Below are 51,757 nucleotides of genomic sequence, written 5' to 3' on the forward strand. Positions count from 1 at the left end.
GCCCGGAGATCAACTTTCCATCCACCCGGAGTTCTCGATGACCGTTGACAGCATAGAGCTCGGCCCGTACCGAGTCACCCGACGCGAGGTCGGGGTGTCAGCGGGCCTTGTCTGGCTGACTCACGGCGAGGTCTCGCCGATTACGTGGGCGACGTCCGCGGAGCGTCCAACTCGGGGTAGCTACCCGCCGAACAGGTCGGACGCTTCCCCGACCGAGTGGTGGTGTGCCGGCGTCAGCCTCGACGAGGCTCGTGCCGAGAGCTGGGTAGCGCTGTCGATGGCAGCTGGTCAGGCGCCGCCATCTGTGGACGACTGGCGCTCGCTTCGTGTCGAGCCACGGCCGGCGCAGGTCGAGGACAACACGGAGTTCGCGTACGGCGTGTGGCGGACGCTGTCGTGGCTGCTCGGCGTGCGCGAGGACTTTCCGATCTACACCTCGTGGCAGCGCGCGGCCGGGATCCCGCCTGAGCGGCCGCATCTGGACGCGCCGCTCCGCGGAGGGCAGCCGGATGAGGCCTGGCATGCCGCCGAGCGTGCGTCGCAGGAGCAGGCGCGGGCGGAGGCGCTGCACTGGTGGCGACACGTCCGGGCGCAGGTCGACGCTGCGGCCGCGCGTGAGGTGAAGGCCGGCCACGAGCAGAACTCGTAGCCAGCCCACCTCCTGCGGCTTATCGCTCCAGCGCTGGCTCCTCAACAGCGCGCTCGAACTCGTCCGACGACGAGTCGTCCCAGCGGCTCAGGTCGTGGCGGCGTGCCTCCTCTTCCGCTTCGAGCGCGGCTCGGGCCTCCTCTGCCTCTCGCCGTTGCCTTATCTCGACAAGTGCGGCCTGCGCTCCCGCAACCGCCTCGGCGGTCTCGTCGGCCGGTGGGACCCGACGACGCTGGGCAGGATGTTGCTTCTCCAGCGGGTCGGGCGTCGCGGTCTCTCGGATGTCGGGCTCGGGTCCCGAGATCGTGTCGTCGGCGCTGCGCTCGACTGGCTCGTGCTCCACGACGTCGTTCGGGTGCAGGTCGTACTCGTCGCGGACCTCGCGTGTCGTGTCGCCGTCGAGCTGCTCGGCGCGGTGGGCCTCCAGCCACTCCTGAGCCGTCACCCGGTCGTCGGGGTCGTCCGGATCGACCCCTCGCGCCCGCAGCTCGGCACGGGCACGGTCATGGATCTCGCGGGACTTGGCCGAGTGGGCGAACCATGTGCCGCGGGCGTCGTCGACCTCGTCGAGCTGGCTCAGCCGCTCGGACAGCTCCGCCGCTCGCTGCTCGGCCTCGCGGGCGGATTCCCGGAGCTGAGCGGCGTCCTCCATCGATGTGCCGGGCGCGTCGGCTCGGCTGCGCCAGATCGTCGCGTCGGCCCGCGCCTGGTCGAGCGCCTCATGCGTGGCGTCGAGTTCGGCGCCGACAAACCGAGGCGCCCACCGCTCCTCCCGCTCGTAGGCGCGGACGCGGGCGCGGAGCTGCCCGTCGGACATGCTCGCTTCCTCGTCGGTCGCGTGGAGCAGGCCGAGCTCGCGGTGCGCCGCGCGGAACAGCGCCGCCTTCTCGGCCATCGCGGGCGCCGGTGCGTCGCCCAGCGGGTCGCGGTCGTGGTCGTAGCCGACCAGCTCCCGGTAGGCGGCGGCCCAGCCCGCCCGGCGCTCCCATTCCTGGCGCGCGAGCACGTCGACGCCGCTGTCCGGCACCGGCCCCAGCGCCTCGACCGCCCACTGCGGCGCCTGCTCGGCGGTCTCGGCGCCCAGCTCGTGACGACGCTCGGTCGCAGCGTCCACACGATCCTGCAGCCACCGCCGCCACTCCTCTGGGACATCAGCCGGGACCAGTTCGGCTAGATCAGTCAGGTTCGGCGTAAGGCGACCGTGCAGGCTGTGGGTGATGCGGTGGTGCAGCACCTGCGCGGGCGATGCCGCCGACATGAGCCCGCGGTCGTCGGCCACGGCCGCCGCGAGCACAGCTTCGGCGTCGTGGCCGGCCAGCTCGGCCGTCCGGAGCAGGCGCTCGAGCGAGCCGAACGCATCGTCCGCCGAGATCGCCGCGCGGTCCCGCGGTGTCAGGGCTCCTTCGACGGTCAGGCGGTCGAGCGTGGCCGTGAGCCGTCCGGCGGTGACGTGCTGGGCCACGACGTCGATCAGCCGGTCGACGTGGGTCATCGTGGAGCGGGCGTCAATCTCGGCCTGCTCCCGCTGCGCCAGCGCCGTCCGCTCCTCGTGCTCAGCCGTCAGCGCGTCGGCGAGCACCGCCTGCGGTGACCGGATCGAGGCGGTGTTCGACTCACCCGTGTCGGCGTCCTCAGCCACAGCGCGTGTGACCACATAGAAGGTGTTCGACTCCCGTCCACGGGTTCCCGGCACGTACACGCCTGCGGCGGTCGCGCCCGAACTGGTGATGCCGTGTGAGGTGTCGACGGTGCGGCCCTGCGCGCTGTCGCGGGTGCTCGCATAGCCGAGCGAGAGGTGTTCGCGCACGTAGGACGCCGGGAGCTGCATCGGCGTGCCGAGCCGCTCGCCCCACGCGTTCCACTCGCCTTCGTCCGCCGCGTCGCGGCGGCGCTCGACGATCGGGGCGACAGTGAGCCCGCCGTCTGGCCGGAGCGCGGTGACGCGGTAGGTCTGGCGGGTGATCGGCGCGGCTGTGTTGTCCTCGAACCGGCGCAGGTGCCAGGCCAGCGAGCGGGCCTCGACGAGGTCGCCGACGCCGGCGGTCACTCCTTCCCAGTCGCGGATACCTAGCTCGACGCCGTGCTCCTCGACGTGCCCGAGCGAGACCATCTCGGCCCGCAGCTCCGAGGAGACGCGGGCCGCGGCGGCGTTCGTCCCGACCAGGAGCAGCGACTGCTTGCCGTCGAGCGAATCGGCCAAGTAGGCACGGGCCGCTGCTGCTTCGGCCTGCTCGACGGTGCCCCCGTCACGGATCCGGCCGTGCCTGGCGTACTCGTCGAGAGCGGTCGCGTCCCCGTCGCGCAGTCGTAGGGACGCCGGGCCTTCCCAGTCGTTGGTGAACCGGCGCACCTCGGCGAGGTGGTGCACGATGCCGTGCTCGACGACGTCGGCCAGCGCGCCACCGGGCCCGATCGCGGTGAGCTGTTTCGGGTCGCCCACGAGCAGCACCTTCGCCCCGGCGCGTTCGCATCGCGCGCTGATCTCCGCGAGCGTGTCGGAGTCGGCGGTACCGGCCTCGTCGACCACCACCAGGTCGTCGCGCCTCAGCCGCCACGCCTCGTCGCCACCGGGCAGCACGGACGGGCTCTCGCCACCGGAGCCGCCCGGCTGCGGGCTGTCGAGCCGGCGCTGGGCAGCGAGCCAGGACGCGACGTTGCGCGCGTCGAGCCCTTCGGCGGCCAGCACGTCGGCGGCCACCTGGTAGGGCGCGAGCCCGAACACTCGCCGTCCTGTCCCGGTGGCGCCCGCTTCGGGATCGGCGGGCGTATCCGGGTCGCCGTTGCGCCAGGCGTCGGCGATCGCCCCGACGACGAACGACTTGCCTGTGCCGGCGGCCGCCATGAGCACCTCGACCCGGGCCCCGGACGTCAGTACGCCGCGCAGCGTGGCTGCCTGGTCGGTGCCGAGCGTTACCCCGGACTCGGCGTAGCGCTGGACGAGCCGGTCGGCCACCTCGCGTGGGAGGGTCGCCGCGCCGCGAACGACCGCTGCCGCTCGGATGGCATGCTCGGCCATGTAGCGGCCCTCCGTGGTGTAGAGCGTCCCGGTCGGCGACGCGTACGGCGACTGACCGTTCGCGAGCAGCTCCGACGCCGGCAGGTTCGTCGTGCTCTCCCGAACGGTAACGGGCACCGACTGCTCGAGCGCGGTGTCGGCCAGCCCTTCCAGGAGCGCCTCGACGTCCTCCGGCGCGATCCTCAGGTTGCCCGGTAGCGCGTCCGACACGGCCCGGATGAGCGCCGACCGGGTCCAGGCCTGTTTCGAGTCCGAGACCGTGGCCAGCGCACGCTCGACGACGTCGCGCGACGACCAGTCAGCTGCCTCGCCCGCCGCTTGGGCGCGGGCGAGCACGTCGTTCGCGAGGCTGGTCAACCCGCCGACGAGGACGTCGTGGCACTGCGACGACCAGCGCGCGATCTGCTCGTCGCGGGACTCGCCGTCGTGGGACTTGCCCGCCCGGGTGGCGAGCGTGGCCTGCTGGGCGATGAAGAACCGTTCCGCCGACGTCGGCTCGCGCCCGTTGGCGTCCCGGTAGGCATTCAGGATCTCGGCGGTCTTGGCGGTGACTGCTCGTCGGCGTGACGAGAACAGGTCCATCACCCGCTGTGGGATGCCGAGGATCTCCCGGGCCTTCCCGTCCGGGCGCGTTGCGAACTCGACGCCGAGCGACCGGGTCAGGTGGGCCTCCATCACACGCTCGGCGACCGCAGCCGCGGCGGCCCGCAACGTGTGGATCGCCCGGGTGTCGAGCGTGCGCCACACCCCGTCCGAACACAGGATGCGATTCAGGATCGCCTGGTGAACGTGCAGCTGCGGGTCCTTGTCGCGGGAGTCGTGCTGCAGGAACCGGGCGGCAACGAAGTTCGCCGCGTCGATCCAGCGACCAGACCCGCCGCCGTGGTGGCCGACGCGCGAGAAGCCGGCGTTGGTCTGCATGTACTCCAGCGCCGCAGTCGCGCCGGCCATCACCGCGTCCTCGACGGCCTTGGCGTGTGCTGACCACGCCTCCGCGGCTTCGGCGTCGCCGGCCGCGAGCGCGTCGTTCGCGGCCCGTTCGAAGGAGACGCCGAGCACGGTGACGCTCTTGGGCGCGGAGAACGTCAGGTCGATGAACGACACGGCTTGGCGCGCGGACCGTTCTGCCTGAGCGAGGAGCTCGGACCGTCGTTCCGCGCCGGCGGAGGGCTCCGCAGCAACGAGTGCCTTGTAGATGTCCTCCGCGCTGCGGTACTTGCGGTGGCGGGCACCGAGCGCCGCGGCGTCGCCCCATGTCGAGCGTGCGTGCGCTGCAGGGTCCCGTGGGTCGAGCAGGTTCGTGTAGATCGCCTCCATCAGGTCGGCGTCGACCTCACCGCTCAGGCCGAGCGCCTCGGCTCCAGCGCCCCACCAGAGCCCCGGCGGCTCGCCGGTCGCGACTGCCCCGGTGTAGTAGCCCTCGCGCGCCTGCGCGACCGCCTTGGTCAGGTACCGGACGTCGTGTCCGGTCGCGATGCTCAACACGGTGCCCCCTCGCAGATGATCATGGTGAGCGACCGGAGGAGTGCCGATCGGCAGGGCCCGCCAGGGCCCGTACCGATCCCCCTCTGATCGTGATGCCTCGGTGTGCTCGGCTTGTGGATCTTGGTTGTTGTCGTGCTGGTGAGTGGTGCGTGGAGATATCTCGGGAGTGCTGGAGGTGGTGTTCGGAGATGGCGTGATGAGCGTGTGGACGGGTTGATGAGGTGGTGTCGTTCGGTTCTGCGGTGTCTCTTGGTGGTGCGGTTGCTCTTGCGGTTGGTGCTCATCGGCGGTCCCGGAAGAGGGCCTGCTGGTACGCCGTGGCTTCGGCGCGCTGCTCTTCGGTCGGCTCCGGGCCGGCGGCCCGGAGGGCGTCGAGATCGGCTCCGGCGACCCACACGGCGGCGACCAACCCGGCGTGCTGTGCGAGGGCCGGCGGCCCGGGCGGAAGCACCTCGACCGGACGGCCGTTGGTGGCGACGTGGCGACCGAGATCGCACTTCGCGAGCACCCCGCGCACCCGCCGCGCGACGCCCGGACGCTGCCGGTCGTGCCAGTCGCCGACCCGAAGCGACGAGCCGGTTTCGGCGCCGTACGCGTCCGCGTGCGCCACGCGGAGCCACCACAGCTCCTCGATCACCTCGGGGTGCCAGAGCCAGCAGGAGGACAGGAATGCGTCGGGGAACCAGAGGTAGACGCGCCAGACCCACGTCGCGAGGTCGTCGAGGTCGGCTTCGGCCTGAGCGGCGTCGTCAGCCAGGAGCCACGAGCGCACACCGGGCGGGGCGACATCGCCCGACTCGACTGGTGCCGGGTCGGTCTCCGACTCGACGAGGGCAGCCACCTGCTTCCCGAGCATGGTCACGTTGTGGTCGAGCGACTCGATCCGACGGAAGGCCCGCTCCAGGGCGCGGCCGAGCGCCTCGACGGCGTTCGTGAGCTCAGCTGGTTCGGATGGGGTGGTCACAGCTCGGCTCCTCGGGTCTCAGTGTCCGCCGGAGCGGACGTGTCATCGGCGTGCCAGAGGGCGAGCTGCTCGCGGCGCTCGGCCTCGCCCACGTCACGCCCGGAGCGGGCGACCGGGTCGGAGCTGGTCCGAGGCAGTGGGATCACTGGTGCGCCCACGGGGGTCCCCTCGGCGGTATCGGCCCGGATGGCGTCCAGATCGGCCTCGTCGAGACCCCAGGCGTGGACGGGTGTTCCCAGAGGTTCGGTAGCTGCGTCCTGGTAGCCGCGCACCGCAGCCCGCGCGTCGTCGAGGGGTCGCCCGTCGCGGGCGAGCGCCTGCGCGGCGTCCTCGGCAGACATCGTCGGACCGCTCGACAGGACCGAGCCCTCGCCACCGACCAGCCCGCGCTCGTCGGACGGCGCGATGTCGGGCCGGAAGGCACCGAGGCGACGATTGGTCAGCACGAACGGGATCGGAGCGTCATCGTCGTTGTTGGGCATGGGTCACCTCCTGTGGGAGTGGGTGGAGCGGCGGAGCCGGGTATATGTCGCCCGGCTCCGCCGCGGTCACGAGCGGTCGAGCGGGCCGGGCTGGTCGTCGCCGGGCAGCTCAGGCACCGAGAACGGCCGGTACTCCGCAGCGGCCGGTCCGAGGCCGGTGAAGCGAGCGCGGAGCGCCGTCCGGCGGGCGACGACCCAGCGCGACACCGGTCCCCGGAGCACGGCCAGCAACCAGGCGGCGATCGCACGGCCCGGGTAGCGCCACAGCGACACCACCGAGAGGCCAGCCGCGACGCCGAGCCCGCCGGCTTCGATTGGCGCAGCCCACTCCGGCAACAGGCTGGCGAAAAAGCCCGTCATGTACTGCAGCCCGAGCCACAGACCGACCGCGGCGGCCCCGAGCGCGCTGGCCTGACGGCCCACCCACCGACCAGCAACCTGCAGGACGAACATCGTCACCAGGCGCGCTCGGACGGTGATCGCGTCCGGCGCGTGGTGCGCGCGGACGTCGAACCGTCGGAACGCCTGCTCGGCTCGGCCAACCACCGGCGGGATCGTCGAGGTGAAGACCACCACGCGGCCTTGCGGAAGGGTCGCGATCTGGGCAGGCGCGAGGACCGGGACCCGCCGTGTCGAGCGGGATGCGACCCGGCCGTTGAGATCTGTGGTGACGATCGGCTCGTCGCGTTCGCCAGCGAGGGTCGACCAGTAGTTCAGGTCGTCGCGGTCGCCCGTGCCACCGAACAGCACGCGGGCTCCCGAGTTGTTGATGATGGCGCTCGCCTTCGCGTCGCCGTAGCGGTCGACGAGCTGCGCCCGGCTCTGGACGCAGGCGACGATCGACACGCCACGCCCACCCATGTCGGCCGTCCACTGGTGCAGGGGGATGGGGCAGATCAGCGCTGCCTCGTCGAGGCGGAGCGCCAGGGGCGGGTCCAGGCGCCCGCCCGGGCAGAACGCGGCGAGGCGGCGGGCCTCGCGGGCGACCCAGCCGGTCATCCCGCAGACGAGCGGAGCGACCTGGTTCTCCTCGCCACCGAGCATGAAGATCGTCCCACGCTCAGCGAGAAGCCGGCTGATGTCGAGCGGGCGCCCGCCCTCCCGCACCGGGAGTGACGCGTCACGCGCGGGGCCGTGGGTAATCCAGGCCAGGGCGGGCGCGATCGTGGACGTGATCGACGAGCGGGTGCGCTCGTTGGTCTCAATGAACTGGGTGACCGCCGACTCGAAGGCCGGCTCGGGGCTGTGGTCGTGCAGCAGCCCGATGATCTCGGCCTGGTGGCGTGGGAGGTCAGAGAGCCACTTCTGGACGTCGGCCATCGTCAGGTCACCGGCGAGCGCCGCGGCGTGCATGAGCGCGGCGAGGTTCCGGCGGCCCTGGTCGTCCCAGAACTCCCGGTCGCCACCGCCACCGTGGTAACCATGGCCGGTCGCGGCGAGCATGTCCGTCGCTCGCTCGCTGGCCGTCACCGGATCCTCGCAGCCGACGAGCGGGTCGAACGTGACCGTGGACTCGCGCCCGCCCAACCCGACCGGGTTGAAGACGTAGACCGGGCCGCGACGGGCTCGCATCGGACCGACCTGGTCCAGAAGGTCGGTCCGGGTCGACGTGGCGATGACGGCGCCCGGAGCATCGACGATCTGACCAGCGAGCCACTGCGACTTACCCATGCGGGGCCCGCCGAACACGATCACGACTTCCTCGACGGCCGCGAGGACCTGCGTGGCACCGACCCGGCACAGCTTCACCGCGACCTCGGAGACGGGCAGCTTCGCGAGCTGCGCCCAGCGGTCGCTGCGCCCCTCGAGCGCGAGTGACGGCCGCAGGGTTCCGGCGCGCCGGCGCATGGCGACCGCGCCGCGGTGACGGAAGATGTCGAGCCCGGACGCGACACCGGACTTCCGGCGGATCGCGCTGCCCCACCGCGTCACGGTCGCGGCAGTACGGGCCCACCGGTGCCACACGAACGCCGCTGCGAACAGCAGGAGCACCACGATCACAAGCGGGTTGGTGCTCCGCAGGAAGGAGGTGCCGAACAAGGTCGCGCCAGCGGCGCAGCCGAACGCCATCGGGCGAGCGCCTCGGCGCCAGGCGACGCGCGAGCCGAAGGTGAGGATTGTCGTCAGGACGAGGGCGTAGACGTTCATGCTCGTGATCCGTTCAGGTGGGGAGCGGCCTCACGGGGCTCCGCAGAAGTGGCCGGCCGCGCCCGGTCGAGAAGGCGGCGGGCCTCGTACTCGGTGATGTCCAGCTCCCGTGCCAGGCGACGTCGCCCGACGCCGGCGGCGATGAGCTGGGCGGTGCGCTCGTCCTCGACGACCAGGGGCGCGGCATCCCACAAGCGGGACACTCCGTGCTCGTCGAGCGAGTCATCGGCGTAGGCCTCGGCGGCGAGCTCGTACGGGATCGGCTGCTCGTCGAACTCGTGGACCTGCTGCGGGCGCCCGACGAGAACGGCCAGGTGGACCACGGCGCCGAGTACGGCTGGCGCCACAGCGGAGACGATCACGACGACCCACCACGCCGGCTCCAGCCGGAACGCTTCCAGCCCGTGGCCCAGCGCGTTGGCCGCGACCGACATCGTCAGCAGTGCCAGAGCGAGCGTGCGGGCGAAGGAACGCGCGGCCTGATTGGCCTGGCCGCCCAACCAGACAAGGGATCCAGCTGCGGCTCCAGCGTCGATGACCACCGGCAGCAGCCACGCGAGCTGCGCGGCGAATCCGCAGACCAGCGAAAGGTCGCGCAGCGCGGAGAACGACAGCACGGCGGCCGCAGTGGCGACCACACCCAGCAGCACGTAGAGAGTGATCCGGGAGTTCATCGGACATCACCGCCCGCCGCCGTCGCGGCGAGGCGGCGCCACTCACGCGCCGAGCAACCGCAGTCCACGGCACGTGCCCGACTCAGCGAGCGCGCCTTGATCATTGCCACGCGGTAGATGTGCGCGAGGTCGCGGGGTGCGTGATGTCGCAGAACGGCCCACCACCCGGCCTCACGCGCGTAGAGCAGCGCCAGGGCCTCCTGGATTTCCGCGGACCTTGTGGAACCGGTCGCGTCGGACTTGATGGACTGGCTGTGCAGCCACGAGATGGCTGCACCGATCTCCGCGAGCTCGCGGAGAGCCCGGCTCCTGGACGCGGCAGCGGCGCTCATGACGGGTCCTCGACGGCGATGTGGCCGATCTCGGACCAGAACCGCTGCGCGGCTTGCTCGGCGACGTCGAGATCGCGCTGGAGCAGGCCGGCCAGCCCACACGCCATGATCAGGCGCTCCGCTGGGTCGTGGCCGGGCTCGTCGTCCCTCAGCGTGCGTCGGTCGCCGTATCCGGCGATCTGGATCCGCAGCACCGCGAACAGATGGGACAGCGCCTGCAGCGTGTCGACGACCTCGCCGGTCAGGTTGTAGAAATCGGAGTGATCGGGCGTCGCCGCGCGCTGGGAGAGCGTCGCGGACCGCCAGGCGTCCGCCGCTGCAGTGGCGCGGATGATCGCGACAGGGCGCTCGTCGTTGTGCAGCGAAGTCACTAGACTCGTTGTCCTTCCGTGATTCGTGTCCTCAGCAGGGCGTTTGATCGTGAGATCTGGAGGGGAGTTGCGGTTGCCGCCGCACTCCCCTCCGCCTTGGGTTGCGCGCGGAGCCAGCGGCAGACGGTTCGGTGCGAGACCTGGCAGTGCTCCGCCACCTCGTCGACCGAGTGGCCGGCCCGAAGCGCGTTGATCCCGGCCTGCCGGTTCTCGGCCCTGGTCGTGCTGCCGGTCCGCCTGCGAAGCCGACCCTCGAACTCGGGCCGGACGTCGGGGTGGAGCCGCTGCCGCTCGAGCGCGGTGAGGCCGCCGGCGATCCCGTACGGCATCCGGCGCAGGGCCTCGTCGAGGCAGCGCTGCCGCACCGGGCACGCGGCGCAGACGGCCTTGGCCTTCCGGATCTGCTCGGTGAGCGCGGGCGCCTCGTCGTCGCTGTCCTGGATCGGGAAGAACAGCTCAGTGTCGAAGCAGCGACATGCGGCGTAGTTCCGCCAGTCCCGTCCTCCGTAGTCGGGGTTCGTGCTGGTCATGGCCTGCTCCTGAGTGATCGGGACGTCAACGGTGTGGGGCCCGGCAGTGGGTGGCGGGTGCTGTCCCCGCCGCCGCAAGAGCGCCCGGCTCGGCCCGAGAGGCTCGCCGTCCAGGGCGGCCGCAGGCCGTCGCCGCAGGCGATCGCGCAGCGACCCTTGACGGGGAGGCGGGCCGTGCGAAGCTCCGGGCCCCATGCCGCCCGCCGGAGGCGGTCCATCGGGTGCTCGTGCCCGTCGCGACTGACGCCGCTCAACCCGACGCCTTGGAGTTGGCGGGCGCCGTCAGTGGTTCCGACGCCTTCGAGACGTTGGACAGGATGTCGCCGATCGCGCCGGGCAGGCCGGAACCCATGGGCGTGCTGATGAACAGCACGAGCGCGATGAGGGAGAAGACGATCGCTCCCCCGGCCACCCGCGCCTTCGCGCAGATGAACGCGCCGAGGATCGCGAAGAAGATCAGGACGCCGATGCTCATCGCGCGCCCCCGGCGATCTGAACCGTGCTGGCGGCGATCCGTGCGATAGCCGCGGCCTGCTCGTGGCGCCACTGCCGCGTCCAGCCGACGAGGTCGACGCAGCGCCCGGTCGCGAGCACGTCGTCGACGAGACGGTCGAGGACCGCGCCCGGAACGATGTAGCGCCCGCCGATCTTGAGCCCGGGGAATGTGCCACCTCGCAGGTGCCGGTACAGGGTCGACTCGTCGAGTCGCACGATCTCGGCGGTCTCGGCCGCGGTGAAGAAGACCGGCCGGCTCACCACCGTCAGGTCATGGTCGGTGGTCACGGAGCTCTCCTCGTTCGGTCCGGTGGGCTGGGTGTGCAAGTCATGCATCGCGCTTCCCCTCCTGCGCTCAGCTACCAGTTTAACGCTCATATTGAGCTTAGATTGATAGTTAGTCAACAGCGTTCCGCGCGTGAAGTGCGCGCGGGATCGCGCTCTAGCTACGCTCGGCGCACCTCAGAAGGCTGGAGAGTGCGTGAACCAGGACTGGCCCGCCGTCGCAACGGCGCTGCGCGACCGGCTCGACGAACAGGGCATGACGATGACCGACCTTGCGGCTCGGTCCGGCGTCTCGCTGACGACCGTCCGCGAGCTGGTGCACGTGCTCAACACCCGGAAGCGCCAGCCCCGCACGCTCGCGGCGCTCTCCACCACGCTCGGATGGCCCGCCGATCACCTCGGCTCGGTCCTCCGCGGCCGAGGTGGCGAACCGGCACCGGACGAGCTGGCCACCATCCGCAGCGAGCTGGTCGACCTGCGCCGCCGTGTTGAGGCGCTGGAGAAGTCGACCGGCGAGCGGTAGTAGCACTGGCATCTCCCGCTCCTCCCGGTAGGTCGTTCGTCTGTCGTGCGGCACGGGAACCAGAGTGGATTTCTGGAACGCCCACGAACAGGGCGCACTAGGGAGCACACTTGTGCACCGGGCACACGGAACGGGGGGGTGTGTGGCGTGCCGACGAACGAACGGCTGGTCAGGCTGATGACCGAGGCCGGCTTCGTCGACGACAACGGCGATCTCTCCAGGAAGCGCTTCGCTCGCGAGGTGTCGACCGCTGCAGGCGGAAAGACCTACTCGCACACGTACGTCGCGCGCTGGCTCTCCAACGCGCGCCCCCGAGACGACGCCACCCGAGCCGCGATCCGCGAGGCCCTCGGCGTCCATCTCGGCCGTGTAGTCGCTGAGGACGAGCTCGGCTTCGCGATGCCCGATACCGCCTCGTCCGATCTCGGGCTGGCGTACCCCGATCGTCCAGAGACGGGCGTGTCGACCGTCGTCGAGCTGCTAGTCGCGGATCTGGCCGACGCGTCGGCACTCAGACGGGCACCGACGAGCTCCAGCGCATGGAACGACGCCTCATTGGCGTGGTTGGTCAGCTCGCAGAAGCCGTTCGGCGAGGCGAAGCCAGGCAAGATTGGATTGGCTGACGTCGAGCGACTTCGTGCGATGCGAACTACGTTCGACCGGCTCGATGGATCCTTCGGCGGCGACCACGCACGCGGGGCGCTGGTGCACTACCTCCGTGGCGAACTGCCTCGGCTGCTCCGAGCCGACGGACAGAGCGAGGTGCGCAAGGCGCTGTTCGTTGCCGCGGGGGAGGCAACACAGCTCGCGGCATGGATGTCCTACGACTCAGGCCGCCACGGACTCGCGCAGCGCTACTTCATCCAGGCTCTCGGCCTGGCCGACGCCGGCGGCGACCGCCTCCTCGCAGCGAGCATCCTCGACGCGATGTCGCACCAGGCGAGCTTCCTCGGCAAGTACCGCGAGTCGGCCCACATGGCCAGGGCAGCACGACTGGGCACCGAATCGGCCGGCGTCCCGATCCTCACCTCGCACTTCTACGCTATGGAGGCTCGCGCGCTCGCTCGGACCGGGGATGCAGCCGACTGCGACCGCGCCATGACCGGCGCTGTCGAGCACTTCGAACGCGCCGTTGACGGCGAAGGTCCGGAGTGGATCAGCTACTTCGACGCGTCCGAGCTGGCCGCCGAGATGGCCCACTGCAACCGCGATCTCGGCCGACCCGATCAGGCCATCGAGTACGCGACACAGGCGCTCGGCGCCGCCCCGGAGGAGAGCATCCGCAGCAACTTCTTCGTCGCGATGGTGCTCGCCGACGCCCACGTCGACCGCGGCGACATCGAGGAGGGCGTCCGCGTCGCCGAGCAAGCCTTCTCCGCCGGCGACGCCCTGCAGTCCGCTCGCTGCCAGGGCTACGTCGGCGAGTTCCGCGAACGCTTACTACGCCACCGCACGAGCCCAGTCGTCCGCGAGTTCGCATCCACCGTTCGTGGACACCACCTGTGGACGCCGCCGAGCGGCGCTCAGTAAGCGCCCCAGTCCCGACGGCTACCGCCGGTCCGGATCGCATGGATCCGCTTCGTGGCCTCCTTGGCCGCCGCCGCGTTGCCGGCCGCCTTCTTCGCAAGCCAGGACGTCATCGAGATCTCCCGCATTGCAGCGAGATCCTCGTACCCCTCCCACTGCATGATGTCCCAGCCGTAGACCTCGACGAACGTCGCGTACTCCTCGTCGGTGTGCCACCCGAACCGCTCCGCGAAGATCGCCGTCTGGATCAGGTCGTACTCACGCGGACCGATTGAGACGGAGTCGAGGTCGATGAGCACGGCCCGTCCGTCGTCGCCAAGCAGCACGTTGCCTACGTTCGCGTCGCCATGGATGACTCCGCGCTCCAGTACGAACGGCAGGCTGTCAAAGCTCTCGCGAGCCCAGCGATACCGCTTCTTCAGGAACTCGGCGTCGTCTACATCCAGTCCTTGGTAGGAGGGCAGGTGCATCGACGAATCACCGAACGGATGCGACTGTGGCAGCTCGAGGCCAGCCGGCGCCATCAACTGGTGCAGCTCGCGAATCAGCCGTGCAACTTCAGCGATCGGCGCGTAGACCTCTCCATCACACACAGACTTCCACAAAGTAACGACGCACCCGTTAACGGCAATAGGTTGCTCGATCGCTAGCGCCGGTGCGACCGACAGACCGACCGACTTAAACCACCGCGCAGCCGCTATCTGTTTATCCGCGTTGGCAAGCAGAGCAAGATCCGGTGCCACACGTGCAACAACGTTCGCTCCGAGCCGGAACACACCGTTCGAGCCCATCCGGATGAGTTCCACGGACTCGGGCTCGGACTCTGATGCAAGCCCTGAAACCAGCGCGGCACCTACTACGGCGGCTCGAGCCGATTCTTCAGTGAACATCTGGACAACAATCTTGCCGTAAATACAGCCAAACGCAGGTCACGTCACCCCGATCTTGGTTGCCGCCGTGCCGCAGCCAAGGCTACGCGGCGTCCGACAGTCGGCGGAGGTACGCACTCACACTTGTGGGACGGCGACCACCCACCGCGACAACCGGGCCTCCCGCGTCCCAGCGGGAGTGGTCGCGCACGAAGGCCAGACCCACGCTCATCTCCGCCGAGGCTGCCGCTTCCGCCCCGGCCAGTACGTCATCACGGCGCCGAACTGCTAGGCCACAACCAACCCGCATAGCATGCGTCGCACACCGCCGAGTTGACCGAAAAGTCCAGGACGCACGGCAGCGTCACGCGTGGGCGCCCACCAACATCCAGCCTTCGCGACTGACGGCACGTCGACTGCGGCTCATACATGCCCAGCCACGCGCCCTACGGCGATCGACCCGGCGCTGAGAACTCACGCTAGATGCGGCCCGACCGTGTGTACCCGAAGATGGGCTGTGGCCCGCCGTGGCCGACCAGCTACCGCCGGTGCGCAGAGTCCGCACGTCGCGCCACTGGCCTACGCTGTCGCATCACCCTGACACCCGGCGGTCGACCACACGCAGCCGGATCACCAGCCGCTACCCACCGGAACGGGGTGGCGTTGCAGTCTTGTCGTACCCCTGCGCGAGAATCACACGGAAGTTCGTTCCCGAACGCGGAGGGCCCCATGAGCATGCGTGCCGAACAGTCCCAGGGCGCGCTCTTCGACGCCAGCCCGCCAGCGCGCGACCGGCACCAGGCGCTCCGCGTCCAGTCGATCCCGGTCGCCCGGATCCGCGCCGAGGACGGCCTCGACCGCAAGCGAGACCGCGAGGGTCACCGAGAACTGCAGCGCTCGATAGAACGCTTCGGCGTACTAACGCCAATTACGGTCCGTGCGGCCGATGATGGGTCTGACGACTTCCTACTCATCAAAGGGCAAGGCCGAACACTCGCATGCCAGATACTCGGAATGGAAGAAGTTCCTGCGATCATCGTAGACAACACCTTCGCCACCGATGAAAAGGTCCAGCAGTTCCTTGTAGAGAATGTTGCACGCCTGAGGATGCGACCGGTCGATCGCGCCCTCCTCATCGCCCACGCCCGCCAAGATGGAGAAGAGACTTCCTCCGTTGCGGGTCGCTTCGGCGTTAGCGCAGCAACTGTCCGCCGACTCGAAGCCCAACTCGACGGAGCGACCAGACGCGAAGTCTCTGCGCTCAGAGACGGCACCGTCAACCTGGCACTGCACGCTGTAATAGCCCGTCATGTAGCACTCGAAGAGCGAAGCGACATTGTCGCGGAAATCGCAAAACACTCGCTCCGCACAAAAGAGGTCGACGAACTATTCAAAGCGTTAGGGTGGAGAAGGCTGGCAGATCTTGGGCCTAAATATGGCGTGGAACGTCTACTATTGATCAGCTGGGCTTGTAACGAGCTGGCCAAGATGGATAGCGACGATCCGGCGGAGCGCCTAGATCTCCTAGCCGAACGACTTCCGTTGAGCTTCTCCGCCTCCACCCCCCGAACTCGTGCGGTTACGACACCGTGAACATCACCGAGATAGCAATCGACGATTTGTCCTTGAGCGACGACCTCCGGCGATCCGGAAGTGCAAAGCAATTCGAAGACCGCCTGCGCGCATCCATTGAGGAAATCGGACTCGTCGAGCCTTTGAAAGTGGCAACGCTCCCGATGGGGGATGGCTACCTCGTCGTCGACGGTGCGCTCCGCCTCCGGGCGATCCGGCAAATTCGCCAATCTGACCCTACTCGCTTCAACAGCGTTCCAACCTATATCACCGACTATGCAAAGCGTTTCGAAATTCGCTATCAGACGGATATATACCAGGACCTCCTGCCGAGTCAGTTGGCTTCACTTGTAGAACATCTACATAAGACGGAATCAATCAAGAAGACCGATATTGCACGCTATATCGGCGTGTCGCCAACGACGCTACGCAACTACACCGGCCTGTGGCGCCTCCTGCAGCGTGGTGGACTTTTCGCGCGGATCGTTGACCTCATGGATGTCGCCGTTCTGCCGTCTTCGAACCCGTACGCTTGGCTTCGACTGACCGACACGGGACTACGCCACGTCATTGAAAAGAAGATGGCGACAGAAGAGATATCGGCAGAAATCTGGCTGGAGCACGCTACGATCGCAGCTCGTCAGGGGCATGGAACACGCTTCACGACTGGCTACGTCGAAACAGTCACAGGCGACCTAGCTGACGAATTATATCGAGAAGCTAGCGAAACGCGTGACATAAAGCGTGACTTAGGGCTCCGACGTTCCAGTTCGACAACTATTGCACTGACAGACCGGCCTTCGGCACCACGCCCAGACCGCTCCAAAGCACTGCGACGACTCGGCCGCGTCTCCAAGAACACGACTGATCCCGTGTTGCGTGCAGCCGCACTCGCCTTCGAGGACTACTTGCGATGATTAGCCGTGAGACCAATTTTTCAAACGCATTCTTTGAGATTCCTGAATCTGAATCCATAGATGGCGGAACCACGACGTCGGGTCCCCTATGGCATAGCGCCAACACCCGTTGGGGCCACTCCATGCACACCATGTGCTCGTACCACGGCATGTTTCCTGCAAAGTTGGCGCACTATTTCATTCAAGCGTACACAGAGCCCGGCGACCTCGTCGTCGATCCATTCAGCGGCCGTGGGACTGTCGCCCTTCAAGCAAGGGTTGAGCAGCGACGAACTATCTGTAACGACCTGAACCCGCTTGCGTACACGCTGTCCAGCGCAAAAGCGGCACCGCCAACGTGGGCGTCCGTGATGGAACACGTAGCGGACCTTGAAGACCAGTTTAGCCAGTCCACCACCAGCGCAGAGCCTGTCTCTCCCGACATTCAAATGCTATACCATCCGCACACACTCAAGCAGCTTTGCTACCTGCGGAATCACCTTCACACGCGCCCAATCGCTAAATGGGACGCCGCAGACTTGATGCTCGCAGGCGCCCTCGCAGGAATCATGCACGGCTCCCATCGCAGAGACGGCACATCTCAGTATCTCAGTATCAGCATGCCCAATACATTCAGCATGTCACCAACATATGTGGCAAAATTCATTGCAGAGAAGAAGCTAATCGCGCCTCGCCAAGACGTCTTTGAGCGGATCCGAGACAAGCTGGCACGTCTCTATGTCGACGCGACTGATGGACCGGAAGGTCTGACGTACTTCGACGACGCCAGCGCCTTCCTCGATGATGAGCGGATGGAGCCTCGCTCAGTATCGCTCGTTCTTACTTCTCCACCATATTTGCAAGTTGTCAACTATGGGACTGCAAACTGGATTCGCCTTTGGTTGCTCGGCGTCGACGAGGTTGGCCGGGAGAGAGGAGCAGGTCGTCGTTCTCTTGACATGCTGCTTGATCATCGGCACACCTACTCGTCATACAAGACATTCATGCGCGGCATTTTGCGAGGCATTGAACGAGTCCTCGCCCCAAACGGCGTTGCTGCAGTAGTTATCGGTGACGTGACTCAACCCGGCAAAGACCGTGTTCCCCTCGCACAGCGACTCTGGGAAGACGTTAGCGACGACACTGGGCTTCGGCTTGTCACACTCATCGAGGACCACTTGCCAATTGAGAGTAAGGTCAGTCGAATCTGGGGTGAAACGAAAGGTCAAGCCACCGATAAGGACTGCATCCTCGTGCTCGCCAGGATCGGTGAAGATGTACCAGAGATAGCACGCTCAATTGACTGGGACGAGCCATATCGCGACGGCGGGCCCGATGCCGCACACACTCGACTGAAGTCAATCCGCTCGGCCGATTAGCGCCATCGCGTTAAGTCATTTGCGCAAAGTATGACTCATGCTACTACCGTTCATCCGAATCGACGATTTTGGCCACGGATGCCGCGATCTCGCCGAGGGTCTCGTTCTCGTCTAGTCGCTTCGCAATGTCGCGAACGCCGAGCTCTGCCAACTTTTCGGCCGTCGCAAAAGGTCGGTTGATGTCGCCGACTCCAAGAATTCCAAGCAAGTCGCGAATGCTACCGTTGCTTTCGAGCGTACCTAGCGCGCTGAACTTAGTAACTTGGCCACCGGGGGCGTCGGCTGGATCAAATTCAGCGCCAACGGCATAGGCGATTGCGAATCGGTACGCATCCTGCTCGCTGCCATCGAAGTGCTTGAAAGCAATCGACTTGATCATTTCGTTTGCTTCCGGAGTTAGACCAACCTGTTGCTTGTCATCCTGCGCCTTCGTCACTTTACTGCGTCCTCACGATCGTGGCATCTTCCGGATCGTTATTGGGCCGAATGATGCGATAGGCCTGCCCAATTCGATCACCCATTATGCGGTTGGCTTCATCTTCCGTCAGTTCCCCAGACTGCACCAGTAGTATCGCCTGGCTACCTAGATCAGGAACCCACTGTCGTAGTACGTTCGCTCGATGCTCTAGATCGAGGCGCGCAAGCGGGCTGTCAAGAACAACTGGCCCACCTTGTACCGCTGCTCGTTTAAGAGCCCCAATCAGCGACAACGCAATCAGCTGCCGGCCACCTTCACTTGTCCTCATCGATGGTCCCCTACGGCCAACCAGATCTACGCGGTAGTCGTGTCCGATAGTTACGCCATCGTAGCCGCTTGGATCACGAACTAGCCGCATAAACATTGATGATGCCGCGCGCTCGATTTCAGCCCGCGTACTTTCACGATAACGATCGATTGTGCCCGCCACCAGTTCTTGAACGTACTCGAAGAAGAACGCCTCGGCGGCGAGCACTGGCTGATCGCTGCCTAGACGGCGCAACGCGCTAGCTAGGCGGTTCTGGTCAGTTTGCAATTTCAGCTGCGTACCATCGATGACTCTTAGTCGGCCTTCATATGTCTTGATGGTCTGTTCTAGCGCCTCCTGATCTCGACCGAGCTGGCGAATTTGCGCTGCATCGTTGTCCCGAAGGCGATCTTTAATCGTCGCCAGACGACGCTGTCGGTCAAACTGTTCGCGCTGAAGCCGGAACAATTGGGCTTGCTTTTCTTGATACGCGGGAATAGTGGTGGTGTCAAGTAGGGCCCGGATTCGACGTTCCAACGGCAGATCAGGTCCATCGCCAGATTCTTCACGTAAGACCTCAAGGTCTCTCCTCGAGTCTTCCAGCATCCGAACCGTTGCGGCGTCGGCCGGCGGCAAGCCTTGGTTACATGTAGGGCACGTGCCACCCTTTACGCGCTTCTCAAGAAGATCGACACGAGATCGAGCGTCCAGAATGGCGGTCTGCTTCGCGTTAGCAGCGTCATTCTTCGCCACGACGCGATCCAGTGCAGATTCAAGGCGAGCACTCGCAGGGGACAACCACCCGAGAGATAGCACTCGAGCCATGTCGGCGCGGAGACTATCACTATCAGCGTCCGAACCTTTGATTTGAGACTCTAAGGTCTCCATCTCGCGAGCGTCTGCTTTCAGCTCAGAGATCGACGCCATTCGGTCCCGAATCGACTCAAGGTCGATGCGAGCCTTTTGCAATGACTTCGATACTTCTTTCCTATCTTTATCCAGGCCGGCCTGCTGCGACTTTAGTTCCCTGAGTTGGAGGTTCGCCTTATCTTTGTCGGCCTTATTCTTCAGGGCTTTAGTTTGTCGCTGCAAGACGTCAGTCGTAAGTACAGCGATATCGCGGCCAGCCATTTGAAGAGCTGGGATACCTAATACGCTTTCAATGCTGTCCTTGAGCAGGTCGCGTTCTCGATCCGAGTTGAGCCGATCGTAGAATTCTCGCAATAGTTCACCGTCGAAGAGAAAGAACTCAGAGATTTGCGGGTGAAGTAGCCTTGCTATTTCGGCCTCAACCGCAGCTGCCTGAATCACAGTCGTGCCGACGCGCAAATCGACGGAAGTTCGCGGCGCAGAGAGGTTCTCAAAATTGGCAGTTCGGGTCAAATGATGCGGGATTCCATCAGCAGAAAATTTGATGTCGACCTGCATATCTAAGTCGCCGTCGGATGCTGCAGGCCGATTCAAGTATTCACTTAGGCCTCGGGCTGACTGTTCGGCAGTTTTGTTAGCCTCTGGGCTGCCATAAAGACACCACCGCAATGCCCGAAAAATGCTTGTTTTGCCAAGTGTATTTTCGCCGTGGACAACAACGATTGGCCTGTCGTCGGCAGTGGTTAAGTCGACGTTGTCTACCTTGCGGTACGGACCAAAGTTCGTCAGGCTGACGCCTTCGAATCTTAGGCTCATTTCTCTAGCTCCAATCGGCCTAGAATTCTCTGACTGATCTGCTCTTGCATCGAGTTGAGCTCGCGTTTAAATTTGGAACGGTCGTCATCAAATTGGTGACGCCAAGCGAGTGCGATCAGTGCCTCGTAATCTTCCTCGTGGAAGGCGGCGGCCGCCGCGCCAAACCTTCTCCGCATCTCTCCTCCCGCTGCGACTTCAATCAAGGCCGCTAATGCGCCTTGGCGTCCGTGCCCAGCGCTAGTGCTCGGTCCATCGTTCATAGTCAATCTGAATCCTCGCTGTCATCGTCTAGATCATCCGGCAAGCCAATAGGATCGCGGCTCAGCGAGACTATCGCCTTAAGGCGATCCCGAGATGCAGGATTACGCGCCAAGCGTGCGAACTCCAAAGCGCGCTGTGCCTCGCCCTTTGTGAGACCACCCCCAATGGAATCAACGAGGATCAAGTCATGAACCTCGGCACTTACTTTTCCAGTAGATGGCGAGCGTCTCAGGACTCGGCCTCTGCGCTGTATGTACTCCCGCTCAACGGTGGAACTTGCCACTATTAGCGCGTGGTCAGTGACCGGAACGTCGATACCTTCGTCCAAGCAGCGAATAGCGACTACGATTCCACCATGATCGCGGAGGCTATCGAGTACGGCGCTACGCTCGCTCCTCATCCCGGCATAGAACTCTAGAACTGGCAGACCCGCATCTAGGCACTCTTGCGATACTGCTCTCATCTGATTGATATCGTCACAGTAGACGAGCCAGCGGTCGCCTTCGCGATATTCGGAGCGCAGAATTTGAACAGCGGCCGGAATCTTCTTCCGGGCTTGCTTCAGCACCCTTGCACGTCGTATCAGTTGCATACGTAGAGGACTGTCAGGATCATCTACGGACGCTCCTCGTGCCATCAGGTGGCGAATCTTGTCGCTAATCTGTTCGTAGAGTAGAGTTTCATCACCCTCAAGCTCTACTTCGTGCAATCTGTAGTCGTACGGCACTAGCAGGTCCAACATCAGAGCCTCGGCCAGGCCAATTGTTGGGTTCAACACCTCCCCAAAGAATTCCAGGAGGCGGTCCGTGCCGTTGGGGTCAAACTGTCGACGAAATGTGGCGCTCAGCCCTAGCGTCGCACCGCTCTCAACTGACTCCAATGCTGGCAAGACTCGCCGGCTGCCAGCTCGGTGCATCTCGTCAGTAACGACCAGCAAATGCTGACCACCGCGAAGCCTCTTTTGAAAATCTGGGCTAGCAAACGTTTTGTTCGTTACAACTACAACTCGCTGAGCTGTCCCTGCATTCTCACGCGTCGTAAACAGGGGTAGCATGGCCAACCAGTTGCTCTTGCTGTGACCACCGCCGGCTGGCAGTATTTGTGCATCGGGAAGCTCTTGTTCAATTTCGCGAATCCACTGTTCATGCAGGTCTTGCCCGGGAACCATCACGATCGACGCCCCACCGTTGGCTGCCCAACGTCTAATCCCGTCAATCGCTGTAAGCGTTTTCCCTGCGCCGGTCGCGAAATTTACGATTCCCCTGTGGTTATGTGTCTCCCAGTCCGCAAGGACCCGCCTCTGATGTTCCATCAATGGGCGGCTTCTCGGATCGTCTCGTGGTCGCTGGCGGAGACTCCGCACCTGATCGACTGCGTAGTCCAAGTCGGATTCAGATATTGCGATAAGCTGCTCACGGGTAACGTCTTCCAAGTACGCTACCTGAACTCCTGGTTCTTGCCCTCTCCACATCTGCGAGAAGTTGTCATTATGGCCGCGCGTCCGTAGCAGCTCGGATTCATTCTTCCAGCTGCAGAATGTCTCGAACGACTCATGGTTAAGGCCCCATGCGCGCCATGTCTCATTCGCGCTTCCGGTGAAGGATACTCGTTTACCTTCGTCGTCTTCGAATATCCCCAGCTTGTCGTGGAAGATGCCATTCGGATCATCGGCGAAGGCTATACGTACGTCGATGATGCCGTTCGCAACGAGGGTCCCTAGTAGCCTTGTAGCTGGGACAGCCTGTGGATTCCGCAGTAGCATCTCGAGATCGTCACGTACGGTCTGCTGCGCCCATCTGCTTACTTCATCAGCAGACTTCATTGCCTCGAAGTCGCCGGTCGATAGCGCCGGAGAACAGATCAGACGCATACGCCCGCCGCGTCGAACGAAATCCGAGAATGCGATTGCGAGCACCTGGTATAGCGTGCTTGAAAAGTATCCTACGGCGCGATCGTACCGCAACGACTCTTGTAGACACGGCACGTAGAACTCATCAATTAGAGAATTCCGGCCCGAGCGGTATGACGTCTCCAGATCGAGGTCACGCAGCACTCGTTCGACCCCTCGGTCGGCAGCTACCGGCGAGGCTGGCCTTCTGGCCTACAGCCTTGCTCCATCGTGGCATCTCGAGCGCGCCTGAGGGTGACATCCAGCAGAGTGTAGGGCTGTCACGGTGTGTGATCCATGCCTCGCTGAGTCACGCACATCGATCGCCCGTGCGGTCGGCAGTGCGTGCCCCGTCAGTGCCTCTGATCTCGCCCTCGGTACTGCGGCTTGCGTGTTGCCACGCAGCCATCGGCTACGACCTCCTCTGCGTCGGGCACGTCACGGGTTCGGCAACCCCGGGCGGACCGGCATCCGAGAGCCGATCGTGCTGGCTGCGGACCGGTCAGCAGATCCGACCCACGCTGCGTAGTGACGCAAGGTTGTCGTTCCGTCGCCGTGCCCGAGTCGGCCAGCCACAGTTCGGAGATCGACTCCCGCAGTTAGCAACTCGGTTGCGGAATAGTGGCGGAGCTCCTTGAGTACCGTATCGATACCGAGTTTGGCTACCAGCCGGCCGTATCGCCGAGTCAGCGATGCAGGGTCGCGCGGCTGACTGTGGTCGGTCTTCGCCGAGAACACCCAAGTCCGATCGGTCAGCGATCCGCCAAGGAGTCGCAGCTTCTGACCCGTGTTCTCTTTGTGCCGTCGTAGGAGGTCGACCGTCGATGCATCGATCGAGACCCTCCGCATCTGGTGCGTCTTGGTGTCCTTGACAACCATCCCATCGGCTGTCCGCACGTAGTTTTCGTCGAGGCGCACAACGCCGACCGCGAGGTCGATGTCCTCCCACTGCAGCGCGACAACCTCGCCGCGGCGCGCGCCGAGTACAGCGGACAGCCAGATGAAGAGACCCCACTCGGCGTCGGCAGCCCATGCCGCCTGGACGATCCGTGCCATCTGCTCGCTTGTCGGGGGTTTCGGCTGTGGTCGAGGCTTGATCGGCGGCCGGACCGACGGCATTGGGTTGAAGGCGATCCAGCCCCAGCGGACGGCAGCGGAGCAGGCGCCGGACAAGATCGCGTGGATCGACCGAACGCTCGAGGCCGCGTAGGGCTTGCACTTGTGTCGCGTGCAGCCGGCGCCGATGCAGTCGTGCGAGCCCTCCTGGGCGTGCCTCTCGATGGAGGGCCGGCCGTTGCAGAGGGCCCGGCACCGGCGGAGGTGGGCGTACCACGGCTCGAGCCTCTGCGCGGCCTCACGCACGAACAACATGAGCGGGACGTCCGCGAGCTTTGGCTCGATGTAGATCCGGATCTGGGCGTCGTACGTCATGCGTGTCGTCGGATCGATCTCGTGCTGGGCCATCCAGCGCTCCACGAGCGCGCCGACGGTCGCGCGAGTCCGGGCGACCTTGAGATCGTCGGCGTCGGCCAGGAGGCGTGTACGGAGCTTCTCAGCCTCCTTGTAGGCCGCCCGCTCTGCGCGCTCACCAGTGCCGTCGATCGGCACGCTCTCGACAAGCACGATCCGCTCGCCCGTGGACGGATCCTCGCCCGCTGAGACTCGAACCTCCCAGCACCGCGCCCGCCGGCGGATGCTCCCGCGTTGCCTCGCGACGGAGGCGCCCCCTCGATCTGCCACGAACGGAAGCTAGCAACGTTCGTGGACCGGTTCGTGGACCGAGATCAACAGTGAATCCCAGCAAGATCACAGGCCCTGACCGTTCATGCTGGTCAGGGCCTGTTTTGCGTGGTGCGCCCGAAGGGATTCGAACCCCTAACCTTCTGATCCGTAGTCAGATGCTCTATCCGTTGAGCTACGGGCGCCTACTCTTCAGTTGTACCGGTGCAGCCTAGCAAGGCCGTTCCAGCGCGGAGGCTCCGGGATTTGAACCCGGGATGGGGGGTAACCCCAAACCGCATTAGCAGTGCGGCGCCATAGACCAGACTAGGCGAAGCCTCCCGAAGCCTTGCGGCCCCCTGCGTCGTAAAGGTTACACAGGCCCGTCCAGCGGGTTCACGACCCCCCGGGTGCGAGCGCCAGGAAGGGGTCGAGGGCGTCCGGGTTCTGCAGCGCGCCCCTGCTCACGGCCTTGTCCGGCGCCACCCCCGCCAGGATCTTCTTCACCGGCACCTCGCACTTCTTGCCGCTCAGCGTGCGCGGGACCGCCTCGACGACGACGAACCGGTCGGGCACGTGCCGCGGCGACAGCTCGCTGCGCAACGCCTTGCGCAGCAGGGGCTCCACCTCCTCCAGCGACGCGCCCGGGGCGAGCACGAGGAAGCACAACAGGGCGCCCTCCTCCTTCGCGCCGAGCTCGGTGGTGTCGATCACCAGCGAGTCGACGATCTGCTCGAAGCCCTCGACGACGGAGTAGAAGTCCGCGGTGCCCATGCGGACGCCACCGCGGTTGAGCGTGGAGTCGCTGCGCCCGTAGATCACGTACGAGCCGCGCGGGGTGCGGCGCACCCAATCGCCGTGGCGCCACACGCCCGGGTAGTCCTCGAAGTACGCCTCGCGCAGGCGGGTGCCGTCCGGGTCGTTCCAGAACATCACGGGCATCGACGGTGTGGGCTTGGTGATCACCAGCTCCCCCACCTCGTCGAGGAGCTCCTTGCCGGCCTCGTCGTAGGCGACGACGTCCGCGCCCAGGGCCGCGCAGGAGATCTCGCCGAGCCACACCGGCACGGTCGGGGACGAGCCGACGAACGCCGCGCACACGTCGGTGCCGCCGGAGACCGAGCAGATCTGGATCGACCCGCCCACGGCGTCACCGATCCAGCGGAACCCCTCCTCCGACAGCGGCGAGCCCGTGGAGCCGATCGCGCGTATGGCGGAGAGGTCGAACTGGTCGCGGGGGCGCAGGCCCGCCTTGAGCGAGCTCTGGACGTAGGGCGCCGACACCCCGAAGTAGGTGACGCGGTGCCGCTCGGCGAGCTTCCACAGCGTGCCGAGGTCGGGATAGCCGGGGTTGCCGTCGAACAGGACGATTGTCGATCCGACGAGAAGTCCGCCGATCAGCAGGTTCCACATCATCCAGCCGGTGGTGGTGAACCAGAAGAACCGCTCGCCGGGCCCGAGCTCCATCTGCAGCCGCAGGGCCTTCATGTGCTCGAGGACGATGCCGCCGTGGCCGTGGACGATGCCCTTGGGCAGTCCCGTGGTGCCCGACGAGTAGAGCACCCACAGCGGGTGGTCGAACGGCACCGGCTCGAACGCCAGCGGCGCGTGCCCGGCGGTGAACTCCGCCCACGGCGTGGTGTCGTCCAGCGTGGCGTCCTCGTCGAGGTACGGGACGAGGACGGTCTGGCGCAGCGTGGGGAGCTGCGCCTGCAGCGCCGTCACGTTCGGGCGGATGTCGTAGCACTTCCCGCCGTAGACGTACCCGTCGACGGCCACGAGCACCATCGGCTCGATCTGGGCGAAGCGGTCGTGGACGGCGCGGATGCCGAAGTCCGGGGAGCACGACGACCAGATCGCCCCGAGGCTCGCCGCGGCCAGGAACGCCACGAGCGTCTCGGTGCAGTTGGGGGCCAGCGCGACGACGCGGTCGCCCTTCCCGACCCCGGCGCGGACCAGCCCGGCGCGGGCGCGACCGACGGCGTCGCGCAGCTCGGCGTGGGTGACGGTGCGCTCCAGGCCGTCCTCGCGGGCGTACAGCAGCGCGATGTCGGCGTCCTCGCGGCCGGGGCCGGGCGTCAGCGCGTGCTCGGCGTAGTTGAGCGTGGCGCCGGGGAACCACTCCGCGCCGGGCATCTCCCGCGACCCCAGCGTCGCCGTGGGCGGCGTGCTGAAGCGCATCCCGAGGAACTCCGCGGCCGCCGCCCAGAAGGCGTCGAGGTCGGACACCGACCAGGCGTGCAGCGCCGCGTAGTCCGACGTGTCGACGCCGTGGCGCTCGTGCGCCCAGGCGGCGAACTCCGCCATCGGGCCGGCCTGATCGGCGGCGGGGACCCACAGGACGTCGGGGGTATCGGCCATGCCGCCAGCATGCAATCCCGGAGCACCAGGCGCCAGGGCCACGCGCGGACGTCACGAACGTGGCGCGCCGACTCGCGCACGGAAAACCGCCGACTCGCGCACCCGAAAGCGCCGACTCGCGGGTGGGACGTCAGCGGAGGTGGCTGTCGAACCAGTTCAACGTGCGCTGCCAGGCGTCGGCGGCCGTGTCGGGATCGTCGTCGAAGCGGTTCTCCTTGCGGGGGTAGACCACCACGTCCGTGGCCACCTCCGACGCCGACGCGGCGGCGCGCAGCCGGTCGATCTCCGGGTCGGTCCCGCCGTCGGCGGTCTCGCCGTAGATGCCCAGCCACGGGCAGGTGAGGCCCTTCGCCGCGTCGACCAGCGACGTGATCCGCGCCGTGGGGACGGCACCGACGTGGTCGCCGGCCACCGTGACGGCGGCACCGAGCGTGCGGTTGGCGGCCACCAGCAGGGCGACGGAACCGCCCAGGTCGAACCCGATGACGCCCATCCGGTCGGCGCTCACGTCGCGGTCGGCCAGCCAGCCGAACGCCGTGTCGGTGTCGGCCATGACCTGCTCGCCGTCGAGCCGGTCGACCTGTTCCTGGACCTGCCCGTCGTCGCCGGCCAGCTCGTCCGTGCCGTCGCGGTGGTAGAGATGGGGAGCCACGACGAGCCAGCCGTCGCCCGCCAGGCCGCCGACCAGGCCGCGCACGGCGTCGGTGACGCCTCGGGCCTCGTGCAGCACGACGATCCCCCCGCGGATCGAGCTGACCGGCTCCGCGACGGTGAGGCGCAGGGCGCTGCCGTCCACCAGGGGGACGGTCTCGGTGCGGATCTCGGTCATGGTCACAGCGTGGCACGGCACGTCGACCCCTACAGCGCCGGGCGGCTTAGTCTCACCTCATGACGCTCATCCGCGCCGATCTCGACAGCCTCCCCGCCTACGTGCCGGGCCGGGCGATCCCCGGGGCGATCAAGCTGGCCAGCAACGAGGTGCCGCTCCCCCCGTCCGCGCCGGTGCTCGCCGCCATCGCCGAGGCCGCCGCGGCCGGCAACCGCTACCCCGACCTCGCCGCCGTCGGCCTGACCGAACGCATCGCGCGGTCGCTGGGCGTCGACCCGTCGGCCATCGCCGTCGGCTGCGGGTCGGTGAGCATCTGCCAGCAGCTCGTGCAGATCTCGTGCTTCGAGCCCTCCGACGAGGTGGTCTTCGCGTGGCGCTCGTTCGAGGCCTACCCGATCGTCACGCAGATCGGGGGCGCCACGGCCGTCACCGTGCCGCTGGACGGCGACTTCCGCCACGACCTCGACGCGATGGCCGCGGCGGTCACCCCCCGCACCCGGCTGATCATGGTGTGCAGCCCCAACAACCCGACGGGCACGGTGGTCACGCGCGCGGAGCTGGAGCGGTTCCTCGCCGCCGTGGGTCCGGACGTGCTCGTCGCGCTGGACGAGGCCTACCACGAGTACGTCACCGATCCCGACGCCGCCGACGGGCTGTCCGTGCTCGACGCCCACCCCAACCTGGTGGTGCTGCGCACGTTCTCCAAGGCCTACCGGCTGGCGGCGCTGCGCGTCGGATACGCCGTGGCCACGCCGGAGATCGCGACGGCGCTGCGCAAGGTCTGCGCCCCGTTCAGCGTCAGCACCCTGGCCCAGGCCGGGGCCGTCGCGGCGCTGGACGACGCCGAGAACCTGCTGGCCGCGTGCGCCGAGGTGGTCGCCGAGCGGGTCCGGGTGCGCGACGCGCTGGTGGCGGCCGGTTACACCGTGCCGCCGACGCAGTCGAACTTCGTCTGGCTCTCCCTGGGCGAGCGCACGGCCGCCTTCGCGGCGCACTGCCTGGAGCACAAGGTGATCGTGCGCCCGTTCCATCCCGACGGCGTGCGCGTCACGGTCTCCTCCCCCGCGGAGAACGACGCGTTCCTCGAGGCGGCCGGCACCTTCGAGCGGTAGTGCGGCGACCGCGTCGGCACTCAGCCGTGCAGGGCGAGGTAGGGGGCCAGGGCCAGCAGCGTGACGACCATCGCGTACTTCAGGCTGCGCCCGGGCAGGGCGTGGGCGATCTTCCAGCCGATCAGCACGCCGGCCAGCTCGGGGACCCCCACCAGCACGGCCAGCGGCCAGTCGACGGCGCCGGACAGGACGTAGCCCGCGGTGCCGACGCCAGCGATGACGACCGACTGGGCCTGGGCGGCGGCGAGGGACTCGAGCACCGGGACGTCGAGCGCGACGAGCAGGGGTACGGTGAGCATCGGTCCTCCGACACCGACGATCCCACTCACCATGGCCACCGCCACACCCAGGGGGACCACCACGCTCGCCGGGGGGTGCGCACGGGTGACGGTGGGCCGGTGACGCTCGCGGAACCACACCAGCGCGGCCACGAGCGCCAGGACGATCCCCAGCACCACGCCGAACGTCCGTCTCGACACCACGGTGTTGACCAGCACGCCCACCGGGGTTCCGAGCACGGCACAGCCGGCCAGGAGCAGCGCCGTGCGGCGGGTCGCGGGATCGCGCAACTGCCCGGAGCGGGTGTAGACGGCGGTTCCCAGTGCGCCGGTGGCGACGTGCGTGACGATGGCCGTGCCGGCCACCGCGGCCGGGGGGAGGTCCGTCAGCGCGAACAGGCCGATCGTCGGCAGCACACCGCCCGGCCCGACGGCGGTGATCCCGATCCCGCCCACCAGCCCGAGCACTCCCAGCAGGGCGAGCACCGGGATGGCCGGCCCGGCCGTCACCGGGGCCCCGCGTGTGCGGGGTGCGGTCGTGGTCCCGGTCGCGTCGCCATGAGAGCACGCTGCACCGTGCGGTGCCGCCGCGCGACCGCGGGCCCACCCCACGGTCGCACCGTCGTCCGCCGGTGACCCCCGGCGGATCGCGACGCCGAACAGCCGGGCCCCGCGGTTGCGGGACCCGGCTGTCGGTGTGATCCGGTGAAGCGTCAGCTCCGGACGCCGCGGCGGCCGTAGATGCCGGCCACGACGGTGACGCCGATGGCGGCGACGACGATCTGGATGATCAGCTCGATCCAGTCGATGCCGCGGGTGTCGGCGACGCCGAACAGCCGGGCGATGTAGGTGCCGATGAACGCGGCCACGATGCCGACCACGATCGTCAGCCAGACCGGGATGTTCTGCTTGCCGGGCGCGACGAGGCGCCCGACGAAGCCGAGGATCGCACCGATGATGACGGCCTGGATGATGTTGAGGATCACTGCGGTCTCCCGAGAGGTTGGGCGGACCGAACCCCTCTCGGCCCACGTGCGCACTGGGTAGCACGCAGTGACCGCCCGCGACACGCGACATGGGGCGGTGACACCCGAAGCGTTATCGAGGTGTCGTCACCCGTTCAGCCGATGGGTGGATTCACGCCTCGAGGACGTATCCCTCGCCCCGCACCGTCCGGATCCGTTCCGGGCCGATCTTGCGACGCAGGTAGGAGATGTAGACCTGCACGAGGTTCGCCGACGCCGGCTCCGACCACACCTCGCGGGCGAGCCGCTCGGGCGCCACGACGTCGCCGGGCGTGCCCAGCAGCGCCATCAGCAGCGAGTACTCGGTGGGCGAGAGCGAGACGGGCTGGCCGTCCACGCTCACCTCACCGAACTCGGTGTCGACGGTCAGCTCGCCCTGGCGCAGCACCGTGTTCTCGACGGGCTGCCCCAGACGCAGCCGCAGCCGGATGCGGGCGGCCAGCTCGTCCACGGCGAACGGCCGGACCAGGAAGTCGTCGCGGTCTCCGCGCAGCAGCCCGAGCAGACCCGAGCGGCGTTCGCGCGTGGTCACCGCGATGAGCGGCACGTGCGGCGCCTCCTGCTGGACGGCCGCCAGCACCGCGGACTGGTCGGGGCCGGGCAGCTCGACGTCGAGCACCAGCATCGCCGGATCCCGCGAGCGGACGGCGTCGAGCACGCCGATGCCGTCGGAGATCGGGCTGACGCTGATGCCTTCGGAACGGAGGCTGCGCAGCACGGAAGCCGACGCGGCCGTGGGGGGCAGCGCCAGGAGGACATGATCGTTCGGGGGCACGGACGAACGCATCGACGGCACGGCCGCCAACGGGAACGAGGACGCACCCCCCGGGGGAGCGACGGGGAGCATCGACCGACACCTTGCCGCGTCCCGCGCGGGATAACAATCGGCTAACGGAGCGAATTCACCCGGTTGAGTGGCGCACATGATCGCGAGCTGAGAGACCAACTGGGCCGAACGGAGTACAGCCCTGGTGGATACAGACCGTTCGGGTGCATTCCGGCGCGCCAGAACGACCTGTGGGCGACGACGAGCAACCCGGGCTCTCAGGTTCGGTGATCACACCCCGTGACCTTCCCTAGGGTCTGGGTCATGCGACGGAAATCTTCCGCTGCGGATGGTCTCTCGGAATCCCCCACCGAGTTGATCGAGCGCATCTCGGCTGAGCACGACCTCTCCGGTGACGACACCGGCCGGCACCGTCGTGCCGCCGTGGCGACCACCGGTGGTGCTCACGGGCGCGCTTCGGGCCGCATGCTCACCCGGCGGCTGGCGCCGCTGGCCGTGGGCGCCGTCGTCATGCTGATCGCCGCCACGGTGGCCACGCTGGTCAACCCGCCGCAGGAGGACACCGTCGCCGGGCCTGAGCTGAGCTCGGCCCTCATCCCGAACGACCCGGCACCGGTGGAGATCGCCCCCGCCGCCCCGACGGCCGGCGCCGCTCCCAGCTCCGCCCCCAGCTCCACGCCCAGCGCGGCGCCGACCACGTCGAAGAAGCCGGCCCCGGCCCGCAAGCCCGCCGTGGCGCCCGCCCCGGTCCGCGCGGCCGTGGCCTCGGCCGGCGACGGCGTCCAGGCCGCGGTCAAGCAGGGCTGGACCATGGTCGGCGGCGACGAGTTCAACGGCTCCAGCCTCAACGGCACCTGGGGGCCCTACGACGGCGCGGGCCACAACGGCAACGGCCGCCGCACCCCGGACGCGATCAAGGTCGGTGGTGGCGTCGTCACCATCACGGGCGACTCCGGGGGCAACAGCGGCGGCATGGCCTGGGGCGGCAACCAGACCTACGGCAAGTGGGAGATGCGCGCCAAGTTCCCGAAGGGCGACGGCAACTACCACCCGGTGCTCCTGCTGTGGCCCGAGAGCGGCTGGCCGCCGGAGATCGACTTCGCCGAGACCTCCAGCGACTCCGACCAGGTCGGCTTCTTCCTGCACTACAGCTCCTCCAACCAGCAGGAGAGTGCGACCAAGAACATCGACCTCACCCAGTGGCACAACTACGCCGTGGAGTGGACGAGCAGCAGCGTCACCGGTTACATCGACGGCGTGCAGTGGTTCCAGAACCAGAGCAGCGGGTCGGTCCCCCAGCAGCCGATGCACCCGGTGATCCAGCTCGACAACTTCGGCGGCACCTCGATGCAGACGACGCAGATGATGGTCGACTACATGCGGATCTACAAGTAATCCCCAGACCACTCCGCAGGCACCACCCCGTCCCGCCCGGCGCTCCCCACCGGGCGGGACGGGTCGTTCCGGGATCCGTCTCAGGCCAGGAGCGGAACGAGCCGGTCGGCGTGCTCGTGCAGCAGCGCCACCAGCTCCGTGTTCGGCTCGGCCACCCGCGCCGCCGGGCCGCACAGCGCCAGCCCGGCCACGAGCGCCCCGGTGGCGGGATCGTGCACCGGCACGGCGATGCAGCCCCGGTCGGCCCGCACCTGTCCGCACTGCCGGGCCACCCGCTGCGCGGAGACGACCTCCAGCCGCGCGTCCAGCTCACCCGGGTCGGTGACGGTGTGCTCGGTGAGCGGGCGCAGGTCACGGGCCAGGGCCCGCCAGTCGGGCTGGTCGGCGAGCAACAGCATCCCCAGGGCGGACGCGTGGGGGTGGCGGGCGAGCACGACGTCGTCGCTCGGGGGGTGGTCGGGATCCGGGTCGACGAGCGTGACCTGCCCGGTGCGGAACGACGCCAGGTGCACGCCCCACCGCACCTGCCCGCGCAGGTGCTCCACCACGGCGCGGGCCGCGGCCGGCGGGGTGGGCACGACGGGCAGGGCGAGCCGGGCGGCGCGCCGGCCCAGGGCGAACCCGCGCAGGTCGGGCAGCCGCACCAGGTACTCCTCGCCGACGAGCAGGTTGAGCAGCCGGTAGGTGGTGGCCTGCGGCAGCTTGAGCGCCGCGGAGATCTCCTTCGCCGTGACCCCGGGCCCGGCCGCCACCACCTCCTCCAGCACCGCGAGCGCGCTGCGCACGGCCCGCGGTTAACGGCCCGAGATCGGGAGCGGCTCCAGGGAGCTCACAGCGGTGATCCCTCGTGGCCCCCCAGCACGTCCGCCGTCACCGTCTCGTCGTAGACGCCGATCGCCGCGAGCTGCGCGGACCGCCGCCGGCGCAGCCAGAGCAACCACGCCAGACCGACCACGATCAGCGCCCCGATGGCGAGGGGCACCACCCCGCCCCACGCCGAGACGACGAACGCGACCAGCACCACGAGCAGCACCGGCACGAGCACCGCGGTGACCACGACGGGCACGGGCGTGAGCTCACCGATGCGGCGCAGGAAGAACGGTGCCGCCAGGCAGACCAGCAGGTAGGCCACCAGGTAGCCGACGGTGGCGAGCGTCAGCAGGTCGGCCAGCACCTGCGCGGCGGGCAGGCCGGACGCGAGCAGGGCCACCGGCACCACGACCACCACGGGCACCACCACGGCGATGGCGACGTGCGGGATCTGCCGGCGCGGATGGGTGGCCCCGAGCGCGGCGGGGGCGATGCCGTCGCGGGCCATCGAGAACACGACGCGGACCAGCGCGTTGAGCGTCGCGAGCGCGCAGGCGGCGAACGACAGGGCGATGCCGAGGTCGAGCAGCAGCGCGAGCCACGGCTGGCCCAGCGCGAGGGCGAGCGCGGGCACCGGCTCGTCGACGGTGGCGAGACCGGTGCGGGCGAACCCGGTCATCTGGGTGAACGTGGCGAACAGGTAGAGCACCCCGGCGACGCCGGCCGTCCACTGCACGACGCGGGGAATGGTCCGGAAGGGCCGCCGCGCCTCGACCCCGAGCGCGGTGGCCGCCTCGAACCCGATGAACGCGCTCAGGGCGGGCAGCACGCCGGCCGCGATCCCGCCGACGCCCGATCCCCCGGTGACGGCGGCGGGCACCTGCGGGGTGACGCCCAGGAGCACCACGAACACGACGATCATCAGCATGATCGACACGGCCTCCGCCGCCAGCACCACCCGGGCCGAGAGCCTGACGCGCGCGAGCACCCCGCCCGTGACGAGCGCGCCCAGCACGATCGCGGCGGCCACCAGCACGGTCCCGGACGCCTCGACGCCGAGGCGTCCGAGCAGGGCGTCGACGTAGGTGGCGGAGCCGACGAGGGCCCCCATCACGAGCACGCCGTAGCCGACGAGCAGCGCCATCCCCGACGTGAACGCGGCCGCCGGGCCGAGCCCCTTCGCCGTCAGGCTGTAGAGCGAGCCCGCCACGGCCATCCGGCGGGTGAACCGGCCGATGCACGAGCCGATGAGCAGCGAGACCACCGTCGCGATGACGAACGACCAGATCGTGCCCGAGCCCGCGGTGGTGGCGGCGATCGCCGGGGCGGCCGCCATCGCCGCGGCCGGGGCCGCGCTCGACACCGACTGCGCCAGGACCTCGGGCGGGCCGAGGTGGCGGCGGTCGAGGCCGTGCACGGGCGAGCGGTGACGCAGACCCGACAGTGCCCCATGGCGCATCAGCGCAGGGTAGGGCGGGAACGTTGATGCTGCGTACATCCCGAATGAGAAAACTTCCCGGCCGGTTCCCGCAGGGTGAGAGGGGTCACACCGGCTTTCGCGGGAGCCGGGAAGGGGCGTTGCCCGCGCGGGCCGGCCGGGTGACGGTCACCGGGCCCCATCCCCCACCGGAAGGTCCATCATGACGGACCGCACGCAGCTGAGCGGCTCGCTCGGCGTCGGATCCATCGTCTTCATGGTCGTCGCGGCGGCTGCTCCGCTCACCGTCATCGCGGGCACGGTCCCCCTGGGCATCGCGATCGGCAACGGCCCCGCGTTCCCGGCCACGTTCGCGCTCTCGGCCGCGGTGCTGCTGCTGTTCGCCGTCGGGTTCTGCGCCATGACCCCGCACGTGCCCGGCGCCGGCGCGTTCTACGCCTATGTCGAGCGCGGGCTCGGCCGCGTCACGGGCCTGGGCACGGCGTTCCTCGCCCTCGTCACGTACACCGCCGTGCAGCTCGCGGTGTACGGCTACATCGGTGCGGTGATCGGCGGGCTGGTCCAGAACTACGGCGGCCCGGCGCTGCCGTGGTGGCTGTACTCGGTGGTCGTGCTGGCGATCGTCGCGGTGCTGGGCTACCGGCGCATCGAGCTGTCGAGCCGCGTGCTCGGCGTGCTGCTGGTGTGCGAGGTGGCGATCGTGCTCGCGTTCGACGCCGTCGTCACCGGGCGCGGGGGCCCGGACGGGCCGTCCACCGCGTTCCTGCTGCCCACCCAGATCGGGTCGGGCTCGCTCGGCGTCGCGCTGATGTTCGCCGTGGCCGGGTTCATCGGCTTCGAGGCCACCGCCGTGTTCCGCGACGAGGCGCGCGACCCCGAGCGCACGATCCCCCGCGCCACCTACCTGGCGCTGGTGCTGATCGGCGCGTTCTACACGGTGTCGGGCTGGGCCGTCGTCACGGCGTGGGGGGACGCCGGCGCGGTCACCGCCGCCACCGCCGATCCCGGCGGCATGCTCATCACCACGATCACGAACTACCTCGGCACCGTCGGCGGCGACGTCGCGCAGATCCTGCTGGTCACGAGCCTGTTCGCCGCGATCCTGTCGTTCCACAACGTCCTGGCCCGCTACTTCTTCGCGCTCGGCGGCAGCGGGGCGCTACCTTCGGCGTGGGGGCGCAGCCACGCGCGGCACGGGTCGCCGCACATGGGATCGCTCGTGCAGACGGGCACCGCACTCGTGCTCGTCGCCCTGTTCGCGCTGGTCGGGCTCGATCCCGTCACGCAGGTGTTCGCCTGGATGGCCGGCACCGCCACGCTCGGGGTGCTCGCGCTGATGGCGCTGACCTGCCTCGCCGTGCTGGTCTACTTCCGGCGCACGCAGGTGGACACGCGGCCGTGGCAGACGGTCGGCGCTCCCGCGCTCGGGCTCGTCGGACTGCTGGTGTTCCTCTACCTGACCATCTCCAACTTCCCGACGCTGATCGGTGGCTCCACCGGCCTCGCCGTCGCGATCGGGGCCGTGCTCGTCGTCTTCTTCGCCGCGGGGGCCGCGTGGTCGCGTGCCCGCTCGTCCGCCGCCGTCCCTGCTGTCGCCGTCTAGGAGTGGGCTATGACTCTCGCCGACCACCATCACGACACCAGTCCCAGCCGCCCCACCGGACTCGGTGCGCTCGGCAGACCTGCTGAAGTGCGTACCCATCCGCTCGACATGACCTCCACCGCCGAGGTGGACGCCGTCCGCACCGCGCTCGCCGACGCCGGACTGCTCGGTGAGACCGTCCGGTTCGCATTCTTCGCGCCCGAGGAGCCGCCGAAGTCCGACGTGCTGGCCGCGGCTCCGGTGGACCGCCGGTTCCGCGCCGTCCTGCTCGACCTCGCCACCGGCCGTTCCACCGACAACGTCGTCTCGGCCACGAGCGGCGACGTCGTCAGCACCCGCGAGCTCGACCCGGCCACCGAGGGCCAGCCGCCGATCATCGACGCCGAGTTCGAACTGATCGAGGACATCCTCAACGTCGACGCCGGCTGGCTCGCGGCCCTGGCCGCCCGCGGGATCGAGCCGGCTTCCGTGCGCGCAGTGCCCCTCTCGGCGGGCGTCTACGACTACCCCGGCGAGGTCGGACGGCGCATCGTGCGGGCGTTCGGGTTCCAGCAGGACCACGAGCGCGACCACCCGTGGGCCCACCCGATCGACGGCCTCGTCGCCTACGTCGACCTCACCGCGCGCACCGTCGACCGCGTGATCGACGCCGGGATCACCCCTGTGCCCACGGCGTCGGGCAACTTCGACGACCCCGCCTACGTCGGGCCGGACCGCGAGACACTCAAGCCCATCGAGATCACCCAGCCCGAGGGCCCGTCGTTCACCGTGGAAGGCAACCACCTCACGTGGCAGAACTGGGACCTGCGCTTCGGCTTCAACGAGCGCGAGGGCCTCACCCTGCACCAGATCGGCTTCGACGGCCGCCCGATCGTCTACCGCGCGTCCATCGCGGAGATGGTGGTGCCCTACGCCGACCCGGCGCCGGTCCGGTTCTGGCAGAACTACTTCGACTGCGGCGAGTACATGTTCGCCCGCTACGCCAACTCGCTGAAGCTCGGCTGCGACTGCCTCGGCGAGATCCACTACGCCGACGCCGTGCTCGCCGACGACCTCGGCAACCCGGTCACGATCAGCAACGCGATCTGCATGCACGAGGAGGACTTCGGCGTGCTGTGGAAGCACGCCGACATGTTCGCCGGCAGCGCCGAGACCCGTCGCCAGCGCCGCATGGTGATCTCGTTCTTCACCACCATCGGCAACTACGACTACGGCTTCTACTGGTACCTCTACCTCGACGGCTCCATCGAGCTGGAGGCCAAGCTCACCGGCGTCGTGTTCACCGCGGCCGCGGACTCGGAGTACGCCACGCAGGTGGCGCCCGGCGTGATGGCGCCGTACCACCAGCACCTGTTCTCGGCGCGCCTGGACATGACCGTCGACGGGGTGGGCAACGCCGTCGAGGAGGTGGAGGCCGAGCGCATCCCGATGGGGCCGGGCAACGAGTACGGCAACGCGTTCCGGCAGAAGCGCACGCGGCTGACGTCGGAGTCGCAGGCGCAACGGTCGGCCGACGGCTCCGTGTCGCGGGCCTGGCACATCGTCAACCCGTCGGTGCAGAACTCGCTGGGCGGCACCGTCGGCTACGCCCTGCTGCCCGAGGGCCAGGCCACGCTGCTGGCCGACGACGCCTCGTCGATCCACGACCGCGCGACGTTCGCCACCAGGCACCTGTGGGTCACGCGGTACGACCCGGCCGAGCGCTACCCGGCGGGCGACTTCGTCAACCAGAACCCCGGGGGCGCCGGCCTGCCCGCGTGGGTGGCGGCCGACCGTCCGCTCGACGGGGAGGACGTGGTCGTCTGGCACACGTTCGGCACCACGCACTTCCCCCGCCCGGAGGACTGGCCCGTGATGCCGGTGGAGCACACCGGTTTCCGGCTCAAGCCGGTCGGCTTCTTCGACCGCAACCCCACGCTGGACGTGCCGCCGTCCCGCGGGGGGCACTGCTCCTAGAGGGTGCGGAGGAGGGCGCGGGTGCGGGCCCGCTCCTCCTCCGACGGGCCGAACGGGATGGCCACGAACTCGTCGACGCCCGCGTCGCGCAGCTCGTCGACCCGGTGCGCCACGGTCTTCTCGTCGCCGATGAAGGCGGCGTCCTCGGGACCGGCGAACCCCTCGCGGTCGAGCATCGCGCGGTAGGACGGCAGCTTCCCGTAGATCGCGAACTGCTCGGCGGCCTGCGCACGGGCGGCGTCGACGTCGTCGGTGACGGCCACCGGCAGCGCCGCCACGACCCGGGCCGTGCGGCCGACCTCCGCGGCGGCGTCGCGCAGGGTCGGGCCGATGTGGTCGGCGAGCGTGCGCGGCCCGGTCATCCAGGTGACCGTGCCGGCCGTGCGGCGGCCGGCGAGGCGCAGCATCTGGGGGCCGAGCGCCGCGACGTAGACGTCCGGCGCGGGCGCTCCCGGGATGACGAGGCGCCCGCGCGTGGTCAGCGTCTCCCCCACGGCCGCCGCCTTCTCCCCCGCGAGCAGCGGCAGCAGGCCGTCGAGGAACTCGCCGAGCCGCCGTACCGGGCGGTCCCACGGGATGCCCCACATGCCCTCGGTGACCGGCCGGTGGCTCATCCCGAGACCCAGCGTGAGCCGGCCGCCGGCGATCAGGTTGAGCGTCAGTGCACGCTGCGCCAGCGCCATCGGGTGCTGCAGCTGGATCGGCAGCACCCCGGTGCCGACCTCGATGCCCTCCACCTCGCGGAACGCGACGGCGAGCGTGGTGAGCAGGTCGGGCTCGTGGGGCAGCTGCGCGGTCCACATCCGCGCGAAGCCCTCGTCGCGCATGCGCGACAGCGTCTCGACGTAGGCGTCGACGACCGGGCGGCCGGCGCCGTCGCCCAGGAAACCGAAGATGCTCACCTGCATGCGACCCACCCTGCCACCTCGGCGCGTACCGTCAGAAGGGCATGGTGACGACGGGAGTACGTCATGATCATCGTGGACGTGGTGCTGGGGATCGCCGCCATGGGCGCGGTCTGGTTCGGAGCCGGCTTCCGCGTGATCCGGCAGTTCGAGCGGGGCGTGGTCTTCCGGTTCGGGAAGGTCCGCGACAACGTCCGCGGGCCGGGTCTGATGCGGCTGCAGCCGGGCATGGACAAGATCCGCAAGGTCAACATGCAGATCGTGACGATGCCCGTGCCCGCCCAGGACGGCATCACCCGCGACAACGTGACGGTGCGCGTCGACGCCGTCGTCTACTTCCGGGTGGTGGACCCGGTGCGCGCCGTCGTCGACGTCGAGAACTACATGGCGGCCATCGGCCAGGTCGCGCAGACGTCGTTGCGGTCGATCATCGGCAAGAGCGACCTCGACGACCTGCTGTCCAACCGCGAGCACCTCAACCAGGGCCTCGAGGTGCTCATCGACAGCCCGGCCCTGGGCTGGGGCGTGCACATCGACCGCGTCGAGATCAAGGACGTGGCGCTGCCGGAGTCGATGAAGCGCTCGATGTCGCGGCAGGCCGAGGCCGAGCGCGAACGGCGGGCGCGCGTGATCAGCGCCGACGGCGAGCTGCAGGCGTCGGAGAAGCTGGCGCAGGCCGCGGCGGCGATGTCGGAGCACCCGGCGGCCCTGCAGCTACGGCTGCTGGAGACCGTGGTGCAGGTGGCGTCGGAGAAGAACTCCACGCTGATCCTGCCGTTCCCGGTGGAGCTGCTGCGGTTCCTGGAGGCGGCCACCGACAAGGCCACCCGCGACTCCGGCCACGTCGCTCCCGCCCCGGCCCCGGTCACCGAGAACGGGCACAAGCCCACCTGACCCCGCGAGTCGGCGCTTTCGCGTGCGCGAGTCGGCGCTTTCGCGTGCGCGAGTCGGCGCTTTCGCGTGCGCGAGTCGCGGGGTGGGTTGGGTGCGGGGTGGTCAGCTCAGCTGGCGCTTGGTGTGGCTGCGGGGACCCTTGCCCTGGTCGGCACGGCCGGCCTGCGGGCCGACGTGCGACGGGTTCTTGCCCTTGGCCTTCGCCCGGCGGTCGGCGCGGTTGAGCGGGACCTCGACCTCGGCCTCGTCGATCTCCGGCTCGGGCTCCGGGGACGGGGTGGGCTCGGACGGGGTGGGCTGGGTCACCAGGTCAGCCTAGCCGTGGGAGGTCAGGCCGGCGGACGCGGATAGCGGATGAGCAGGCTCGCCAGCACGTCCGTCTCGCCCACGGCGGCGTAGCCGTGGGGGACGTCGGCCGCCCACTCGACGTACTCGCCCGGCCCGGCGCTCCCGGCCGCCGTCTCCAGCACCCCCGCGAACACCGTCGCGTGCTCGGTGACCCCGGCGTGGTGCGGGGGCGACTGCTGCGCCGCCCCGGTCGGGATCCGCATCCGGTACAGCTCGTAGGTGATCGGGCCGTCGTCGAACACCCGCAGCAGCGTCATCTCGACGGCCGCGCCGCGCACCAGCTCCGTCGGCGGGGTCGCGAGGATCGCCGTCAGCGGCAGCTCCAGCGCGGCGGCCACCGCGTGCAGGGTGTCGAGCGTCGGGTTGCGGGTGCCCGCCTCCAGACCCGACAGCGTCGCCTTGCCCAGCGACGCCCGGCGCGCGAGCTCCGACAGCGACCAGCCCCGCTCGGCCCGCAGCGCCGCGACGCGCGGCCCGACCGTCGTCCCGGAGTCGAGCGCCGGCCGACCCCCTTCCGGTTCCGCTGCCACGCGGGTTAGCGTTCCGTATATGGAACGGTTCGTGCAACCCGCGCTCGCCGGACTGGTCGCGGCCCTGGTCGGGTTCGCCGGCTCGTTCGCCGTGGTCCTCACCGGGCTGCGGGCGGCCGGGGCCGACGAGGCACAGGCCGCGTCGGGGCTGCTGGCGGTCAGCCTCTGCTCCGGGCTCGTGGCGCTCGTGCTCGGCGTGCGCATGCGCATGCCGATCAGCATCGCCTGGTCGACCCCGGGGGCCGCCCTGCTGATCTCCTCCGGGGCCCCGGAGGGCGGGTTCGGCGCGGCGGTCGGGGCGTTCCTGCTGTGCGGTGTGCTCGTCGTCGTCAGCGGGCTGGTGCCGTGGCTGGCCCGGGTGATCGCCGCCATCCCGGCCAACATCGCCGGCGCGATGCTGGCCGGAGTGCTGCTGGAGCTGTGCCTCGCACCGGTCCGCGCGACGGCCGAGGTGCCGCTGCTGGCCGCGCCGGTGATCGTCGTGTGGGCGGTGGTCGGGCGGTTCGCGCGGCCGTGGGCGGTGCCGTCCGCGCTCGCCGTGGCCGTGGTCCTGATCGTCACGACCGGCTCGGGCCTGCGGGGCGCGGACCTCGCCCCCGCACTGACCTGGACGCCACCGGTGTTCAGCCTGCCGGCGCTGGTCGGGATCGGGCTGCCGCTGTTCCTCGTCACGATGGCGTCGCAGAACGTGCCGGGGATGGCGGTGCTCGCGCAGTACGGCTACTTCCCGCCGCTGCGCCCGATCCTCGCCGCCACCGGCCTCGCGACGCTCGCCGGAGCCCCGTTCGGTGGGCATGCGGTGAACCTGGCCGCGATCAGCGCCGCCCTGTCCGCCGGCCCCGACGCCGGGCCGGCCCCCCGCCGCTGGATCGCGTCGATCACCAACGGGGTCGCGCTCGCGGTGCTCGGGCTGGCCGCCGGTCTGGCGACGGCGGTGCTGGCCCAGTCGCCACCGGTCCTGGTGGAGGCGGTGGCCGGGCTCGCGCTGCTCGGGGCCCTGGCGGCGTCGATCGCGTCCGCGGTGGCGGAGCCCTCGGGCCGGGAGGCCGCCGCCGTGACGTTCGTGGTGACGGCCGCGGGCATCGGCTTCCTCGGCCTGGGCTCGGCGTTCTGGGGCCTGCTGGCGGGGGGCGCCACGACGCTGCTGCACCGCCGCCGCGCCCCGACGCCCGCCGCCGTGGGACCACGGTCATGATCAGCGGTTCGGCGCAGAAGCGGCCACATCCGGCCGGAATCGCGCCGATCTGCCGATCAAGGCACCGACACCACGCGAGGTAGCGGCCGTCCAGGAGGAGGGGTTCCGGGTCGCCCGGCCGCTGCGGACCACCGCCGGGCGCTGGAACCACGACGGCTGGACCGCGTCGCTCCACGTCGAGGGCGCCGTGGCTCCCCGGTGGACGGAGATCGTCGACGCGGGCGGCGCCTTCCACGCCGCGCTGGCCGGGTTCCCCCAGCCGTCCTTCCGCCGCGCCGACGTGTGGGCCGTGGGTGACCGCGCGGCCCGGCACGAGCCGGACGTCGACGTCGTACCCGAGCTGCGGACGGTCCATGCGGCGCTCACCCCATTGGTTCCCCGGACGGCGGACGGCCGGGCGCAGCTGGTGCACGACGACCTGACCGGCAACGTCCTGTTCGCCCCCGGCCGACGAGCGAGCGCGTCCGGCGGACGGGGCAGGCCGCGACCGCCACCGAGGTCACCCGTACGTGCGGGCCGCGGAGCTCGTCAGCTCGGCGGCGTAAGGCCGCGGCGGGCCAGGAGCGGGGCGATCTCCGGATCGCGGCCGCGGAAGGCGCGGTAGGCCTCCATCGGGTCGACGGCGCCGCCGCGGCTGAGCAGCTCGCGGCGGAAGGTGTCGCCGTTCCCGCGCGTCAGGCCGCCGTTCTCGGTGAACCACTCGACGGTGTCGGCGTCGAGCACCTCGCTCCAGATGTAGGAGTAGTAGCCCGCGCTGTAGCCGCCGCCGAAGATGTGGTTGAAGTAGGTGCTGCGGTAGCGCGGCGGGGCGATGGGCACGGCGATGCCGGCCGCCTCCAGCGCCCGGGCCTCGAAGGTCTCCACATCGGACGGGATCTCCCCGGGCGCGAGCCGGTGCCAGGCCTGGTCCAGCAGCGTGGCCGCCAGGTACTCCGTGGTGGCGAACCCCTCCCCGAACTGCCGCGACGCGGCCAGTCGCTCCACCAGCTCGACCGGGATCGGCTCGCCGGTCTCGTGGTGATGGGCGTAGTTCGTCAGGATCTCGGGCACGTCCAGCCACATCTCGTTGACCTGCGACGGGTACTCGACGAAGTCGCGGGGCACCGACGTGCCGGAGAACCGCGGGTAGCGGACGTCGGAGAGCAGGCCGTGCAGCGCGTGGCCGAACTCGTGGAAGAGCGTGCGCACGTTGTCCATGGAGATCAGCGCGGGCTCGCCGTCGGCGGGCTTGGCGATGTTGAGGGTGTTGAGCACCACCGGCTTCGTGCCCAGCAGGTGCGACTGCGTGACGAACGAGTTCATCCACGCGCCGCCGCGCTTGGAGTCGCGGGCGAACACGTCGGCGACGAACAGCCCGAGCTGCCCGTTCTCGTCGTGGACGTCGAAGACCCGCACGTCGGGGTGGTAGCGGGGCAGGTCGTGCCGCTCGGCGAAGCGCAGCCCGTAGAGCAGCCCGGCGGCGTGGAAGACGCCGTCGTGCAGCACCCGCTCGAGCTCCAGGTAGGGGCGCAGCGCCGCCGCATCGAGGTCGAAGCGCTTGCGGCGCACCTGCTCGGCGTGGAACGCGCGGTCCCAGGCCTCGATCGGGTAGCCGGCGTCGGCGGAGAGCTCCTCGGCCTCGGCGCGGGCGTTCGCGGCGGCGACGGGGGCCATCGCGTCGAGCATCGCGTCCATCGCCTCGACGGTGGCGGCGGTGCCCACCTCCACCACCCACGACGCGTGGTGCGGATGCCCGAGCAGCTGCGCCCGCTCGGCCCGCAGGGCCGCCATGCGCAGCACGATGGCGCGGGTGTCGTGCTCACCGGCCAGGCCACGGGTGATCGACGCCGTGTGCAGGCGCTCGCGCAGCGCCCGATCGGTGAGCGACGCCAGGGCGGGCTGGCCGGTGAAGAGCATGAGCGTGATGAGGTGGCCGTCGAGCCCGCGGTCCTGCGCCGCCCGCGCCGCCGCCGAGATCGCGTCGGCGGACAGGCCGTCGAGCTGCGCCGGATCGGTGACGTGGACGGCGCCGGCGTTCGCCCCGGCCAGCAGCGTCGAGCCGAAATCCGTGGACAGCGAGGAGAGCTCCGCGTTGAGCGCGCGCAGACGCTCCTGCTCGGCGGCGCCCAGCCGGGCCCCGGCGCGCACCGCGTCGCGGTGGTAGCGCTCCAGCAGCCGCTGCGACTCGGCGTCCAGACCGTCGGACGGGATCGCCTCGATGCGCGCGAACAGCGCGGGGTCGAGCGTGATCGCGTCGGAGTGCGCCGCGAGCTGCGGCGCCACCTCGGCCTCGATCGCCCGGATGCCCTCCGTGCTGGCGGAGCTGACGAGCGTGAAGAACACGGCGGACACCCGGTCGAGCACCGCGCCCGAGCGCTCCAGCGCGACGATCGTGTTCTCGAACGTGGGTGCCTCGGCGGACGCGGTGATCGCGTCGACCTCCGCCCGCTGCTGCGCCATCCCCTCGGCGAACGCGGGGAGGTAGTGCTCCTCGCGGATGGCGTCGAAGTCGGGGAACTCGAACGGGAGCGGGCTGGGTGCGAGGAACGGGTTCACCGGCGCGAGCATAGGTCGGGTGGAGCACGTGCGGGTGGGGGTCGGGGCGGTGGTGGCGCAGGACGGGCGGTGGCTCGTCCTGCGCCGGACGGGTGCGCACGGCGCGGGCACGTGGGGCCTGCCCGGCGGGCACCAGGAGTTCGGCGAGTCGCCGGAGGAGACGGCCGTGCGGGAGGTGGCGGAGGAGACGGGGCTCGACGTGCGCGCCACGGCCCGGCTGGGCTTCACCGACGACCCGATGCCGGAGATCGGCCGCCACTACGTGACGCTGTTCGTGGCCTGTGAGGTGCTCGGGGGCGAGGCCCGGATCACGGAGCCCGACAAGGCGACCGACCTGGCCTGGACGACGCCCGACGAGCTGCGTGCCCGCGACGACCTCTTCGCCCCGCTACGCCGGTTCCTCGACGGTGAGCAGCTCCGCCGCCTTCTCCCCGATCGCGACGGCCGTGGCCGCCGGCCCGCGCCGCGGCACCGTCGGGATCACGGACGTGTCGGCGACGCGCAACCCGTCCACCCCGATCACCCGTAGCTCCGCGTCGACGACCCGGCCGATCGCGGCGCTCCCGCACATGTGGACGGACGTGGTGAGGTTCTCGGCGATCCAGCCGTCGAGCGCACGGTCGTTGCCCAGGACGTCACCCTCGGGGGCGGTGCGCCGGCCCAGTCCCGCCCGCAGCAACTCGGCGGCGGTGCGGATGGCGTGCCGCAGCCGGCGCCGGTCGTGCTCGGTGCGCAGGTAGCCGTAGGCGATGCGGGGCCGGGGGTCGCCGAGCTCGATGGTGCCGCGGCTGTCGGGGGCCTGCAGCGCGCACATCAGGTGCAGGTCACCCCCCGGCACGAAGGGCCGGACGAACAGCAGCACCTCCGCGTCGCCGGCGGGATCGGCACCGCAGTCGAGGTCGAGCGCCACCTGGCTGCCGGGCGCCTGCGGGTGCGCGCCGGGGTCGACGTCGGCGAACGGGAGGTAGACCGACGGGTGGTCGGACCAGCCCTGGCCCACCCCGTCCCCGATCCCGGACGCCATCAGCACCTGCGGCGTGGCCACCGCGCCCGCGCACAGCACCACCTCACCCGCCTCGATGATCTCGCCGCTGCGCAGCACCACCCCGCAGGCCCGGCCGTGGTCGAGCAGGACGCGCGCGACGGGGGCGAGCCCGCGGACGGTCAGACCGGGCCGCTCGCCCACCAGGTACGCCGACGCGGCGTCGACCCGCACCCCGTTCAGCGAGTTCGACGGGACGAGCCCCGCGCCGGGCGCACCACCGGCGTTCTTGTCCGCCTCGTCGGGGAAACCCAGCTTCGCCGCGGCCTCGAGGAACCGGTCGACGGCGGGATGGCGCAGGTCACCGGCCGGGCGGACGACCGGGACCGGGCCGTGGTCGCCGTGGTGCGGACCGGCGAAGTCGTGGTCGTGCTCGGCGCGGACGTAGTGCGGCAGCAGGTCGGCGTAGGACCAGCCCGGCACGCCCCAACCGTCGGCGTCGGCGGGGGTGACGCGCGTCCAGTTGGCGCCGTTGATCGCGCCCGACCCGCCGAGCCCCTTGCCGCGCGGCACGATGTGGGAGTTGCCGGGCCGCAGCTCCGCGGCGTAGGCCCAGTTCCGGGGGTGCCGCGGGGCGGTGGCGGCGAGCGAGGTGGCGTCCCGGAGCTCGGGGAGGGAGTCGAGCGGCCCGGCCTCCAGGAGCAGCACGCTGCGACCCGGCCGGTCGGTGAGCCGGCCCGCGAGCGTGCAGCCCGCGGAGCCACCGCCCACGATCAGCACGTCGACCATGTGCGAGAGGATGCACCCGATGAGTGATCTCGTGCAGGATCTCGCCGAATTCGTCGTCGCCGCGCCCACGCCGTACCACGCGGTGGCCGAGGCCGTGCGCCGTCTGGAGACGGCCGGGTTCACCGGCGGCCCCGGGCCCGGGCGCCGCTACCAGGTGCGCGACGGCACGGTGCTGGCGTGGTCGGCGCCCGAGGGCGTGGTGGCCCCGCTGCGGGTCTTCCTCGCCCACACCGACTCCCCGACGCTGAAGGTCAAGCCCAACCCCGACGTCGGACGCGGTGGCTGGCGGCAGGTCGGCGTCGAGGTCTACGGCGGCACGCTGTGGAACACCTGGCTCGACCGCGACCTCGGCCTCGCCGGACGCCTCGCGCTCTACGACGGCTCGACGGTGCTGGTGAACGTCGACCGTCCGCTGCTGCGCGTGCCGCAGCTGGCGATCCACCTCGACCGCGGCGTCAACCAGGGCCTCAAGCTCGACGCGCAGCAGCACCTCCTCCCGATCTGGGGCCTGGGCGCGCCGGCGGAGGGCGACCTGCTGGAGTTCCTGTCCGGCGAGGTCGGCGTCGACGCGGACGAGATCGCCGCCCACGACCTCGTGGTCCACGACCTCACGCCCCCGGCCCGCCTCGGTGAGGAGTCGGACCTGTTCGCGGCGCCGCGGCTGGACAACCTGTCGTCCGTGCACGCGGGCATCGGGGCGCTGATCGCGGCGGCCGACAGCGGCGAGGTCATCCCGGTGTTCGTCGGGTTCGACCACGAGGAAATCGGCTCCAACTCGGCCACCGGCGCGGCGGGCCCGCTGCTGGAGGAGCTGCTCACGCGCCTGGCGGGCGGGTTCGACGCCCGTCGGCCGGTGTTCGCGGAGTCGCGCTGCCTCTCGGTCGACGTCACGCACGCCGCCCACCCCAACTACCTCGAGCTGCACGAGCCCGACCACCGCACGCTGCCCAACCACGGCCCGGCGCTGAAGGTCAACGCCAACCAGCGCTACGCCACCGACGCGCCCGGGGCCGCGGCGTGGCAGCGCGCCTGCCGCGACGCCGGCGTGCCGACGCAGGTGTTCGTCGGGAAGAACACGGTGCCGTGCGGGTCGACGGTCGGCCCGATCACGGCCACCCGGCTGGGCATCCGCACCGTCGACGTCGGCATCCCGGTGCTGTCGATGCACTCGGCGCGCGAGCTGTGCGGGGTGGACGATCCCGGCTTCCTCGCCGCGGCGGCGACGCGGTTCCTCAGCGACCCGCTCTGAGCAGGCGGAGGAGTTCGGCCGCGAACTCCTCCGGCTGCTCGTCGTAGCCGATGTGACCACCGGGGAACTCGACGATCTCGCGACCGAGGCGCTGCGCCAGCCGGACGTTGGGCCGGCAGGGCATCGCGTCGGTCTCGCGGGAGGTGCGGCCCACGGCCGGCACGATCCGGTCCGCGACCGCGCCGAGCGCCGCGACGTCGGGCCGGTAGGCGGGGTAGGACTCGAACTCGTGCTCGAACCAGAACCCCATGTTCTGCGGGACGCGGCCCATCATGGCCAGGCGCCCGGGTGACGGCTCCCCGACCGGCACGGCGGGCCGGGTGAGCCCGACGGCCGTCCCGAACTCCGCGAGCGCGGGCATCAGCCCCTCGGCCTCGTACCTCGCGCGGATCCCGGCGAACCGCGCGGCCCAGGCGCCGGGGTCGTCGAGCAGCTCCAGGATCGGCGGTTCGTGCACCACCACGACGCGGACGAGGTCGGGGTGCCGCGTGACCAGGTCCAGCGCGACGATCGCCCCGGAGCTGCTGCCGAACACGAGCGCCTCGCCGCCGTGCGCGCAGATCAGCGCGGCCGCGTCCTCGACGTCGGCGGCGATGCGGCCGGCCCCGGCCGGAGGAACGTCGAGCGGGCTGCGCACGAACCCGCGCCGGACGTAGGTGAGCACCGTGACGTGCTCGGCCAGCGGGCCCACGATCCCGTCGAAGGAGGCGCTGTCGCCGTTGCCGCCGTGGATCAGCAGGAGCAGCGGACCGCTGCCGTGGGTCTCGGTGTGCAGGCGGGCGCCGGGCACCGCGAACTCCTCGATCACGCCTCCACCGTAATCCCGGTCACCGTTTGACAGCCCCCGCTCGCGGTCGCACCCTGCGTGACACGTCGACCGGATCGAGGTACCCCATGGCCACCACGGCACCACCACAGCCAGCCCAGATGCGCTCGCAACGGCGACGGGCCGTGGTCGCGAGCACGGTCGGCACCACGATCGAGTGGTACGACTTCTTCCTCTACAGCACCGCGGCGGCGTTGATCTTCCCGTCGTTGTTCTTCCCGGCGCAGAGCACGTCGGTGGCCGTGCTGGCGGCGTTCGGGACGCAGTTCGTCGGGTTCGCCGCCCGCCCGATCGGGGCCGCGATCTTCGGCCACTACGGCGACCGGATCGGCCGCAAGGCCACGCTCGTCACCACCCTGCTGATCATGGGGATCTGCACGGCGCTGATCGGCGCGCTGCCCACCTACGAGTCGATCGGCTACCTCGCGCCGCTGCTGCTGACGGTGCTGCGGCTGCTGCAGGGTGTCGCCGTCGGCGGGGAGTGGGGCGGGTCGGTGCTGCTGGCGATGGAGTGGGGGTCGCCGAAGCGGCGCGGGTTCATGGCGAGCTGGCCCCAGCTCGGCGTGCCGCTCGGCCTGCTGCTGTCCACGGCGCTGGTGCAGATCATGTCGGCGGCCACCGGTGACGCGTTCCTGAAGTGGGGCTGGCGCATCCCGTTCCTCGTCAGCATCGTGCTCGTCGGCGTCGGCCTCTACGTCCGGTTGAAGGTGCTGGAGAGCCCGGAGTTCGCCGAGGTCAAGAAGACGCAGGCCGTCGTGAAGCTGCCGATCGTCGAGGCGTTCCGCACGCAGTGGCGCGAGATCCTGCTCGCCGCGTTCGTGCGGATGTCGGAGCAGGCGCCGTTCTACATCTTCATCACGTTCGTGCTGTCCTACGGCACGAAACATCTGAAGCTCCCGCAGAACTCGCTGCTCGTCGACACCCTGATCGCCGCCGCGATCGGGCTCATCAGCGTGCCGTTGTTCGGCCACCTCTCGGACCGCATCGGCCGGCGGACGATGTACGCCATCGGCATCGGGTGCGTCGCCGTGTTCGCGTTCCCGTACTTCGGGCTGCTCAACACGGCCGTGCCCGGGCTGGTGCTGCTCGCGATCGTGCTGTCGCTGATGTTCCACGACATGCAGTACGGCCCCCAGGCCGCGCTCATCGCGGAGAGCTTCGGCGCCAACATCCGCTACAGCGGTGCGGGCATCGGCTACCAGCTCGCGTCGGTGATCGCGGGCGGGCCGGCGCCGCTGATCGCGGCCGCGATCCTCGCCGGCACCGGATCGAGCACGTGGATCAGCGTCTACATCCTCGGCTGCTGCGTGGTCTCGCTCGTCGCGCTGGTTCTCCTGCCCCGGCGCACACTGGACGTATGACCCAGGACCACGGCCTGTTCGGACCCGACTCGGTGACGTGGCGGGTCCACCTCGAACCTGTCATGTGGGTGGGCGGGTTCCGGGCGCTGCTGCTGCAGTCGCTGCACCCGCGGGTCATGCGCGGCACGTACCAGAACTCGGCGCTGTTCGACCCGAAGAAGGCGTGGTCGCGGTTCCAGCGCACGGTCGAGTACGTGGGGGTTCGGACGTTCGGGGCCACCGCCGACGTCGAGCGCGTCGCCGGACGGGTGCGGCGGCTGCACGCGTCGTTGACCGGGTTCGACCCCGACACGGGCGACACCTTCCGTCTCGACCACCCGTCGCACCTGCTGTGGGTGCACGCCACGGAGATCGACTCCTACGCGCAGATCGCCCGGCGCTCGGGCCTGCTCGACGACGACGGCGTCGAGCGGTACCTGCGGGAGAGCGTGCGGGCGGCGCGGGTGATCGGGCTGGACGACGCCCCGTCGTCGCGGGCGGAGATGCGGGAGTACATCGAGAGCGTGCGACCGGAGCTCGCGATGACCGACGAGGCCCGCAAGGCCGTCGGCAACCTGTTCGCGCCGCGCAGCGAGGCCCCGACGCAGGTCCAGGTCGCCGTGCCACTGATCGCGACGCTGTCCCTGACGACCCTGCCCCGCTGGGCCCGCCGGCTCTACGGCCTGCCGGGCGTCCCCCCCACGGACCTGGGCGCCACGGCCACGCTGCGGGCTCTGCGCACGACCACGCGCATGCTCCCCGACATCCCGGCGCCGCCGAACATCCAGGAGGCCCGCCGCCTGGTCCGCGAGGCGACCACCCCCACCCGCCGCTGGACCCCCCGCCTCCTGATCAGCTGACCGCCCCCTCCCGCGCGAGTCGGGCCCCACGTGCGCGCGAGTCGGGCCCTGCGTGTCCGCGAGTCGGGGCCTGCGTCTCCGCGAGTCGGGGCCTGCGTGCGCGCGAGCCGGGCCCTGCGTGCGTGTTCGTGTCGCAACGAACCCGCGACACGGACGCACGGAGACCCCGACTCGCGCACATCGAGACCCCGACTCGCCGGCCTCAGGGCCCCGACTCGCGGGGGTCGGGGTCAGCGCCTCGACGGCGTCGAGCCCGCCCACGACGGCCGCGGTGACGAGCGCGGTCCGCAGCCGCGGCCGGGAGGCGGCCACGGTCAGGTCGGCGCGCAGGGTCGCGAGATAGCCGTTCTCGGGCTCACCCCGCGCAGGCTCCGGCGGCCCGCCAGGCAGACCCACGATCGCGACGGGACCCGCGCCCGTCGCTTCGCCGAGGTCGTCTCAGATTTCGACCACCAGAAGGCCTGATCTCTGGTGTGATCTGCGCATGATTCACGAGGCAGAGCTGTTCGTGAAAGCCGAGCAGATGCTCGTCGAGGTGATCGGCCGGATCCGTTCCGAGCACTGGCGCCTCGTGATCCCGCCCCTGTTCGACATGCCCGGTGCCGACAAGCCCAGCCCGCTGCGGCCGCTCGTCAACCAGTACGCGTACGACAACGCGTGGGTGCCGGACATGCTGGCCGGGCGCACGATGGACGAGGTCGGCCGCGACAAGTTCGACGGCGACCTCCTCGGCGACGACCCCCACGCCGCCGTCACCCGCATCTCCGACGCCGCGTGCGCCGCCGCGAGCCAGGTCACCGACGGCGACGCCGTGGTGCACACCAGCTTCGGGGAGTTCGCCGCCCGCGACTACTTCTGGCAGATCGACATCGCCCGGTGCTTCCTCGCCCACGAGATCGCGATGGCGCTGGGCTCGCGGGCCTGCCCGCTGCCGGAGGACCTGGCCAAGGGGATGTACGACGGCACGGCGCCCGTCGCGGAGCAGTGGCGCTCGGTCGGGGTCTTCCGCGAGCCGATGCCCTACCCGCCCGGACACGTGTCGTGGCGCGACCAGTTCCTGCTCACCGCCGGCCGGGACCCCCACCCCTTCCTGGACCACTGAGCTCGGCGGCGGACCGATGACTTCTCGGCCCGCCGCCGGTCCACTGTCGACGACCGGACTGCAGGGCCTGCTCGACGCCCGGTCCACAAGGGAAACGTCCCGGGCGCGGTGGCCCTGGCCGCCCGCGGCGAC

45 protein-coding genes, 2 tRNA genes and 1 pseudogene are annotated in these 51,757 nt (G+C 69.5%); 17 read left to right on the forward strand and 31 right to left on the reverse strand.

Annotated features, from left to right (window positions below; all coding sequences use genetic code 11):
* On the forward strand, positions 1 to 649 hold a 649-nt coding region (locus BGP03_RS23230; protein WP_299737467.1), incomplete at its 5' end, for a hypothetical protein.
* Positions 650 to 668: 19 nt separating this feature from the next.
* Here the strand turns inward: BGP03_RS23230 and mobF are convergent.
* The 10 genes from mobF to BGP03_RS23285 all read right to left on the reverse strand — a co-directional run bounded on the left by mobF (position 669) and on the right by BGP03_RS23285 (position 11,434).
* Positions 669 to 5,150, reverse strand: a complete 4,482-nt coding sequence (mobF, locus tag BGP03_RS23235; protein ID WP_298796006.1) for a MobF family relaxase — start codon at positions 5,148 to 5,150, stop codon at positions 669 to 671.
* 280 nt (positions 5,151 to 5,430) lie between these two features.
* Positions 5,431 to 6,114 (reverse strand): hypothetical protein, encoded by a 684-nt coding sequence (locus BGP03_RS23240; RefSeq protein ID WP_298796004.1) that lies wholly within the window; start codon positions 6,112 to 6,114, stop codon positions 5,431 to 5,433.
* Entirely contained in the window at positions 6,111 to 6,596 is a 486-nt protein-coding gene (locus tag BGP03_RS23245) for a hypothetical protein (RefSeq protein ID WP_298796002.1), read from the reverse strand. Before BGP03_RS23245 ends, BGP03_RS23240 begins: the two co-directional genes overlap by 4 nt.
* A 66-nt stretch (positions 6,597 to 6,662) precedes the next feature.
* Positions 6,663 to 8,744, reverse strand: a complete 2,082-nt coding sequence (locus tag BGP03_RS23250) for a TraM recognition domain-containing protein (protein WP_298796000.1) — start codon at positions 8,742 to 8,744, stop codon at positions 6,663 to 6,665.
* On the reverse strand, positions 8,741 to 9,418 hold the full coding sequence (locus BGP03_RS23255) for a DUF2637 domain-containing protein (protein WP_298795998.1): 678 nt from the start codon (positions 9,416 to 9,418) through the stop codon (positions 8,741 to 8,743). Before BGP03_RS23255 ends, BGP03_RS23250 begins: the two co-directional genes overlap by 4 nt.
* Positions 9,415 to 9,750 carry a hypothetical protein gene (locus BGP03_RS23260; RefSeq protein ID WP_298795996.1) on the reverse strand — a complete coding sequence of 112 codons (336 nt, stop codon included), beginning with the start codon at positions 9,748 to 9,750 and terminating at the stop codon, positions 9,415 to 9,417. Before BGP03_RS23260 ends, BGP03_RS23255 begins: the two co-directional genes overlap by 4 nt.
* Entirely contained in the window at positions 9,747 to 10,121 is a 375-nt protein-coding gene (locus tag BGP03_RS23265) for a hypothetical protein (RefSeq protein WP_298795994.1), read from the reverse strand. Before BGP03_RS23265 ends, BGP03_RS23260 begins: the two co-directional genes overlap by 4 nt.
* Positions 10,121 to 10,651 (reverse strand): WhiB family transcriptional regulator, encoded by a 531-nt coding sequence (locus BGP03_RS36040; RefSeq protein WP_363094322.1) that lies wholly within the window; start codon positions 10,649 to 10,651, stop codon positions 10,121 to 10,123. Before BGP03_RS36040 ends, BGP03_RS23265 begins: the two co-directional genes overlap by 1 nt.
* 250 nt (positions 10,652 to 10,901) lie before the next feature.
* Positions 10,902 to 11,126: a hypothetical protein gene (locus tag BGP03_RS23280; RefSeq protein WP_298795992.1), complete on the reverse strand. Its 225-nt coding sequence runs from the start codon at positions 11,124 to 11,126 to the stop codon at positions 10,902 to 10,904.
* Complete coding sequence (locus BGP03_RS23285; protein WP_298795990.1) at positions 11,123 to 11,434, reverse strand: helix-turn-helix domain-containing protein; 312 nt, start codon at positions 11,432 to 11,434, stop codon at positions 11,123 to 11,125. The genes BGP03_RS23280 and BGP03_RS23285 overlap by 4 nt, the downstream gene beginning before the upstream one ends.
* A gap of 193 nt (positions 11,435 to 11,627) precedes the next feature.
* Here BGP03_RS23285 and BGP03_RS23290 point away from each other — a divergent pair, with 193 nt between their 5' ends.
* On the forward strand, positions 11,628 to 11,954 hold the full coding sequence (locus BGP03_RS23290; protein ID WP_298795988.1) for a helix-turn-helix transcriptional regulator: 327 nt from the start codon (positions 11,628 to 11,630) through the stop codon (positions 11,952 to 11,954).
* Between the two features lie 147 nt (positions 11,955 to 12,101).
* On the forward strand, positions 12,102 to 13,484 hold the full coding sequence (locus BGP03_RS23295) for an XRE family transcriptional regulator (protein ID WP_298795986.1): 1,383 nt from the start codon (positions 12,102 to 12,104) through the stop codon (positions 13,482 to 13,484).
* Here the strand turns inward: BGP03_RS23295 and BGP03_RS23300 are convergent.
* Positions 13,478 to 14,287, reverse strand: a complete 810-nt coding sequence (locus BGP03_RS23300) for an aminoglycoside phosphotransferase family protein (RefSeq protein ID WP_299737474.1) — start codon at positions 14,285 to 14,287, stop codon at positions 13,478 to 13,480. The two genes, BGP03_RS23295 and BGP03_RS23300, sit on opposite strands and share 7 nt — an antisense overlap.
* A gap of 792 nt (positions 14,288 to 15,079) precedes the next feature.
* Here BGP03_RS23300 and BGP03_RS23305 point away from each other — a divergent pair.
* From BGP03_RS23305 to BGP03_RS23315, 3 genes are read left to right on the forward strand one after another with little or no spacing between them, the layout of a single operon-like run.
* Complete coding sequence (locus tag BGP03_RS23305; protein WP_298795982.1) at positions 15,080 to 15,943, forward strand: ParB/RepB/Spo0J family partition protein; 864 nt, start codon at positions 15,080 to 15,082, stop codon at positions 15,941 to 15,943.
* Positions 15,940 to 16,839: a ParB N-terminal domain-containing protein gene (locus tag BGP03_RS23310; RefSeq protein ID WP_298795980.1), complete on the forward strand. Its 900-nt coding sequence runs from the start codon at positions 15,940 to 15,942 to the stop codon at positions 16,837 to 16,839. The genes BGP03_RS23305 and BGP03_RS23310 overlap by 4 nt, the downstream gene beginning before the upstream one ends.
* Positions 16,836 to 18,197, forward strand: a complete 1,362-nt coding sequence (locus BGP03_RS23315) for a DNA methyltransferase (protein WP_298795978.1) — start codon at positions 16,836 to 16,838, stop codon at positions 18,195 to 18,197. Before BGP03_RS23310 ends, BGP03_RS23315 begins: the two co-directional genes overlap by 4 nt.
* A gap of 43 nt (positions 18,198 to 18,240) precedes the next feature.
* On the opposite strand, the gene BGP03_RS23320 is transcribed toward BGP03_RS23315, so the two are convergent.
* The 9 genes from BGP03_RS23320 to BGP03_RS23360 all read right to left on the reverse strand — a co-directional run bounded on the left by BGP03_RS23320 (position 18,241) and on the right by BGP03_RS23360 (position 27,666).
* Positions 18,241 to 18,633 carry a hypothetical protein gene (locus BGP03_RS23320; RefSeq protein WP_298795975.1) on the reverse strand — a complete coding sequence of 131 codons (393 nt, stop codon included), beginning with the start codon at positions 18,631 to 18,633 and terminating at the stop codon, positions 18,241 to 18,243.
* A 1-nt stretch (position 18,634) separates the two neighbouring features.
* The gene (locus BGP03_RS23325; protein ID WP_298795974.1) at positions 18,635 to 20,608 is read right to left on the reverse strand and encodes an AAA family ATPase; all 1,974 of its coding nucleotides are present in this window, start codon (positions 20,606 to 20,608) and stop codon (positions 18,635 to 18,637) included.
* Positions 20,605 to 20,868, reverse strand: a complete 264-nt coding sequence (locus BGP03_RS23330; RefSeq protein ID WP_298795972.1) for a hypothetical protein — start codon at positions 20,866 to 20,868, stop codon at positions 20,605 to 20,607. The genes BGP03_RS23325 and BGP03_RS23330 overlap by 4 nt, the downstream gene beginning before the upstream one ends.
* Before the next feature lie 2 nt (positions 20,869 to 20,870).
* Positions 20,871 to 22,784 (reverse strand): DEAD/DEAH box helicase family protein, encoded by a 1,914-nt coding sequence (locus BGP03_RS23335; RefSeq protein ID WP_363094328.1) that lies wholly within the window; start codon positions 22,782 to 22,784, stop codon positions 20,871 to 20,873.
* 411 nt (positions 22,785 to 23,195) lie between these two features.
* A complete protein-coding gene (locus tag BGP03_RS23340; RefSeq protein ID WP_298795970.1) occupies positions 23,196 to 24,380 on the reverse strand; it encodes a site-specific integrase in 1,185 nt (394 codons plus the stop codon).
* A gap of 226 nt (positions 24,381 to 24,606) precedes the next feature.
* Positions 24,607 to 24,682: transfer RNA gene (locus BGP03_RS23345), tRNA-Arg, on the reverse strand.
* Positions 24,683 to 24,728: 46 nt separating this feature from the next.
* Positions 24,729 to 24,818 (reverse strand) — tRNA-Ser (locus BGP03_RS23350).
* A 54-nt stretch (positions 24,819 to 24,872) separates the two neighbouring features.
* Positions 24,873 to 26,837 (reverse strand): acetoacetate--CoA ligase, encoded by a 1,965-nt coding sequence (locus tag BGP03_RS23355; RefSeq protein WP_298795968.1) that lies wholly within the window; start codon positions 26,835 to 26,837, stop codon positions 24,873 to 24,875.
* A 130-nt stretch (positions 26,838 to 26,967) separates the two neighbouring features.
* Positions 26,968 to 27,666, reverse strand: coding sequence for a dienelactone hydrolase family protein (locus BGP03_RS23360; RefSeq protein ID WP_296374324.1), 699 nt, complete (start codon positions 27,664 to 27,666; stop codon positions 26,968 to 26,970).
* Positions 27,667 to 27,725: 59 nt separating this feature from the next.
* Here BGP03_RS23360 and hisC point away from each other — a divergent pair, with 59 nt between their 5' ends.
* Positions 27,726 to 28,778, forward strand: a complete 1,053-nt coding sequence (hisC, locus tag BGP03_RS23365; protein WP_296374322.1) for a histidinol-phosphate transaminase — start codon at positions 27,726 to 27,728, stop codon at positions 28,776 to 28,778.
* A gap of 20 nt (positions 28,779 to 28,798) precedes the next feature.
* Here the strand turns inward: hisC and BGP03_RS23370 are convergent, their stop codons facing one another.
* The 3 genes from BGP03_RS23370 to BGP03_RS23380 form a co-directional block, all read right to left on the reverse strand.
* Positions 28,799 to 29,566 carry a sulfite exporter TauE/SafE family protein gene (locus BGP03_RS23370; RefSeq protein WP_296374321.1) on the reverse strand — a complete coding sequence of 256 codons (768 nt, stop codon included), beginning with the start codon at positions 29,564 to 29,566 and terminating at the stop codon, positions 28,799 to 28,801.
* A gap of 203 nt (positions 29,567 to 29,769) precedes the next feature.
* Complete coding sequence (locus BGP03_RS23375; RefSeq protein ID WP_296374320.1) at positions 29,770 to 30,042, reverse strand: GlsB/YeaQ/YmgE family stress response membrane protein; 273 nt, start codon at positions 30,040 to 30,042, stop codon at positions 29,770 to 29,772.
* Between the two features lie 151 nt (positions 30,043 to 30,193).
* Positions 30,194 to 30,928: a response regulator transcription factor gene (locus BGP03_RS23380; protein ID WP_296374318.1), complete on the reverse strand. Its 735-nt coding sequence runs from the start codon at positions 30,926 to 30,928 to the stop codon at positions 30,194 to 30,196.
* A gap of 363 nt (positions 30,929 to 31,291) precedes the next feature.
* Between BGP03_RS23380 and BGP03_RS23385 the strand changes: the two genes are divergently transcribed.
* Positions 31,292 to 32,263, forward strand: a complete 972-nt coding sequence (locus BGP03_RS23385) for a glycoside hydrolase family 16 protein (protein WP_296374316.1) — start codon at positions 31,292 to 31,294, stop codon at positions 32,261 to 32,263.
* Between the two features lie 80 nt (positions 32,264 to 32,343).
* Here BGP03_RS23385 and BGP03_RS23390 read toward each other — a convergent pair whose 3' ends face one another.
* Together BGP03_RS23390 and BGP03_RS23395 are read right to left on the reverse strand one after the other, a co-directional pair.
* The gene (locus BGP03_RS23390; protein WP_298795965.1) at positions 32,344 to 33,048 is read right to left on the reverse strand and encodes an IclR family transcriptional regulator C-terminal domain-containing protein; all 705 of its coding nucleotides are present in this window, start codon (positions 33,046 to 33,048) and stop codon (positions 32,344 to 32,346) included.
* 44 nt (positions 33,049 to 33,092) lie between these two features.
* Positions 33,093 to 34,532 (reverse strand): APC family permease, encoded by a 1,440-nt coding sequence (locus BGP03_RS23395; protein ID WP_296374313.1) that lies wholly within the window; start codon positions 34,530 to 34,532, stop codon positions 33,093 to 33,095.
* Between the two features lie 181 nt (positions 34,533 to 34,713).
* On the opposite strand from BGP03_RS23395, the gene BGP03_RS23400 reads away from it, so the two are divergent.
* Positions 34,714 to 36,114, forward strand: a complete 1,401-nt coding sequence (locus BGP03_RS23400; protein WP_296374310.1) for an APC family permease — start codon at positions 34,714 to 34,716, stop codon at positions 36,112 to 36,114.
* Positions 36,115 to 36,201: 87 nt separating this feature from the next.
* Positions 36,202 to 38,070, forward strand: coding sequence for a primary-amine oxidase (locus tag BGP03_RS23405; protein ID WP_299737487.1), 1,869 nt, complete (start codon positions 36,202 to 36,204; stop codon positions 38,068 to 38,070).
* On the opposite strand, the gene BGP03_RS23410 is transcribed toward BGP03_RS23405, so the two are convergent.
* A complete protein-coding gene (locus BGP03_RS23410; protein ID WP_296375053.1) occupies positions 38,067 to 38,978 on the reverse strand; it encodes a TIGR03564 family F420-dependent LLM class oxidoreductase in 912 nt (303 codons plus the stop codon). The genes BGP03_RS23405 and BGP03_RS23410 overlap by 4 nt on opposite strands.
* 66 nt (positions 38,979 to 39,044) lie before the next feature.
* Here BGP03_RS23410 and BGP03_RS23415 point away from each other — a divergent pair, with 66 nt between their 5' ends.
* Positions 39,045 to 39,869 carry a slipin family protein gene (locus BGP03_RS23415; protein WP_296375225.1) on the forward strand — a complete coding sequence of 275 codons (825 nt, stop codon included), beginning with the start codon at positions 39,045 to 39,047 and terminating at the stop codon, positions 39,867 to 39,869.
* A gap of 102 nt (positions 39,870 to 39,971) precedes the next feature.
* Here BGP03_RS23415 and BGP03_RS23420 read toward each other — a convergent pair whose 3' ends face one another.
* A complete protein-coding gene (locus tag BGP03_RS23420; RefSeq protein ID WP_296375054.1) occupies positions 39,972 to 40,175 on the reverse strand; it encodes a hypothetical protein in 204 nt (67 codons plus the stop codon).
* 23 nt (positions 40,176 to 40,198) lie between these two features.
* Positions 40,199 to 40,747, reverse strand: a complete 549-nt coding sequence (locus BGP03_RS23425) for an XRE family transcriptional regulator (RefSeq protein WP_298795960.1) — start codon at positions 40,745 to 40,747, stop codon at positions 40,199 to 40,201.
* Between the two features lie 19 nt (positions 40,748 to 40,766).
* Between BGP03_RS23425 and BGP03_RS23430 the strand changes: the two genes are divergently transcribed.
* The gene (locus BGP03_RS23430) at positions 40,767 to 41,942 is read left to right on the forward strand and encodes a benzoate/H(+) symporter BenE family transporter (protein ID WP_296375058.1); all 1,176 of its coding nucleotides are present in this window, start codon (positions 40,767 to 40,769) and stop codon (positions 41,940 to 41,942) included.
* 528 nt (positions 41,943 to 42,470) lie between these two features.
* On the opposite strand, the gene BGP03_RS23435 is transcribed toward BGP03_RS23430, so the two are convergent.
* On the reverse strand, positions 42,471 to 44,489 hold the full coding sequence (locus tag BGP03_RS23435; protein ID WP_298795956.1) for a M3 family metallopeptidase: 2,019 nt from the start codon (positions 44,487 to 44,489) through the stop codon (positions 42,471 to 42,473).
* On the opposite strand from BGP03_RS23435, the pseudogene BGP03_RS36045 reads away from it, so the two are divergent.
* Positions 44,419 to 44,820: pseudogene (locus BGP03_RS36045) on the forward strand (NUDIX domain-containing protein); the annotation flags it as partial. The gene BGP03_RS23435 and the pseudogene BGP03_RS36045 sit on opposite strands and share 71 nt — an antisense overlap.
* Before the next feature lie 45 nt (positions 44,821 to 44,865).
* Here BGP03_RS36045 and BGP03_RS23445 read toward each other — a convergent pair.
* The gene (locus BGP03_RS23445) at positions 44,866 to 46,248 is read right to left on the reverse strand and encodes a GMC family oxidoreductase N-terminal domain-containing protein (protein ID WP_363094335.1); all 1,383 of its coding nucleotides are present in this window, start codon (positions 46,246 to 46,248) and stop codon (positions 44,866 to 44,868) included.
* Between the two features lie 19 nt (positions 46,249 to 46,267).
* Here BGP03_RS23445 and BGP03_RS23450 point away from each other — a divergent pair, with 19 nt between their 5' ends.
* The gene (locus BGP03_RS23450) at positions 46,268 to 47,497 is read left to right on the forward strand and encodes a M18 family aminopeptidase (protein ID WP_298795951.1); all 1,230 of its coding nucleotides are present in this window, start codon (positions 46,268 to 46,270) and stop codon (positions 47,495 to 47,497) included.
* Here the strand turns inward: BGP03_RS23450 and BGP03_RS23455 are convergent.
* Positions 47,481 to 48,305: an alpha/beta hydrolase gene (locus BGP03_RS23455; RefSeq protein ID WP_296375067.1), complete on the reverse strand. Its 825-nt coding sequence runs from the start codon at positions 48,303 to 48,305 to the stop codon at positions 47,481 to 47,483. The two genes, BGP03_RS23450 and BGP03_RS23455, sit on opposite strands and share 17 nt — an antisense overlap.
* A gap of 119 nt (positions 48,306 to 48,424) precedes the next feature.
* On the opposite strand from BGP03_RS23455, the gene BGP03_RS23460 reads away from it, so the two are divergent.
* From BGP03_RS23460 to BGP03_RS23470, 3 genes are all read left to right on the forward strand, one after another.
* Complete coding sequence (locus tag BGP03_RS23460) at positions 48,425 to 49,684, forward strand: MFS transporter (RefSeq protein ID WP_299737496.1); 1,260 nt, start codon at positions 48,425 to 48,427, stop codon at positions 49,682 to 49,684.
* A complete protein-coding gene (locus BGP03_RS23465; RefSeq protein ID WP_298795948.1) occupies positions 49,681 to 50,523 on the forward strand; it encodes an oxygenase MpaB family protein in 843 nt (280 codons plus the stop codon). The genes BGP03_RS23460 and BGP03_RS23465 overlap by 4 nt, the downstream gene beginning before the upstream one ends.
* Positions 50,524 to 51,007: 484 nt before the next feature.
* Positions 51,008 to 51,625 carry a hypothetical protein gene (locus tag BGP03_RS23470; protein WP_296375072.1) on the forward strand — a complete coding sequence of 206 codons (618 nt, stop codon included), beginning with the start codon at positions 51,008 to 51,010 and terminating at the stop codon, positions 51,623 to 51,625.
* The last annotated feature ends 132 nt before the right edge of the window (positions 51,626 to 51,757 follow it).

Origin of the sequence: Pseudonocardia sp. 73-21, assembly GCF_001899645.1 — a bacterium.
GTDB lineage: Bacteria > Actinomycetota > Actinomycetes > Mycobacteriales > Pseudonocardiaceae > Pseudonocardia.

Coding starts and splice junctions, on each gene's coding strand:
- BGP03_RS23245 (WP_298796002.1), bottom strand. CDS start 6,596: ATGCCCAACAACGACGATGACGCTCCGATCCCGTTCGTGCTGACCAAT.
- BGP03_RS23250 (WP_298796000.1), bottom strand. CDS start 8,744: ATGAACGTCTACGCCCTCGTCCTGACGACAATCCTCACCTTCGGCTCG.
- BGP03_RS23255 (WP_298795998.1), bottom strand. CDS start 9,418: ATGAACTCCCGGATCACTCTCTACGTGCTGCTGGGTGTGGTCGCCACT.
- BGP03_RS23260 (WP_298795996.1), bottom strand. CDS start 9,750: ATGAGCGCCGCTGCCGCGTCCAGGAGCCGGGCTCTCCGCGAGCTCGCG.
- BGP03_RS36040 (WP_363094322.1), bottom strand. CDS start 10,651: ATGACCAGCACGAACCCCGACTACGGAGGACGGGACTGGCGGAACTAC.
- BGP03_RS23280 (WP_298795992.1), bottom strand. CDS start 11,126: ATGAGCATCGGCGTCCTGATCTTCTTCGCGATCCTCGGCGCGTTCATC.
- BGP03_RS23305 (WP_298795982.1), top strand. CDS start 15,080: ATGAGCATGCGTGCCGAACAGTCCCAGGGCGCGCTCTTCGACGCCAGC.
- BGP03_RS23315 (WP_298795978.1), top strand. CDS start 16,836: ATGATTAGCCGTGAGACCAATTTTTCAAACGCATTCTTTGAGATTCCT.
- BGP03_RS23325 (WP_298795974.1), bottom strand. CDS start 20,608: ATGAGCCTAAGATTCGAAGGCGTCAGCCTGACGAACTTTGGTCCGTAC.
- BGP03_RS23330 (WP_298795972.1), bottom strand. CDS start 20,868: ATGAACGATGGACCGAGCACTAGCGCTGGGCACGGACGCCAAGGCGCA.
- BGP03_RS23355 (WP_298795968.1), bottom strand. CDS start 26,837: ATGGCCGATACCCCCGACGTCCTGTGGGTCCCCGCCGCCGATCAGGCC.
- BGP03_RS23360 (WP_296374324.1), bottom strand. CDS start 27,666: ATGACCGAGATCCGCACCGAGACCGTCCCCCTGGTGGACGGCAGCGCC.
- hisC (WP_296374322.1), top strand. CDS start 27,726: ATGACGCTCATCCGCGCCGATCTCGACAGCCTCCCCGCCTACGTGCCG.
- BGP03_RS23380 (WP_296374318.1), bottom strand. CDS start 30,928: ATGCTCCCCGTCGCTCCCCCGGGGGGTGCGTCCTCGTTCCCGTTGGCG.
- BGP03_RS23395 (WP_296374313.1), bottom strand. CDS start 34,532: ATGCGCCATGGGGCACTGTCGGGTCTGCGTCACCGCTCGCCCGTGCAC.
- BGP03_RS23400 (WP_296374310.1), top strand. CDS start 34,714: ATGACGGACCGCACGCAGCTGAGCGGCTCGCTCGGCGTCGGATCCATC.
- BGP03_RS23410 (WP_296375053.1), bottom strand. CDS start 38,978: ATGCAGGTGAGCATCTTCGGTTTCCTGGGCGACGGCGCCGGCCGCCCG.
- BGP03_RS23430 (WP_296375058.1), top strand. CDS start 40,767: ATGGAACGGTTCGTGCAACCCGCGCTCGCCGGACTGGTCGCGGCCCTG.
- BGP03_RS23435 (WP_298795956.1), bottom strand. CDS start 44,489: ATGCTCGCGCCGGTGAACCCGTTCCTCGCACCCAGCCCGCTCCCGTTC.
- BGP03_RS23445 (WP_363094335.1), bottom strand. CDS start 46,248: ATGGTCGACGTGCTGATCGTGGGCGGTGGCTCCGCGGGCTGCACGCTC.
- BGP03_RS23450 (WP_298795951.1), top strand. CDS start 46,268: ATGAGTGATCTCGTGCAGGATCTCGCCGAATTCGTCGTCGCCGCGCCC.
- BGP03_RS23460 (WP_299737496.1), top strand. CDS start 48,425: ATGCGCTCGCAACGGCGACGGGCCGTGGTCGCGAGCACGGTCGGCACC.
- BGP03_RS23465 (WP_298795948.1), top strand. CDS start 49,681: ATGACCCAGGACCACGGCCTGTTCGGACCCGACTCGGTGACGTGGCGG.
- BGP03_RS23470 (WP_296375072.1), top strand. CDS start 51,008: ATGATTCACGAGGCAGAGCTGTTCGTGAAAGCCGAGCAGATGCTCGTC.